The 57671-nt window shown below is 44.2% G+C and carries 52 protein-coding genes, 6 tRNA genes, 1 pseudogene and 1 riboswitch (1 of these 60 running past the window's edge); of the genes and pseudogenes, 40 read left to right on the top strand and 19 right to left on the bottom strand.

Annotation, left to right across the window (positions count from 1 at the left end; all coding sequences use genetic code 11):
* The 4 genes and pseudogenes from groL to ACU1JV_RS07315 form a co-directional block, all read left to right on the top strand.
* Window positions 1-1188 carry the 3' portion of a chaperonin GroEL gene (gene groL, locus ACU1JV_RS07330; RefSeq protein ID WP_013369880.1) on the top strand. The gene continues 441 nt to the left of window position 1, outside the view, so only the last 1188 of its 1629 coding nucleotides appear in the window; the start codon falls outside the window, past its left edge; it ends in the stop codon at window positions 1186-1188.
* 234 nt (window positions 1189-1422) lie between these two features.
* A complete protein-coding gene (locus ACU1JV_RS07325) occupies window positions 1423-2841 on the top strand; it encodes a transcriptional regulator (protein WP_413985744.1) in 1419 nt (472 codons plus the stop codon).
* 190 nt (window positions 2842-3031) lie between these two features.
* A pseudogene (locus tag ACU1JV_RS07320) lies at window positions 3032-3266 on the top strand (hypothetical protein).
* Window positions 3267-3409: 143 nt separating this feature from the next.
* Window positions 3410-4213 (top strand): discoidin domain-containing protein, encoded by an 804-nt coding sequence (locus tag ACU1JV_RS07315; protein ID WP_025677648.1) that lies wholly within the window; start codon window positions 3410-3412, stop codon window positions 4211-4213.
* 272 nt (window positions 4214-4485) lie between these two features.
* On the opposite strand, the gene ACU1JV_RS07310 is transcribed toward ACU1JV_RS07315, so the two are convergent.
* Window positions 4486-4938 (bottom strand): MerR family transcriptional regulator, encoded by a 453-nt coding sequence (locus ACU1JV_RS07310; RefSeq protein WP_238791360.1) that lies wholly within the window; start codon window positions 4936-4938, stop codon window positions 4486-4488.
* 177 nt (window positions 4939-5115) lie between these two features.
* Between ACU1JV_RS07310 and ACU1JV_RS07305 the strand changes: the two genes are divergently transcribed.
* The 6 genes from ACU1JV_RS07305 (at window position 5116) to ACU1JV_RS07280 (ending at window position 12051) form a co-directional block, all read left to right on the top strand.
* Window positions 5116-6060, top strand: a complete 945-nt coding sequence (locus ACU1JV_RS07305; protein ID WP_090736306.1) for an MBL fold metallo-hydrolase — start codon at window positions 5116-5118, stop codon at window positions 6058-6060.
* A 1048-nt stretch (window positions 6061-7108) separates the two neighbouring features.
* Entirely contained in the window at window positions 7109-7732 is a 624-nt protein-coding gene (locus tag ACU1JV_RS07300) for a LysE family translocator (RefSeq protein WP_090736303.1), read from the top strand.
* A 345-nt stretch (window positions 7733-8077) separates the two neighbouring features.
* Window positions 8078-8839, top strand: a complete 762-nt coding sequence (locus ACU1JV_RS07295) for a collagen-like protein (RefSeq protein ID WP_165080503.1) — start codon at window positions 8078-8080, stop codon at window positions 8837-8839.
* A 161-nt stretch (window positions 8840-9000) separates the two neighbouring features.
* Window positions 9001-9129, top strand: a complete 129-nt coding sequence (locus ACU1JV_RS07290) for a phage terminase small subunit-related protein (RefSeq protein WP_413985745.1) — start codon at window positions 9001-9003, stop codon at window positions 9127-9129.
* A 617-nt stretch (window positions 9130-9746) separates the two neighbouring features.
* Entirely contained in the window at window positions 9747-10628 is an 882-nt protein-coding gene (locus ACU1JV_RS07285) for a helix-turn-helix domain-containing protein (protein ID WP_413985746.1), read from the top strand.
* A gap of 100 nt (window positions 10629-10728) precedes the next feature.
* Window positions 10729-12051, top strand: coding sequence for a prolyl oligopeptidase family serine peptidase (locus ACU1JV_RS07280; protein WP_413985747.1), 1323 nt, complete (start codon window positions 10729-10731; stop codon window positions 12049-12051).
* A 200-nt stretch (window positions 12052-12251) separates the two neighbouring features.
* Here the strand turns inward: ACU1JV_RS07280 and ACU1JV_RS07275 are convergent, their stop codons facing one another.
* A complete protein-coding gene (locus ACU1JV_RS07275; RefSeq protein WP_090736292.1) occupies window positions 12252-13040 on the bottom strand; it encodes a polysaccharide deacetylase family protein in 789 nt (262 codons plus the stop codon).
* 299 nt (window positions 13041-13339) lie between these two features.
* Between ACU1JV_RS07275 and ACU1JV_RS07270 the strand changes: the two genes are divergently transcribed.
* Entirely contained in the window at window positions 13340-13717 is a 378-nt protein-coding gene (locus tag ACU1JV_RS07270; RefSeq protein ID WP_040101881.1) for a PH domain-containing protein, read from the top strand.
* Between the two features lie 113 nt (window positions 13718-13830).
* On the opposite strand, the gene ACU1JV_RS07265 is transcribed toward ACU1JV_RS07270, so the two are convergent.
* Window positions 13831-14151: a hypothetical protein gene (locus tag ACU1JV_RS07265; protein ID WP_040101880.1), complete on the bottom strand. Its 321-nt coding sequence runs from the start codon at window positions 14149-14151 to the stop codon at window positions 13831-13833.
* A 193-nt stretch (window positions 14152-14344) separates the two neighbouring features.
* On the opposite strand from ACU1JV_RS07265, the gene ACU1JV_RS07260 reads away from it, so the two are divergent.
* The 6 genes from ACU1JV_RS07260 to ACU1JV_RS07235 all read left to right on the top strand — a co-directional run bounded on the left by ACU1JV_RS07260 (window position 14345) and on the right by ACU1JV_RS07235 (window position 21069).
* Window positions 14345-15310: a carbohydrate ABC transporter permease gene (locus ACU1JV_RS07260; RefSeq protein ID WP_413985748.1), complete on the top strand. Its 966-nt coding sequence runs from the start codon at window positions 14345-14347 to the stop codon at window positions 15308-15310.
* A complete protein-coding gene (locus ACU1JV_RS07255) occupies window positions 15307-16128 on the top strand; it encodes a carbohydrate ABC transporter permease (RefSeq protein ID WP_013369899.1) in 822 nt (273 codons plus the stop codon). The genes ACU1JV_RS07260 and ACU1JV_RS07255 overlap by 4 nt, the downstream gene beginning before the upstream one ends.
* Before the next feature lie 117 nt (window positions 16129-16245).
* Window positions 16246-17610, top strand: a complete 1365-nt coding sequence (locus ACU1JV_RS07250) for an ABC transporter substrate-binding protein (RefSeq protein ID WP_014599545.1) — start codon at window positions 16246-16248, stop codon at window positions 17608-17610.
* Window positions 17611-17866: 256 nt separating this feature from the next.
* Window positions 17867-18451 carry a TetR/AcrR family transcriptional regulator gene (locus ACU1JV_RS07245; RefSeq protein ID WP_413985749.1) on the top strand — a complete coding sequence of 195 codons (585 nt, stop codon included), beginning with the start codon at window positions 17867-17869 and terminating at the stop codon, window positions 18449-18451.
* Between the two features lie 28 nt (window positions 18452-18479).
* The gene (locus ACU1JV_RS07240) at window positions 18480-19844 is read left to right on the top strand and encodes an HlyD family secretion protein (RefSeq protein WP_013369902.1); all 1365 of its coding nucleotides are present in this window, start codon (window positions 18480-18482) and stop codon (window positions 19842-19844) included.
* Between the two features lies 1 nt (window position 19845).
* The gene (locus tag ACU1JV_RS07235) at window positions 19846-21069 is read left to right on the top strand and encodes an ABC transporter permease (protein WP_058829145.1); all 1224 of its coding nucleotides are present in this window, start codon (window positions 19846-19848) and stop codon (window positions 21067-21069) included.
* 84 nt (window positions 21070-21153) lie between these two features.
* Here the strand turns inward: ACU1JV_RS07235 and ACU1JV_RS07230 are convergent, their stop codons facing one another.
* Both ACU1JV_RS07230 and ACU1JV_RS07225 read right to left on the bottom strand, forming a co-directional pair.
* Window positions 21154-23748 carry a glycine betaine ABC transporter substrate-binding protein gene (locus ACU1JV_RS07230; RefSeq protein ID WP_129548879.1) on the bottom strand — a complete coding sequence of 865 codons (2595 nt, stop codon included), beginning with the start codon at window positions 23746-23748 and terminating at the stop codon, window positions 21154-21156.
* Window positions 23723-24946 carry a quaternary amine ABC transporter ATP-binding protein gene (locus tag ACU1JV_RS07225; RefSeq protein ID WP_014599546.1) on the bottom strand — a complete coding sequence of 408 codons (1224 nt, stop codon included), beginning with the start codon at window positions 24944-24946 and terminating at the stop codon, window positions 23723-23725. Before ACU1JV_RS07225 ends, ACU1JV_RS07230 begins: the two co-directional genes overlap by 26 nt.
* A gap of 514 nt (window positions 24947-25460) precedes the next feature.
* Between ACU1JV_RS07225 and ACU1JV_RS07220 the strand changes: the two genes are divergently transcribed.
* Window positions 25461-26024: a GbsR/MarR family transcriptional regulator gene (locus tag ACU1JV_RS07220; RefSeq protein ID WP_137078068.1), complete on the top strand. Its 564-nt coding sequence runs from the start codon at window positions 25461-25463 to the stop codon at window positions 26022-26024.
* Between the two features lie 151 nt (window positions 26025-26175).
* Complete coding sequence (locus tag ACU1JV_RS07215) at window positions 26176-27657, top strand: carboxylesterase/lipase family protein (RefSeq protein ID WP_413987554.1); 1482 nt, start codon at window positions 26176-26178, stop codon at window positions 27655-27657.
* A gap of 139 nt (window positions 27658-27796) precedes the next feature.
* On the opposite strand, the gene ACU1JV_RS07210 is transcribed toward ACU1JV_RS07215, so the two are convergent.
* From ACU1JV_RS07210 to ACU1JV_RS07185, 6 genes are all read right to left on the bottom strand, one after another.
* Window positions 27797-29827 carry a methyl-accepting chemotaxis protein gene (locus ACU1JV_RS07210; RefSeq protein ID WP_025679846.1) on the bottom strand — a complete coding sequence of 677 codons (2031 nt, stop codon included), beginning with the start codon at window positions 29825-29827 and terminating at the stop codon, window positions 27797-27799.
* Between the two features lie 236 nt (window positions 29828-30063).
* Window positions 30064-31011 carry a DMT family transporter gene (locus tag ACU1JV_RS07205; RefSeq protein ID WP_013369909.1) on the bottom strand — a complete coding sequence of 316 codons (948 nt, stop codon included), beginning with the start codon at window positions 31009-31011 and terminating at the stop codon, window positions 30064-30066.
* A gap of 170 nt (window positions 31012-31181) precedes the next feature.
* Window positions 31182-31326: riboswitch (FMN riboswitch) on the bottom strand.
* Between the two features lie 125 nt (window positions 31327-31451).
* A complete protein-coding gene (locus ACU1JV_RS07200) occupies window positions 31452-32144 on the bottom strand; it encodes an ABC transporter permease (RefSeq protein ID WP_058829149.1) in 693 nt (230 codons plus the stop codon).
* Entirely contained in the window at window positions 32137-33060 is a 924-nt protein-coding gene (locus ACU1JV_RS07195; RefSeq protein WP_013369911.1) for an ABC transporter ATP-binding protein, read from the bottom strand. Before ACU1JV_RS07195 ends, ACU1JV_RS07200 begins: the two co-directional genes overlap by 8 nt.
* Window positions 33061-33162: 102 nt before the next feature.
* Window positions 33163-34107, bottom strand: a complete 945-nt coding sequence (locus tag ACU1JV_RS07190) for a sensor histidine kinase (protein ID WP_413985750.1) — start codon at window positions 34105-34107, stop codon at window positions 33163-33165.
* A gap of 1 nt (window position 34108) precedes the next feature.
* A complete protein-coding gene (locus ACU1JV_RS07185; protein WP_413985751.1) occupies window positions 34109-34816 on the bottom strand; it encodes a response regulator transcription factor in 708 nt (235 codons plus the stop codon).
* Window positions 34817-35858: 1042 nt separating this feature from the next.
* Between ACU1JV_RS07185 and ACU1JV_RS07180 the strand changes: the two genes are divergently transcribed.
* The 5 genes from ACU1JV_RS07180 to ACU1JV_RS07160 all read left to right on the top strand — a co-directional run bounded on the left by ACU1JV_RS07180 (window position 35859) and on the right by ACU1JV_RS07160 (window position 39776).
* Window positions 35859-36164 (top strand): hypothetical protein, encoded by a 306-nt coding sequence (locus ACU1JV_RS07180; protein ID WP_013369914.1) that lies wholly within the window; start codon window positions 35859-35861, stop codon window positions 36162-36164.
* Window positions 36165-36310: 146 nt separating this feature from the next.
* Window positions 36311-36568, top strand: coding sequence for a matrixin family metalloprotease (locus tag ACU1JV_RS07175; protein ID WP_165080530.1), 258 nt, complete (start codon window positions 36311-36313; stop codon window positions 36566-36568).
* A gap of 117 nt (window positions 36569-36685) precedes the next feature.
* Window positions 36686-36910, top strand: coding sequence for a hypothetical protein (locus ACU1JV_RS07170; RefSeq protein ID WP_013369915.1), 225 nt, complete (start codon window positions 36686-36688; stop codon window positions 36908-36910).
* A gap of 477 nt (window positions 36911-37387) precedes the next feature.
* A complete protein-coding gene (locus tag ACU1JV_RS07165) occupies window positions 37388-37891 on the top strand; it encodes a DUF6933 domain-containing protein (RefSeq protein WP_013369916.1) in 504 nt (167 codons plus the stop codon).
* Window positions 37892-38144: 253 nt separating this feature from the next.
* Complete coding sequence (locus ACU1JV_RS07160) at window positions 38145-39776, top strand: formate--tetrahydrofolate ligase (RefSeq protein WP_013369917.1); 1632 nt, start codon at window positions 38145-38147, stop codon at window positions 39774-39776.
* Between the two features lie 31 nt (window positions 39777-39807).
* Here the strand turns inward: ACU1JV_RS07160 and ACU1JV_RS07155 are convergent, their stop codons facing one another.
* Entirely contained in the window at window positions 39808-41529 is a 1722-nt protein-coding gene (locus ACU1JV_RS07155) for a helix-turn-helix domain-containing protein (RefSeq protein WP_413985752.1), read from the bottom strand.
* 109 nt (window positions 41530-41638) lie between these two features.
* Window positions 41639-42634, bottom strand: coding sequence for an ABC transporter substrate-binding protein (locus ACU1JV_RS07150; protein WP_413985753.1), 996 nt, complete (start codon window positions 42632-42634; stop codon window positions 41639-41641).
* Window positions 42635-42868: 234 nt separating this feature from the next.
* On the opposite strand from ACU1JV_RS07150, the gene ACU1JV_RS07145 reads away from it, so the two are divergent.
* From ACU1JV_RS07145 to ACU1JV_RS07120, 6 genes are all read left to right on the top strand, one after another.
* The gene (locus ACU1JV_RS07145; protein ID WP_040101871.1) at window positions 42869-43501 is read left to right on the top strand and encodes a LysE family translocator; all 633 of its coding nucleotides are present in this window, start codon (window positions 42869-42871) and stop codon (window positions 43499-43501) included.
* A gap of 110 nt (window positions 43502-43611) precedes the next feature.
* Entirely contained in the window at window positions 43612-44889 is a 1278-nt protein-coding gene (locus ACU1JV_RS07140) for an outer membrane lipoprotein-sorting protein (protein ID WP_126666682.1), read from the top strand.
* A gap of 268 nt (window positions 44890-45157) precedes the next feature.
* Window positions 45158-46354 carry an alanine racemase gene (gene alr / locus ACU1JV_RS07135; protein WP_013369924.1) on the top strand — a complete coding sequence of 399 codons (1197 nt, stop codon included), beginning with the start codon at window positions 45158-45160 and terminating at the stop codon, window positions 46352-46354.
* A 293-nt stretch (window positions 46355-46647) separates the two neighbouring features.
* Complete coding sequence (locus ACU1JV_RS07130) at window positions 46648-46929, top strand: CopG family ribbon-helix-helix protein (RefSeq protein ID WP_007429334.1); 282 nt, start codon at window positions 46648-46650, stop codon at window positions 46927-46929.
* 6 nt (window positions 46930-46935) lie between these two features.
* Complete coding sequence (locus ACU1JV_RS07125) at window positions 46936-47286, top strand: type II toxin-antitoxin system PemK/MazF family toxin (RefSeq protein WP_007429335.1); 351 nt, start codon at window positions 46936-46938, stop codon at window positions 47284-47286.
* A 178-nt stretch (window positions 47287-47464) separates the two neighbouring features.
* Window positions 47465-49687 carry a Tex family protein gene (locus tag ACU1JV_RS07120; protein WP_413985754.1) on the top strand — a complete coding sequence of 741 codons (2223 nt, stop codon included), beginning with the start codon at window positions 47465-47467 and terminating at the stop codon, window positions 49685-49687.
* A gap of 104 nt (window positions 49688-49791) precedes the next feature.
* On the opposite strand, the gene cmpA is transcribed toward ACU1JV_RS07120, so the two are convergent.
* Window positions 49792-49926, bottom strand: a complete 135-nt coding sequence (cmpA, locus tag ACU1JV_RS07115; RefSeq protein ID WP_013369928.1) for a cortex morphogenetic protein CmpA — start codon at window positions 49924-49926, stop codon at window positions 49792-49794.
* A gap of 143 nt (window positions 49927-50069) precedes the next feature.
* Between cmpA and ACU1JV_RS07110 the strand changes: the two genes are divergently transcribed.
* From ACU1JV_RS07110 to ACU1JV_RS07100, 3 genes are all read left to right on the top strand, one after another.
* Entirely contained in the window at window positions 50070-50582 is a 513-nt protein-coding gene (locus ACU1JV_RS07110) for a SprT family protein (protein ID WP_413985755.1), read from the top strand.
* A gap of 44 nt (window positions 50583-50626) precedes the next feature.
* Window positions 50627-50702: transfer RNA gene (locus ACU1JV_RS07105), tRNA-Asn, on the top strand.
* A gap of 1 nt (window position 50703) precedes the next feature.
* Window positions 50704-50792, top strand: a tRNA-Ser gene (locus ACU1JV_RS07100).
* 122 nt (window positions 50793-50914) lie between these two features.
* On the opposite strand, the gene ACU1JV_RS07095 is transcribed toward ACU1JV_RS07100, so the two are convergent.
* Window positions 50915-51790 (bottom strand): Cof-type HAD-IIB family hydrolase, encoded by an 876-nt coding sequence (locus ACU1JV_RS07095; protein WP_413985756.1) that lies wholly within the window; start codon window positions 51788-51790, stop codon window positions 50915-50917.
* 76 nt (window positions 51791-51866) lie between these two features.
* A complete protein-coding gene (locus tag ACU1JV_RS07090) occupies window positions 51867-52628 on the bottom strand; it encodes a DeoR/GlpR family DNA-binding transcription regulator (RefSeq protein ID WP_025679874.1) in 762 nt (253 codons plus the stop codon).
* Between the two features lie 246 nt (window positions 52629-52874).
* On the opposite strand from ACU1JV_RS07090, the gene ACU1JV_RS07085 reads away from it, so the two are divergent.
* The 6 genes from ACU1JV_RS07085 (at window position 52875) to ACU1JV_RS07060 (ending at window position 54863) form a co-directional block, all read left to right on the top strand.
* Window positions 52875-52946 (top strand) — tRNA-Glu (locus ACU1JV_RS07085).
* Between the two features lie 86 nt (window positions 52947-53032).
* Window positions 53033-53108 (top strand) — tRNA-Lys (locus ACU1JV_RS07080).
* A 15-nt stretch (window positions 53109-53123) separates the two neighbouring features.
* Window positions 53124-53206: transfer RNA gene (locus ACU1JV_RS07075), tRNA-Leu, on the top strand.
* 165 nt (window positions 53207-53371) lie between these two features.
* Window positions 53372-53827 carry a MarR family winged helix-turn-helix transcriptional regulator gene (locus ACU1JV_RS07070; RefSeq protein WP_014599548.1) on the top strand — a complete coding sequence of 152 codons (456 nt, stop codon included), beginning with the start codon at window positions 53372-53374 and terminating at the stop codon, window positions 53825-53827.
* 189 nt (window positions 53828-54016) lie between these two features.
* Entirely contained in the window at window positions 54017-54391 is a 375-nt protein-coding gene (locus ACU1JV_RS07065) for a helix-turn-helix domain-containing protein (RefSeq protein WP_013369933.1), read from the top strand.
* An 88-nt stretch (window positions 54392-54479) separates the two neighbouring features.
* Window positions 54480-54863: a helix-turn-helix domain-containing protein gene (locus tag ACU1JV_RS07060; protein WP_013369934.1), complete on the top strand. Its 384-nt coding sequence runs from the start codon at window positions 54480-54482 to the stop codon at window positions 54861-54863.
* 118 nt (window positions 54864-54981) lie between these two features.
* On the opposite strand, the gene ACU1JV_RS07055 is transcribed toward ACU1JV_RS07060, so the two are convergent.
* Both ACU1JV_RS07055 and ACU1JV_RS07050 read right to left on the bottom strand, forming a co-directional pair.
* Window positions 54982-55203, bottom strand: coding sequence for a Rha family transcriptional regulator (locus ACU1JV_RS07055; protein WP_013369935.1), 222 nt, complete (start codon window positions 55201-55203; stop codon window positions 54982-54984).
* 291 nt (window positions 55204-55494) lie between these two features.
* Window positions 55495-56232, bottom strand: coding sequence for an urease accessory protein UreF (locus ACU1JV_RS07050; protein ID WP_413985757.1), 738 nt, complete (start codon window positions 56230-56232; stop codon window positions 55495-55497).
* A gap of 263 nt (window positions 56233-56495) precedes the next feature.
* Between ACU1JV_RS07050 and ACU1JV_RS07045 the strand changes: the two genes are divergently transcribed.
* Window positions 56496-56578: transfer RNA gene (locus tag ACU1JV_RS07045), tRNA-Leu, on the top strand.
* Between the two features lie 148 nt (window positions 56579-56726).
* Here the strand turns inward: ACU1JV_RS07045 and ACU1JV_RS07040 are convergent.
* Window positions 56727-57212 carry a glutathione peroxidase gene (locus tag ACU1JV_RS07040; protein WP_413985758.1) on the bottom strand — a complete coding sequence of 162 codons (486 nt, stop codon included), beginning with the start codon at window positions 57210-57212 and terminating at the stop codon, window positions 56727-56729.
* Between the last annotated feature and the right edge of the window lie 459 nt (window positions 57213-57671).

Below are 57671 nucleotides of genomic sequence, written 5' to 3'. Positions count from 1 at the left end.
GGTATTTCCGCTGCTGATGATGAAGTAGGCGAATTGATCGCTGAAGCTATGGAAAAAGTGGGCAAAGACGGTGTAATCACAGTTGAAGAATCCCGCGGTTTTGCAACAGAACTGGAAGTAGTTGAAGGTATGCAGTTTGACCGTGGCTACATTTCTCCGTACATGATTACAGATACGGACAAAATGGAAGCTGTTCTGGACAATCCGTATATCTTGATCACTGACAAAAAAATCACAAACACACAAGAAATCTTGCCATTGCTTGAAAAAATCGTACAACAAGGCAAGCCACTAGTTCTGATCGCTGAAGACATCGAAGGCGAAGCGCTGGCTATGCTCGTTGTCAACAAACTGCGTGGTACATTCAACGCTGTAGCTGTTAAAGCTCCAGGCTTTGGTGACCGTCGTAAAGCAATGCTGCAAGATATCGCTGCCCTGACAGGCGGTCAAGTAATCACAGAAGAACTGGGTCTGGACCTGAAAACAGCTTCCGTGGACCAACTGGGTACAGCACGTCAAGTGCGTATTACAAAAGAAAACACGATTGTGGTTGACGGTGCTGGAAACAAAGCCGACATCGACGCTCGTGTTAGCCAAATCCGTACGCAACTGGAAGAAACTACTTCCGAGTTCGACAAAGAGAAACTGCAAGAGCGTCTGGCTAAATTGTCTGGCGGCGTAGCAGTAATCAAAGTCGGTGCGGCTACTGAAACAGAATTGAAAGAACGCAAACTGCGCATCGAAGATGCCCTGAACGCAACCCGTGCTGCGGTTGAAGAAGGTATCGTATCCGGTGGTGGTGTAGCGCTCCTGAACGTATACAAAGCAGTTGCAGCTGTTGAACTGCAAGGCGACGAGCAAACAGGCGTAAACATTGTGTTGCGTGCTCTGGAAGCTCCAATCCGTACCATCGCTGCTAACGCAGGTGAAGAAGGCTCTGTTATTGTTGAGCGTCTGAAACGCGAAGAAGTTGGCGTAGGCTTTAACGCAGCTACTGGCGACTGGGTAAATATGATTGAAGCTGGTATCGTAGACCCTGCGAAAGTAACTCGTTATGCATTGCAAAACGCAGCTTCCGTAGCGGCTATGTTCCTGACTACTGAAGCAGTGATCGCTGACAAGCCAGAACCAGAAAAGGCTGCAATGCCTGACATGGGCGGCATGGGCGGAATGGGCGGCATGATGTAATAAATCCAAAATCCCTTGCTGTAACAAGGGTTTAGGTGATCGATATATTGATTTGTTAACGATTTGTTAACAATCAGTCCGTTTTTATAGAGGCTCTCATTAGTTCTCCGAACTTTTGAGAAGCCTCTTTTCTTTTTCTGGCCAAAAAAAGATATTGACAACTGGTTAATTGCTGGACAAAAATAGTAAATGATTATAAAATACTGGAATTTTTATGCGAGGGGTGGCTATGACATGAAGCATACACCTACGATTCGAGCAGAATTAGACAGATATCTACAGCAAGAGGGTTTGAACATAGCGCAATTTGGACAAATTGCAGGCATGAATAGGGGAATAATAAGTGCTATTGTAACAGGGAATAAGTCTATGTCTGTTAACCAGCTTGACCTCATTACTGAGGCTATGGGTTTGCCGGAAGGTCACTTTTACGACTTGTTCATAGAAAACTACATCATAGATCACCCTCCGAATATGAGGCGAATCGAGCCATTTTTGTATCGTTGTGCAGAGTTAGACAAGCTGGGTGTGATACGTCGAGTGGTGGGGGCCATCATGGACAATCTACTCTATTCGCCCAAACTATTTGACATTGCAGAGCAATTATTGGCACAGGGACGACACGCGGCGGCATTACTGCTCTATGAGGGGGTGGCTGAAGCGGAGAAATATCAACACTCTGAGCGTTTGGCAGTCTGTCAATATCGTATATTTACGATTCAAGTTGGAGACGATCAAAGCCGTAATCTTAGTGCAGCTACGATTTTTGAAGTTTTTGTTGAGCGCCTTGATGAAATAGACCAACTTGACGCATTGAAGGATTTGGCTAATGTGTACAGGTCTTTGCGTAAATGGGACAAGGTTGACGAAATGGCGAAGAAAATGAGAGCTAAAGCCGAAATCCACTATACACTGAAACATCAACAGAACAGTCGAAGCCACACTGAATCTACTGATAAGCTAAGCCGTCCATTGTTTGTATACATTTGCTATGCTGATCTGTTGTGTGCAAGCGTCTGTGAAGCTCAAGGCGATTATCAACGAGCCCTAGACTATACATACACCTACGCTAATTTAGATTGGGTAATGGAGACTGACGAAGATACCCGGCACTGGATTAGCTTGTTCAAAAGTTGGGCAGAAGGTAATACTTACGTATATAAACTTTTATCAGGAGATATAAATGTGCTGCATGATTATATTGAATATATTGTAGCAACATCAGTGACTAACGAAAACGAGAAGATATCAAAACTACTTAATGTTATAATTGCCGCAAACCAATATAGCATAGATGTAGACGATATACTTCAACGGTTTGAACCAGAGATTAATTCATTTTCTGAACAGCCACTATCCGATGATATGTATACCCAACAGGTGATACCGGACTATATCGCGTGGTTTGGTTACGAGTTGGCTCATTATTATTTACATCGAAGTTCTTATGATGATGGTTTTAAACATTTGATGTATTCAATGGTAAGTTATCATACACTAAATAATGAGACTTATTTCATTAATTGTATGGGGCTGTTTTCACATTTTCGGGAACATGCGTCTCATGAAACCAAAGCTAGTTTTTTAAATCTTATTGAAAAGGTGTGGATGACTAATGTTGAAAAAAACGGTACTGCTGATTATCGCGGCTAGCTTTTTGTTGTTTATTATAACTGTGCCAGATCAAGCCTTTAACCACCATAGTATCCAGCCTCAGGTTACTATTGGAGGAGCTTAAACGTAAGTAAAGCAAATCCTCGTTGCCCTTAACTGGTCGGCGGGGATTTGTTACATTGAAGGAATTACAACACCACTCACCGAATGAATTACTGAGGTAATCAGCATGAACCATACATATAATTTGTTAAAGTCGGTTATAGAACTATTTACAGCTGTATTAAGCCAGGTAAAGGTGTATGTTGTTGAGTCGTTAGGAGAAGACTTAATATCGGTTGTAGACTATGGAGGATCTATAGAAAAGTTTTCACCTGATTCGGTTAAGATTTGCCGGAGCGTATTACATGCAGAATCAATTTGAATTTAGAGTAGATGTCAAGAAGGGCTCGACTGGTATTTGACCGGTATGAGCTTTTTTAATACCCAATAAAAAATAAATATGAAAATATTTAGAATGTATTTATAGATTAGCAAGTTTATGTTTAGACACAATTCCTTAATTAAATTATTCTTAGTTCTATTAAACCTATTGGAGGATTATTTAATGAAGAAAGCATGTATAACGATTTTATTTTTAGTTCTATTATCTTTACCCTTATCGAATGTCTTTGCAGCTGAAGCAGAGTATTCAGAAAATTTAATTCCTAAAATGACATCTAACAATTTGCCATCTGGAGTGGCAAGTGCGAGCAACGAATTTTCATACGCATATAGATCTTTTGACGGGGATTTTGCAACTATCTCTAGTGCTTGGGGATCTAATGAAAATCCTGCCTGGTTAAGATATGACTTTCCTAAACCTGAAGTTATTGAACAATACGTTATATATCCACAGACAACGGCAACCGACCGCGCCCCTAAAGATTGGACTTTTGAAGGCTCAAATGATGGGGTTACTTGGAACGTGCTAGACACTCAGTCAAATATCACTGAATGGGTAGATAGCACTCCAAAAAAATTCACTTTTTCTAATTCTAACTCATACAAGGATTATAGAATTAATATTACAGCAAACAATGGAAGTCAGTATATACATCTTGGCGAATTAGAGATGATGTCTAAATTATCAAGTTCCACTCCTAACCCAGGAACAGAGGAACCGACTCCGAACGGGGATCGTGCAATTCTAGTAGTCACCATGACAACTGGCTTAGAGAAGGAATTTGATTTGAGTATGAAAGAGGTCAATGACTTTATTGCGTGGTATGAGGCTAAACAAGCAGGTTCTGGATCGGCTTCATATGCCATTAATAAGCACGATAACAATAAAGGCCCGTTTAGCAGCCGTAAAGATTATATGCTATATGATCGTATCCTGACGTTTGAAGTAAGTGAATACTCTAAATAAATTAAAAAGCTCTGCTAACCTTAAGGTCGGCAGAGCTTTTTAGTTGAAAAATTGCTTACAGACGGACATTTAAGGCGGAACTGATATGAATCAACTTTAAATGTATGTTGAAAATAAAGTTTTGATAACTACAATAAAAGAAACAACGGTAGAATAGGACGGGAAAATAAAGCCCTAGACTATCGCTATTTGATTGAACTAACGTTTCCCGTTAGTTCAATCAATTCTGTTGCCATCGTATATGCTGGTGGTGAACCAGGTTTTCTACATTACTATATCGTCTTCGTAAGTTTTTGGTACAGGGCTATCTTCTCGTTAGCAAGGGAAATCATGCACTCAAGTTCCTGCCGCTTGGATTCCAGTTCCACCAGATGCTTTTCAAGAATTTCTATCCGTATGTGTAAGGCAGGAGTAAAATTAGCAACTTCTGCCCCTTTTTGAATTTTATCCAGTACACATCCGTCACGGGTAAATTCCGTAATCTCCTCAAGCGACAATCCCAATTTTTTTAATCTAATTAAACATTGTATATATGAAACCTCACTTTCAGTATAAATGCGTGTCCTTCCATTTCTTCGATTTGGTTCCTGTAGCACTCCAATTTTTTCATAATAGCGAATCGTATAAGGAGTTAGCCCCGTTCTTTCTGATACTTGACTTATAGTAAGCATTGTTTTTTTATGACACTCCTTTTTTCTAAACCAAAATTTAAAACTATTATACATCTTTAAGTCAACTCGAAGTCGATATTTGCACCTCTAACTTCATTTCAGAAATTTGTGCTTGATTTCTAGTTGACTCTAACTTGTAAGCTAAAGTTGCTAATTGATATACATGAAACATAAAAAAAACTAAAGATAAAAGGAAATGGTGTCAAACTTATTTTGATGGAGGCATAAACAATGAACAACAAATATTTCACGATTCAACAAGCAGCGGAAGGTATCTGGGGTGCTATTTCGGTACCTGGTAGTGGTTCGCTGGGGAATGCGGCAATTATTGACATTGGGGATTTGACCGTTGTTGTGGACACAACCAACCTACCGCATTCTGGTGCTTTGTTACGTCAAACCGCAGAACAATTAACGAATAAACCAATTAAATATGTGATCAATACTCATTTCCATGGAGATCATGTCAATGGCAATCAGGAATTCATGGAAAGTGATTTTATATCTACCGTTTGGACAAGAGATTTGCTATCTGAAATGGGTAAAGTGAATATTGATCTAATGCAACAAAACATTCAGAAGTTAATAAATAGCCTACATCAAGTACGTTCACAAGAAAAAAATCCGCACATGTTAACCGAAATCGGCTATGATCTTTCCGTGCAGAGAGCCCTGTATGATGCTATCCCTTCCCTTCGTAGGGTGATACCCACGATAACTTTTGACGATAAACTAGTTATAAAAGGAGCAAAACACACTGTCGAAGTTTTATCCTACGGAGGCGGCCATTCTTTAAGCGATGCCGTTATTTACGTGCCTGAAGAACGAACCTTGATTGCTGGTGATTTAATAACCAACAAGACGATTCCGGTCATGCCATACGGTAATCCATACGCTTGGATACGCATCCTTAGACGCATTCAAAGAGATCTGAAGGTAGATACTGTCATTCCCGGGCATGGAGATGTGTCCACTCCAGATAAAATCCTAGATGTCATTCGCTTTTTAGAAAAAACGATCGCTTATGTGTCTGAAGCTGCGACGAGCGGAAAACCAGAGTCTTACTGGTTAAATAAAGGTGTATTAAATGGCTATGAAGATTGGCATCTAGCTCAGTATTTCAGATGGAATTTTCGCTGGCTCTTCAATACAATGCTTGTTCAAAAAAATAGATGAGACACAACTAGCACTCCCTTTAACTCCACCAGATTCACAAGACCAGTTCTGAATGTCAACCCGGCAGCACGTTTGGGTATTTTCAAACGTAATTGGCAGTCTGCTTGTTAGGTTAACCTGCCACGTTAGCTTAACATCGCCGTTCAGTCTACAACTTTTCAGCAGGCTGCCGTAACTATATTAGATCTGGAGATAAAGACGCGGAGGTGTACAGAAAGCATAAAAAGTTAGTTGCTTGCTTTAGAGCAAAATAACTATATTCTGGGGCCGGATAAGTCTACACTACGGGATATCGTCATTCTGGAGAGTTGGGAGCGGGATAGAGCATACCTATGCCGCCAAGAGAAGGTGAGATATTTTTAGAATATTAAAATTCAGAAAGATCATTGCTACTTCCTATGCCTCAATATACAATAAAAGGAAATTGTTGATGAGACCGAATGGTGTGTGGCAACATGGCTGCTTGAATCTCAAAAAAATCACATGAAAAATACCAGTTCTGGCGAATGAGGGCAGATGTAGACGAATAAAACTTTCTGAAGATAAGCCCAAACAAGCTATACAATAGAAGATAAGTTTTATGACGTTCCTCTGCGCGAGTAAATCAAAGATGGGCGGCATGATGTAATAAGGGTCTCAAAACCCTGTAATACCGCTATTTAAAGGGCTCCCGAGAGGGAGCCCTTTTCTATACCATTGCTACACCATGAGTGCTCAAGCAACTTACAGCAGATTTTATGTAATTCGGCAGTTTACGTTCGATCATTTGCTCTAATTGATAACTCGCACAGGTGAAAATTAAAAAGAAAATAGGTTTTCTGGTATGCAGAGGTTGACCAATGTGTCGGCCTTTTTGATTTTCTTTAATATTTGAATAGGAACGGATTCATGAAGAAAAACCCAGGGCACGAATATGTATGCTTTGTAATGATCCCAATCCGAATCCAGAGAATACAACAATGGGCGCGTCCTTTCGCGATCAACTCAATTGTCAGATCCCTTTATTGTAGTGTAGTATGTATTCAAATTATCCAAAGGGGGAAGTTTTGTGGAGCTTCAAACTATATTAGCTTTTTTGGGAGCAGCAATTGTTCTCACCATTATGCCGGGCCCCGACAACGTGTTCACACTGACACAGAGCATAGCAAAAGGTAGGAATGCAGGGATATTTACTACTTTAGGCCTTTGCACGGGATTGTTGGTTCATATTTTTGCAGCAACCTTCGGCCTCGCGGCAATAATTTATCAATCTTCCTTGGCGTTTGCAGTAATCAAATACGCTGGAGCAGTTTATCTATTATTTTTGGCGTATAAGTCATTTAGAGCAAAAGATACGAGTTTTGAACTTAAGAGTGGAGATACCTTAAATTACAAGTCATTGTATAAAAAAGGTGTTATCATGAATGTATTGAATCCCAAAATATCACTTTTTTTCTTGGCTTTTCTCCCTCAGTTTGTAAACCAAGAAAGTGGTAATGTTTCTACTCAAATGCTAGTTCTTGGAGTAGTATTTTTAATGCAAACTTTAGTGCTTTTTATTTTGATAAGTATTTTTGCTGGAAAAGTAGGCTCCTTTCTACGGAGAAATCCATCCTTTTCTAAAAAAATCAATTATATTCAAGGCTCGTTATTTACACTTATCGGATTAAAAATCGCATTTACCCAAAAATAATAGAAGGTAGTATTTTTCAAACCAATCATTAAGGACTAGCTGTTGAGCTAGTTCTTTTTTGTTGAAAAAGCATATAACCCACGGGTTGACCTTTAGCCGGGCGATGTTGAATAAGAGAAGTTAAAGCAGTCCATTGTGCGGTTTGGTTACATCGACCCGATCATTTGGATCGAACGCACCGGGAACATAGTGGACGGTCACCAATGGTACAAGATCATGGTCAACGAGTTGGAGCATACGGACAGGCCTATGCCTATCTTTTCCTAGATGAAGTCAACAGCCCAATCTTTTTGGTTAATTGCACAATAAGCTAATTTGACTAGACTTTGGAGGTGACCATTAATTATGTTTCGACATTATTGTTGGCAAAAGAGAATGCATCGGAGAAAATTTAGAAGATGTGCAGTTAAAAAGGTCAAAGTTTTGCCGAAGGTCATTGTTAAAGGGATTAGAGGACCTCAAGGGCCTCAAGGACCTCAGGGACCCCAAGGACTGCCAGGTCCACTGGGAGTTCCAGGTGCTCAAGGCCAGCAAGGGCTACAAGGTTTTCAAGGAATCCCCGGACCCGCAGGGGCAGTAGGAGCAACGGGACCAGCAGGAGCAATAGGGCCGGCAGGGGCAGTAGGAGCAACGGGACCAGCAGGAGCAGTAGGGCCAGCAGGAGCGACAGGGCCAGCAGGGCCAGCAGGGCCAGCAGGCGCCGGGATATCAGACTTCTTAAGTGTTTTCCGAGCTGACCCTGGTACGGGAACTGACACAGTTCCGGGTAACTCACCAATTACCTTTACTGGGGTTTTAGCGAATGTTGGTGGTGCATTTACTTTCACTCCTCCATCTCCAACGATAACAATTAACGAGACGGGGAGCTACTTTATCTCATTTTCTATTCACAACCAAGGTAATGCGGACTTCAATCTCACCGTTAACGGAACTCCTATAACACCCTTACCTTTCTCAGGTAATGGTGGGGGGCCTACCGCTGCTGAGGTTATTGTAACCGTTACAACAGTTCCAACTACAATACAATTGGTAAATGCCAACGCAACTCCTGCTCAGTTGCACAATAATATTAATACAACTATGACAATATTAAAGTTGACGCCTTAATATTGTTACTTAGTAGTAGCTTATTCAGCAAATGGCTTAAGGTTTATGTCTTTTATCCAGTCAGTTTGTCTAATTATTCAGAGACCTAAGCTATAGAGGTAGTGAAATGCAGAATGTCTAGAGAGAGAAGTCCTGAACGGGACAAAGTCAGACACATGTAGTTGGAGAGCAGCGGGACGATGCGATTTAAGGATATCACCGCTGCTCTTTCTGTTCCTGAAAGCCGGGTCCGCAAATGGAAGAACATTGCCATGGCATCCGCGCCAGTTTTATTGAGAGCATCCTTTTGAGTCGGATACAACAGTGACCGAATTGCACACTAGCTTCAAAAGGATGAATGTTAGGTATTGAAATATGGCTGATGGCTTTCTTTCATATTAATAAAGTCAGCCGTAGCATTTGAAGTAGTCAAATATGCGGGTGTAATACCAGGTTATAATCCCAGTTTGCAGTTTTTACTGATGGGTTCTCTTTACGCTCTACTTTCGATTTTATGGTTTACTACAATCGTATTATTGTTAAATTATATAAGAAAATGGTTAATGTACCCAAAGTTCAGAATATTATCGATAAGGCCACGGGACTCGTGCTGATTGGATTTGGTTTAAATATGATCTTCAAAGTTCAAAAAACAGGATCATAAATAAAGGGACGGGCTATAGAAGCTCGTTCTTTTTTGTTGGGAGGTTGAACGCCTTGCATGAAAGCGTTGACATAAATTTCAACCCTCTATATACTTAGCTTAGTTAAATGAGAATGAATAGCACTAGGATTGTTACTGTTACGCAGGCAAAACCTAAGGAACAAAATGTTAAGATCCAAGGATCTTATGTATTTTGTTATCTTAGGTTTTTTTGTTTATGGAGAGAGGGAGGTATTATGTTCACATCTGAGAGGAGCGACAAACTTGGAATACAAATATGAGCTGGTCCAGGCAGACAATCATTTTCCATTAAAAATTATAGTTCATTCCTCCAATGAACCAGCATACATACCTAGGCATTGGCACGACAGCATCGAAATATCTTATGTACTCTCAGGAAGAATCGACAATATCTATATAGATGGCATGAATTATAGCTCCAAAGAAGGAGATATCGTGCTCATTAATTCAAATGCTATTCATTCCTTTTCTGTGGCTAAGGGCAAAGGTAGAGAGGCTATAACCATTCTGATTCCTTCTGGATTTATTCGAGAAAATACTAAGGACAGTAATCCCATTTCATTCGATTGTATATCCATTTTCGAAACCAATGAGCAGAGATTACAGCATTTTAAGGAGCTGCGTGATCTGTTAAACACATTATTTGTAGCTTACCTCAACCAGCACAATGACCCTTTAGTACATATCCATCTAACGTCGCTATCTTATAAACTGGTGTACCTTTTATTAATGCATTTTAAAATTGACAACGAATCGATCCCTGGCATTAACACTCATAAATATTTGGAGCGACTGACGTTGATAACCGATTATATCAAAGAAAATTACGATCAGAGTCTATCTCTCGATTCCATAGCTCAGGTTTTTGGATTGTCTCCCGAATATTTGTCCCGTTTTTTTGTAAAGCATGTAGGTATGACGCTATTTCAATATATCAATGCCATCCGTCTGGAGAAATCTTTCCGTGTTCTTATGAATACGGACCATTCTATTATACAAATTGCGCTGGAACACGGATTTCCAAACGAGAAGTCTTTTGCCAGGGTATTTAAAAAGGTTTATCAAGCGACACCGCATCAATATCGTAAAAAGCACAAGAGGCGTTCTGAAGCAAGGAGTCAGTAATTGACCTGAATTAGGCTAATAAAAGGCAGGATGAAAATAAAAAAATCATTAAAATCAATAATGTAAGCGTTTTATCAATGGATCTGGGAGGTAAGACATCATGTTTAAACAGTTTAAAAAGGTTGCTAAAACAACTATGTTATTCACTTTAGCTGTCAGTACGACCCTTGTATTCAGCAACGGTGCATGGGCTGCCAAGATGCAGCCTACTTCATACCGGACGGTTGCGGAGGTGAAGGATTGGGGAGCAACCATTACGAAGATCATTGTTAATCTGGGTAAGCCCGTACCCAAAGATGCGATAACAAAGGATACATTTAAGGTATATGTGGAAAGAAGCGACAATAGGTTGGTAAATTCCTTTGTTGAGAAAGGCAACCGGAAGGTCACCAAGGCCTATGTATCGGACAAAAGTGGCAACCCTGTAAGTAAAACAGGAAGCTACGTTGTGTTGGAAATGGAAATTGGTCCAGCCGTAACTCTAAGCTCTGCCATTCATTATGATGCGGCGGGTTCGGGGTTTAACGCATGGAATGATAACAAATATACGATCACACAGCAAAAAGCTATAAAAACCAAATCAGGCACGATTTCCGGCTTGAAGATTGATACCTCTGCAGGCGAGATACGGCAGCTGGTTGATCAATTTACAACTGGTAAAGCTACTTCTGATGGGGTTACTTTAACCTACGCGAGCTATGCACCGGCAAAAGACAAGGTGAAAAACCCTTTGGTGATTTGGCTGCACGGTATGGGAGAGGGAGGTACAGATCCGACGATTCCGATTTCGGGTAATAAAGCAGCGAATTTTGCTTCTAAGGATATTCAATCGTATTTTGGCGGGGCTTATGTGCTGGCACCTCAGACTCCAACCTACTGGATGGATGGTTTTACAGGCTTTGGAGACGGAACCTCGAAGTACGAGCAAGCATTGATGTCCTTAATTAAGGAATACGTGGCCAAAAACAAAGACATTGATACAGATCGAATCTACATTGGTGGAGACTCCAACGGCGGATATATGACTATGTTGCTGATCCGTGATTATAAAGACTATTTTGCAGCAGCCGTGGTGGCGTGTGAAGCCTTAAAGGATAGCCTAATTACCGACGAACAAATTAACGATATGAAGGACCTGCCGATCTGGTTTGTGGCTGCCAAAACCGATACTGTGGTTCCACCCAACGATTATATGATTCCGACCTACAACCGTTTAGTGAATGCCGGAGCAAAGGATGTCCATATGTCGTTGTTTGATAACGTAGTGGATACTTCTGGTTTGTACAAGAAGAGTGATAAAACACCGTATGAATACAATGGCCACTGGTCCTGGATTTACGTGTATAACAACGAAGTATCGAAGGTGATTAACGGAAAGAAAACAACGATGATGCAATGGCTGGCCTCCAAAACATTGAACTGAACGGTATAGCTGTAAAATAAGATGTGGTGCTCACTATTGAGGTTGGGATTTATCCTCTCACGAGTTAAATAAACTTGTGAGAGGTCTCTTGTATTAGCTAATTGCCATTTCGTTCCTGCATACTTTTTGCATAGTCAACGGCGAGCCCACTTTCATTCTCCTTGAAATATTTGAGTTTTTATCTTGCTATTCTTGCTCTTTCACTTATTCACCTCGATCAGCCCATCCGGCTTTTCTCGATTAGAGAGTAATTCAGATACAGTGACGAAGGAATAACCTCTTTTCTTGAGCTCAGGAAGAATAATCTTCAAGGCTTCAACGGTTTGTGTACTTTGATGTACATAATCATGCATGAGGACAATGTCGCCGTTACGGGCGTTGCGAAGCACCTTATCTGCGATACGGTGTACACCAGGCTTTCGCCAATCTAGGGTATCCTGATGCCAGGACCATAAAATAATTTTTAGCCCCTTCTCCTTGGATAACTTGACGAGTGAATCGTTATAGGAGCCACCTGGTGGTCTAAATAGATGGGTCCCCGCACCAGTTGCCTGAACGATGCTCGTCTGACCTTGGTCCAATTCGGACAGAGCTTTGTTGCGGGAGATATATTGAAAGGATGAATGAAGGAAGGTATGATTGCCAACTTCATGTCCTTCCTCTCGTTCCCGTTTTACAAGGTGTGGCAGCTTTTCTACACGACTGCCAACGACAAAAAAGGTCGCTTTCGCATCATATTTTTGAAGTAAATCGAGAATGGCAGGCGTATTGCTTTCGTCCGGTCCGTCATCGAATGTGAGAGCGATAAGCTTACGATGGGTAGGAACTTCCCATACAATGTCGCCCCGTTCTTCGTAATAGGCTCTTCCCTTTGTAGGAGCGGGGGAGGCATATGATGTGTTTTGTGCATTCGTGTATGGAGTGGGGCAAGAACTAATACACAGCAAAGAAACAGCGATTCCAGCGCATAGCAAACGGTTATATTTCATCAGGCTTCTTCTCCGTTCTGATGTATTCTCACATTAGCTTGCCAAGAAGAAGCGTATACCATTCCTCATTTCTGAATTTTGCTCAATAACAGTGCTAGCTTGCTTGTTGATAACATCCTGTGCCCATGTTAAGTTATACATATCCATCCTTGGTTTTAATGTGCAGTGAAGATCGGTCATTGTCCAGTTCTTAATCTGACGAAAAATGGAAGAGGTCAACGAGATAAGCCGCTAAAGCTGATCTGAAGTTTCATGGAGCTGCGACTCGTTCCTGAGCTTCGAACAGGAGATGAGACGGGATGAGAACAGATGAAAAAGAGTTGCGAGCCATTAGTCTGACGTTGGAAGCTGGCGAACACATCCGATCCTGTATTAGGTGTACGTATGATTTGCAGCAAAGCTCTGAGAAGATACCGCTTTGTGGAATGCTGGCCGTAACGTCCCAACGAATCATCTTTTATTCCTGCACTATGGGTATTCCTTGGGTCAAGTTCATTAATTATCACCATATTTCGCAGGCTAAGATGGAAAAGGATTTGTCAGATACTAAGGGGAGCATCCTGTTGATCAATCAGGGTGTAAATGAGGTGTTCTGCCACCTGCCGAATGAAGATCGTATAGAGCGTTTTGTAGCTGTACTAGAGCAGGAAGCAGGCATCTCCTGTGAGAACAAATGATTATAAGAATACAAATAACTAAAACCTCCAACTTCGTAATGTGCCAAGGGTAGGCTCCTTACGGATTTGGAGGTTTTTTGTCTTTTAGTTAGACAGATTGCATGGATTAAACGCTAGCTCAACAGGACTATAACCAACAAATTAAATAGCACCAGCGGCAGAATGACATTGTTGTAGGCATAGGAACGATCAGGGGCCGGAATGCCTGAGGAGGGTGAGTGATACTGCTGAGGGACTCTCAGATACAAATGATCCGCATCCATGTGCACAATCGTTCCTTCATACACATGATGATCCATCGTTTGTACCCTAACCGTGTGATTCATGTAGGGGCTCAATTGATAATGCAATTGATCGCGAACTTTTTTAAGTTCTTGTTGGAATTCCGGTCTAGCTTGATATAAAGTTTGCGGACTGACGGTATTGTACGACATTCGCCTCTGACCTCCATACTCATAATAATGATATATCGTATGCAGGAGCCTGTGCCCTTGTGCGAGTACCCAATTAGGATTGGTTTTACAAAGAGTAAAAACATTAACATTTTACTCCAGTCCACTTGATGTTCCCTTTACATCAAAACGATACACTTACTGAGGTTGGTTTAAAAGAAAGGGGCGTTCCGTTTTGGGTGAACTTAACAAATCTTTGGGACTGGGGATGAGGAGCCAGCAACGGACATCGTCTAAAGCTCGCATACGCACGGGTTCGCTAAAAATTCAAAGACTGCGCGAAAACGCGCTGGCGTATACCTTTTTGGCTCCATCGCTTATTTTGTTTGCTGTATTTATGTTTTATCCGATGATAAAGTCCGTTTATCTTAGCTTGCATTCTACAGATCCCGCAGGAAACGTTGCAGATTATGTGGGGTTCGATAACTTTGCTATGCTTTTCAGCTCAGGTCAGTTTCTACAGGGGATTAAGGTCACGCTGCTTTTTGCGGTATTGACGGTACCTGTGGGTATTTTACTGGCGCTGGTACTAGCTGCCCTTACACACAGTAAGTTACGTGGGATGCGTATCTTCCAATTTGCCTTCTCGCTACCGATGGTGTTGTCGGTGGGTTCATCTGCGGTCATTTGGAAATTTCTTTTCCATCCCACACTGGGAATGTTCAACTATGTGCTTTCCCTGTTACATATCAATCCGGTTCCGTGGTTGACCAGCCCGGATTGGGCGCTGTTCTCCGTAGCCATAATGACCATCTGGATGAATCTTGGCTTCAATTACATTATCTTATCGAGCGGACTTCAAGGGATTCCAGACGACATGTACGAAAGTGCCAAAATGGACGGAGCCGGACCGTTGGTCACGTTCTGGCGTATCTCTATGCCGCTGCTATCACCGACGATCTTTTTTGTGACTGTAGTTTCTATCATTGGTGCCTTCCAGTCTTTTGCCCAAATTAATATCTTGACCAAAGGCGGTCCGGTGAACAGTACAAATGTATTTGTATATTCCATTTATCAGGAAGCTTTCGTTAATTTCCGGTTCGGAACAGGGAGTGCGCAGGCGATTGTCTTGTTCGCCGTCATTTTGGTGCTTACGATGATTCAGTTTAAATGGGTGGAAAGAAAGGTGCATTACCAATGAAACAACACCTGAATTCAACATTACTGTATGTGCTGCTTACGATTGCAGCCGCTCTGATTTTGTATCCGGTGATTTATACATTTTTTATGGCGGTCATGTCACCGGAGGAAGCGAGCGCTTACCCACCAAGCTTTTTCCCGCATTCCTTTCATATGGCCAATTTCACTGAAGTGTTTGAAATCGTTCCGATTGCAGCCTTTATCGGCAACACCTTTCTCATTTCGGGTCTGACGATGATCGGACAACTGATTACAGCCAGCCTGGCGGCCTATGCCTTTGCCAAAATGGAATTCAAGGGAAAAAACTTCATTTTTAGCATGTTTGTCGCGACAATGATGATCCCTTGGGAAGTTACCATTATTCCTAACTATCTGACGGTGCGAAGCTGGAACTGGCTTGATACATATCAAGGATTGACGGTTCCATTTCTGGCGACGGCATTTGGAACATTCCTGTTAAGACAATTTTTCCTCCAGCTTCCCAAGGAACTGTTCGAGGCTGCTCGTATGGATGGGTGCGGACATATCCGATATTTCCTGTTCCATGTGCTTCCGTTATCGCGCCCTGCACTCGGAACACTGGCTGTGTATTCGTTCCTGAACATGTACAATTCATATCTCTGGCCTTTACTGGTCACAAATAGCGAGAATATGCGTACCGTACAGATCGGCATATCCATGCTGGAGTTTCAGGAATCGACTTCATGGAATCTGGTGTTTGCGGGTACAGCACTTGTCATTTTACCGTCTCTGCTCCTGCTGATCTTTGGACTCAAACAGCTGGTGCGTGGAATGGCAGCGGGTGCGCTTAAAGGCTAATCATAGATGCAAAAGACAGCAACACCTGCGCAAGCAGCCTATATACAAAGCTTTAACGCACAAGAGTACGAACATTTCATTCAAGAATCATTTAATCAAAGGGAGAGAAGAGAGATTATGAGATTTTTTCGTTTGAAAAGTGCTTTGACCCTGCTTATTCTGACTGCTATGGTAGTTGCAGCAGGTTGTAGCAACAATACAGCGGCGGAGAAGCCGAGTAATGGTAATGATGGGGCTGCAGCGGCTTCACCTATAAAACTGACTTGGTGGCATTCAATGTCCGGCAACGGTGAAAAGGCGATCAAGCAGATCGCTGCTGACTTTAACGCTAGTCATAAGGACATTCAGGTAGAGCCAGTATATCAAGGTAAATATGATGACAGCTTGAACAAGCTGAAAGCGTCGCTGGGTTCTAATAGCGGACCGGACATCATTCAAGTATACGAAATCGGCAGTAAATTCATGATCGACTCCAAAATGATCACGCCTGTACAACAATTTATTGATGCAGATAAGTTCGATTTGTCGCAGCTTGAACCGAATATTACACGATACTACACGATTGATGGTAAATTGAACGCGATGCCGTTCAATACGTCAAACCCGATTTTATATTACAACAAGGATGCTTTCAAAGCCGCAGGACTTGACCCAGCTAATCCTCCGAAAACGTATGATGAATTCGAGAAAGCTGCCAAAGCCTTGAGTAAGGATGGTAAATCCGGTGCATCCATTGCTATCTACGGCTGGTTTATGGAGCAACTGTTTGCCAATCAGAATGCGGACTATGTGAATAACGGCAACGGACGTGAGCAAGCAGCTACGGAATCTTTGCTGAATTCGGATGCCGGTGTAAAAACACTGACATGGTGGAAGAAAATGATTGATGAAAAGGTCGTATCCAATTTAGGACGTAACTCCGACGATACGGCAAAGGCTTTTTCCGCAGGACAAATTGCAATGACGCTGGATTCCACCGCTTCGCTGCGTAATATTGTGGAGCAGGTTGGCGATAAATTCGAAGTAGGCACAGGATTCCTGCCAAGAGCCAATGAAGCAAAAGAAGGCGGCGTGGTTGTAGGTGGCGCGAGCTTATACATCATGAACAACAAGCCCGAAGCCCAGCAAAAGGCAGCATGGGAGTTCATTAAATTCGTCGCTTCTCCAGCAGTACAGGCACAATGGAGTGTGAATACCGGGTACTTCCCGATCACGAAAGCAGCTTATGACGAGAAGGTACTCAAAGATAACATGGTAAAATATCCGCAATTCCAGACAGCCGTTGACCAATTGCACGCATCGGCACAATCCACTGCTACACAAGGCGCAGTAATGGGCGTATTCCCAGAAGCGCGTCAAATCGTCGAAGGTGCGATCGAAGCTGTTCTGAGTGGCCAGCAGCAACCAAAACAGGCGCTGGACCAAGCTGCACAAGAAATTACAGGCAAAATTGCGCAATACAATCAAACGGTGAAGAAATAGTCGGCCCTCCCTTAAAATCGGCTGATAATCCATAGGATGTGCCCCCTTATTAGCCGATTTTATGAAATAACGGATCGAATGAGTGACCCCCTCACTTATTCGATCCGTTTTTGCATTTCCATTTTAGAATGGTCGTTTAGACGAAGTGTCTAAAATAGTCATTTTTACACATTTCCTATTGCTGGATAACTGAAAATGGGCTTATAATAAATACATAATTTTTGTACTGGACGGTCAGTTCAAAAAAGGAGGAAGCATGAAACAGCAAACGAAGGAAATTATTTTTAACGGTGCACTCAAGGCTTTTTCCGAACGAGGTTTTAATGAAACAAATATGGAGGAAATTGCCAAGGTATGTGGCATAGCCAAAGGAACCCTGTACTACAATTTTAAAAACAAGCAAGAATTGTACATTTACATTTTGAGGATGGGGATGGAGCGTTTTGTCCAGGATATCCATGAAGCGATGGCTCAGATTCCTATGGATCAGGTAGAAGTGAGGGTTCACAAGCTGATCCAAGTACATATTGAGTTCATTGGGAGAGAGCCGGATTTTTGCCGTCTATTAGTCAGTAAGGGATGGGTCTCGCAGGAACAGCATTTTAATATTAGGCAGGTGCTGGCAGACTATTTTGATTTTATGGAGGCAGAGATTGATTCCGGCAAGTTCTATGGGAAAATTTCGAGTAAGTTGGATGCAAAAACGACTGCAAATTGTTTATTTGGCATTTACATTTTTACTCCGATGCGGTCGATGGTATGGGGCGAAACGATGAATCCGCAGGAAGTTCGCGAAAGTATCGAAGTATTTGTATGTAACGCGCTGGGTATGCAACATTAAATAAATAGATAAGTGGAGTGATGAGAACATGAAAGCTAAAAAATATGCGATTTATATCGTACTCATTATTTTAATCGCTGTAGGAATCTATGCTTTGACTGCCTTACCACGAGGGAGCAGTAGCTTGTCCGCAGATGAGTCTTCTTCTATCCCTACGGCTTATGTAGAATCAGATACGCTCAATGCCAGCTTTAAGATGGCAGGACGTATTGATCAGATGCTGGTGAATGAGGGCGACAAGGTAAAAAAAGGGCAAGTGCTAGCCCATTTGGAAAGCCGTGAGCTGGAAGATAAGGTGAAGCAAGCACAGGCTGCATTGCTGGCAGCCAAGAGCAATGTGTCCAAAGCGAAAGCCAGCGTATTGCAGGCTCAAGCAGGAGTAGGTCAGGCGCAGGCTACCGTGAGCGCCGCTCAGGCCAAGAAGAGCCAAGGCACGACAGCGGTCAGTGTGACCGCTGAGGCTTCCTCCAGCCAGATTGAACAGGCCAAAGCAGCTTCTAACGCCGCCAAAGCAAAACTGGATGCCCTCAAGAGCGGGGCAAGACCACAGGAGCTTGAGCAATTGCAAGCATCTGTGAAGGTAGCTAAGGAAACGCTGGATCTGACCGTTAAAAATCTGGAGCGTGCCAAAAAGCTTCAAGAAGCCGGTGCAGCAACTCAGGCCTCGTTGGATCAAGCGACATTGGAACATCAACAGGCAGTGGCCAAGTATAATGCAGAGTCGCAAAAATTGGATATGGCACGGGAGGGAAGCCGTAAGGAGGAAATTACGGCAGCTGAAGCTCAATACCGTCAAGCCTTGGCTGCAGTGAAGGAAGCACAGGCAGGAGCAGGCAAAGTTGCTGTGCAACAGGAAGATGTCAAAGCTGCTCAGGCTTCAGTAGAGCAAGCGCAATCCGCTGTGAAGGCGGCGCAATCGACGGTAGAGCAGGCACAATCTGCGGTTGAAGGTGCCAATGCACAGGTAGCCCAAGCGGAAGCTGCACTTCAGGAGGCTCAGACCTATTTGAGCTATACTACGCTGCGTGCGTCTGAGGATGGGATTATAAAATCCAAGTCGCTTAGCTTGGGTGAGATGGCTAGCGCAGGATTCCCGGTTTATACCATTGAAACATCCACACAGCGTTGGGCTAAATTCTATGTACCGGAAACGTCTCTGAACGGTCTTCAAGCAGGGGATACAGTTCAAATTAAATTACTGTCAGGTGGCAAGGAGCTGAAGGGTAAAGTCATTCTGTTAGAATCGGCTGCGGACTTTGCCATTCAAAAACCGAGCCAAAGTTCTGGTGATAAGGATGTCCGTTCCTTTGGTGTGAAGGTAGCATTACCAGATCTTGCGGCTTCGGTTCCAACAGGCTCCACGGTTCTGTTTACAGGCAAAGGGGCGCAGTAATATGCAGGATTCACAGGAAAGACTTCGTATCCGCGATGTGTTTCGCGAGGAATGGCTGAGTATCTTCCGGGACCGCCGTTTTATGGCTATTCTGCTGATTACGCCAATAGTGTATACGATACTATTCGGCTTCCTGTATTCGCATCAGCGGATTACCGAGATGCCTGTCACAGTGTATGACGGAGATAATTCGCAGCTTAGTCGCCAGATTATTCAGGCGTTCGATGCGACTGATTCATTTGCCGTTACACGGCAAGTGACCAATCAGGATGATGTAGTCCGCCAGGTGGAGACTGGGGAAGCTAAGATCGGAATTGTCATTCCCGACAACTTTACCACTCGGCTTAAGCATGGGGAAAATCCACCTGTGCTTACGCTGATTGACGGCAGTAATATGATGTATTCCAATAGTGCCAGTCGGATTGCCAATCAGGTCATTAGTAGCGTGAGCGCGGGAGTATCGCTTAATTCCATGAAGCAAAAAGGGATGAACGCCGATCAGGCTGCCTCGACGCTGACTACCATCCCGTTCCGATCCAGAGTGCTATTTAACCCGGTATATGATTATAAGCTCTTCATGCCGTTGGGGGTTATTTCCGCGGCTCTCCAGCAGTGTTTGCTGCTAGGTATTGCGTTGTCTTGCACGCGGGATAAGGAAGCAGGGACTTGGGGAAGATTTGGCGCATGGAAAAATACCCCTTGGCGCTTGGCTATTGCCAAGCTGGCACCCTATTATGCGGCGGGAGCTTTCAATGTGCTGACTGTATTCAGTATTAGCGCTCTATGCTTCGATATTCCGTTTAGGGGACAGGTACTACCATTGATTTTGGTGTCGTTGGTCTTTAACTTTGCTTTGTGTGGATTAGGGTTCCTGTTCAGTCTCTTTTCCAAGACCAGAGTGGATGCGACACAAACTCTGATGCTCATTGCTGTTCCTTCCTTTATGCTGTCAGGCTATACGTGGCCATTGGAAGCAATGCCCGGCTTCTTGCGAGGACTTGCTGAAATATTGCCATTAACGTATTATTTGGACGCTGTACGGAACATTACTCTCAAGGGACTGGATATCACCTACATCTTTAAGGATTTGATTGCTCTGGGCGTCATTGGTTGTGTGAGTCTGCTGGTGGCCTTCGTGATCTATCCGTTATTCTTTAGGCAGCATCAGACGACAGCACAGCATGCCGATATGCCCGTACAAGAAGGATTTACACTTAAAGGCTGAGAGCAATTTTAATCAAAAAGGCAGATCAGGAGTAACCCTGATCTGCCTTTTATTTATTAGTATAATTTAAAAGTGGAAGAAGTATTATTGCGTTTTAAGATCCTCAATAGAATCAATCGGTACATAGGATGGAACGACAAGTCCGGACATAACGCCAGTCATGCTGGTTCCGATGTCATCTACTTTATCCTTATATTGAGCCCAATAATCAGCATGCGTCAATGGAAGCCAGGCGGCTGCGGTAGCATCTACACTTCCGCCAGCCACGCCTGTCCACATAGGACCGATTTCCACTTGCAGCGCTGTTACTTTATAGCCCAATTTTTGTTCTAATACATATTTCAATACGTTCGTACTGGCAATTTCAGAATCCCAAGCAGCGTAGCTCAGCTTCAGGGGATCGCCGTTGACGGGCTGCAAGCCCTTGATCCATTCCTGTACCTTATCAGGATACTTATCAGCCCAGTTCTTGGCAGCCTGCTGTGGGGGAGTACCATCTTGAATTGCGATCATCACTTCACCCATATCATCAGCAGTCCACTTGAAACGGCTTAGAAATTCATAAGCCACAGGAGCATCCTGTTTCAAGCCTTTGCGGGCAATGGTATGAATTTCTTCTTTATCACCGTATGCTTTTTTAGGGTCTTTTAAGTATTTCAAATCATACTTGTTAAACATCCAGTGAGGAGTCCAACCGGTTACAACGATAGGCTGCTTGGCTTTGATAGCTTTATCCAGTGTAGCGGTCATAGCAGCTCCAGAGCTTTCAAGCAGTTTCCAGTCAGACAATCCATAGTCACTGATAGCTTTAGCAGTCAGCTTCATCAGTCCGGCGCCAGGGTCGGTACCGACAATACGGTAGCCGACTTCCTTGCCAAAGTCCCCAGTAGCGGCGGAAGCCGGAGCCGCTTCGGCTCCGTTCCCCTGCAATTCAGTAATTGATTTAACATTCATGTAAGCTGGAACGACCAACCCGGTTTTAACACCAGTCATATTCGCACCTAGGTCGTCGAGCTTATCTTTGTATTTAGTCCAGTAATCCGCATGCGTTAACGGCAGCCATGCAGCCGGTGAGGCATCTACATCACCACTAGCGACACCCGTCCACATAGGACCTGCTTCAACTTGCAGTGCGGTTACTTTATAACCCAATTTGTTTTCCATTATATATTTCAGCAAATTCGTACTCGCAATTTCCGAATCCCAAGCTACATAGCTTAGCTTAAAGGTATCGCCATTGACAGTTTGCAGTCCTTGAGTCCATTCCTGAACCTTGTCGGCATGTTTCTCTGCCCAATCCTTGGCAGCTTGCTCTGGACTGGTTCCGCCTTGGATAGCAACCATCATTTCACCCATATCTTCCGCTGTCCATTTGAAACGTTTTAGAAACTCATAAGCAGTAGGAGCATCCTGCTGCAAACCTTTGCGGGCAATCGTATGAATACCCTCAGCTTCACCATAAGACTTTTTAGGGTCTTCCAAATATTTGAGATCATACTTGTTGAACATCCAGTGAGGAGTCCAACCGGTAATAATGATCGGTTTTTTCGCTTTGATGGCTTTGTCCAGTGTGGCTGTCATGGCCGCACCAGAACCCTCGACTAGCTTCCAATCAGACAAATTGTAGTCTTGAATTGCTTTAGCCGTCGACTTCATAATGCCTGCCCCGGCATCAATACCGATAATTCTATAATCAACCTCTGCACCAATCGGATTGGCAGCAGCACTACCTTTACCAGCAGCGGAATGATCAGTTCCAACAAAATATTGAGATGCGCCAGCGATCAGAATAACTGCTGTAACTGCTGAGGTGATCCATACCTTTTGCTTGCTGGATACACGACTTTTGCTTTTTTTCGTCGGTTTAAACAGGTTTTGTGTAAAGCGGTCAAGCACAATAGCCAGAACGACCACAGCCAAGCCGGCTTCAAAACCTTTACCAATTTGCAGCTGGGTCACAGCACGATACACCACTGCACCGATACCTTCCGCACCGATCATGGAAGCAATAACAACCATGGACAGTGACAGCATAATCGTCTGATTAATACCAGCCATTAAGGTAGGCAATGCCAGTGGCAGCTGTACTTTAAACAGCTTTTGCGCCGATGTTGAACCAAATGCATCAGAGGCTTCAACCAGCTCATCCGATACTTGCATAATCCCCAAGTTGGTCATGCGAATGGTTGGGGGGATCGCAAAGATAACTGATGCGATAACACCTGGTACAACACCCAAGCTGAAAAAGGTAACCGCCGGGAGTAAGTACACGAACGCAGGCATCGTCTGCATAAAATCAAGTAAAGGCGTGATAATGCGTGATGCTGATTTACTGTATGCACACCAGATTCCGATCGGAATCCCGATAACAATGGATACAAGCGCAGACGTGATGACTAGTCCGAGCGTATTCATCGTTTCACTCCAATAGCCGAGATTATCAATCAGCAGGAAGCCGATGACAGTAAACAGTGTAAGCTGCACCCGGCCAATCATAAAGGCAATAATTCCGATGATCACGATGAACACCAGAGGGTGCGGAAGCATAAACAAGCCAGAGAAAAAGCCTACTACGGCTTCAATAACCGAAGAAATAACATTAAACAATCCAGCCAGATGAATACCCATCCAGTCTACAATGGATTGAATCCACTCAGCGATTGGCAGTTTCGGTATCATGGGCATTCACCTCCTTTGTAGTAGGTACATCTCCACTTAGTGCACCCAGTAAAGCTCCACGGACGATAACGCCCAGCAACTTCTGCTTGTCATCGACGACAGCCAGTGGCACCTTGGACGAGCTTGTAATTTCAAACAAATCATTAATGACAGTTTCAGCAGTCACCTGCGGTCCGTCAGTGATTAAAATATCTTCAATCTTCAGATTGTTGCGCAGAGCATGAACAGCATCCTCGGCATTAATAACACCCAGTAGCTTTTTGGTGCGATCAATGACGAATAGATTGGAAATCCCACGCTCCCGCATCAATTCCAGAGCTACACGCGGACCGCGGTCCATAGTGATGGTTTCTGGACGAAGCATGACATGAGCAGCCGTCAATACTTTGGACAGATCCACATCCTCGACGAAGCGAGCTACATAAGAGTTAGCTGGTTGGATCATAATTTCTTCCGGTGTACCAATTTGTACGACCACTCCGTCCCGCATCAATGCAATCCGGTCACCAATCCGCAGCGCTTCATCCAGATCATGGGTGATAAAGACAATTGTTTTCTTCATTTTATCTTGAAGCTCCAGCAGCTCATCTTGCATGTCACGGCGAATGAGAGGATCCAATGCGCTGAATGCTTCATCCATCAGGAGAACTTCAGGGTCATTCGCGAGTGCCCGTGCCAGACCGACACGCTGCTGCATACCGCCACTTAACTCATCGGGCATCTTATCGCCCCAGTTTTTAAGACCAACCAGTTCCAGCGCTTGTTGTGCCTTTTCCTGGCGTTGTGCTTTATCTACCTTTTGAATTTCAAGACCGTATTCTACATTTTCCAATACAGTCCGATGTGGGAACAGGGCGAACTTTTGAAAAACCATACTGATGGTTTTACGACGAACTTCGCGGAGTTGTTCTTTGTTCATCTTACGGAGATCTTTGCCGTGGACCAGAATTTCACCGGAGGTAGGCTCAATCAAGCGATTTAGCATTCGCACCAAAGTGGACTTGCCGCTACCTGATAACCCCATAATTACGAAAATTTCACCTTGCTTAATTTCCATGTTGGCCTTATTAACACCAACAGTAATCTGTTTTTCTTTGGCCAGCTTTTCTTTGCCCCAGCCTTGCTCCAGGAGCGGAACACCTTGCTCTGCGTGAGGACCAAAGAGTTTGCTGACATTTTTGACTTCCAAAATCGTCATACATACACCTCTTCTTTCTATACTTTGCTTGGTATTAACCCCATGTTGCATGATGGATTGAGTATAAAAATCATAATTCTGTACATCCTGAACGGTTAATGACAAAATTAATTGTAACAGAAGCATTGCTTACATTTCAAACAAAAAAACTGTTCGTAAAGTACGTACAGAAAAAACTGTACAAACTTTTCTTCGATATGCTCCTTCGTTCTTTAGAATGCTCAAACATTCGGAACTTTACAACCGATAGTGCTTTTTTTAAAATAGACAATGAAATATGACCATAAGAAAAAGATTTATGTATATCCATAATTTTAAAAGTTTACTATCATTAGCAATTTTGCGAATTATGATTTTGAACGATCATGCTGTTGTAATATAGACAGAAGCTTTGCTTTTGAAACATTTCATTCAGTATTGAAAGATTTCATATATTGCGTCAAAGCTAATCCTTTACGGGTAAGTCGTTCATACTAGGTTGTGCAAAATGCTCTAAAATTAGGAGGTTGCAAGCATGAGCTTGTACCAGTTAGGTGATGAGCAGCAGGCATCGCTGCAAAAAATTCGCAAACGTGTCATAGAAGCTATAGGTAAAAACATGGACCTATATGGGATCACTCTGTCCGCGGGGCATTTGTACGGTTTGCTTTTTTTTGCGGATAAACCGATGACGCTGGATGAGATGGGCCGTGAAATGGAAATGAGCAAAACGAGCATGAGTACAGGAGTTCGAACGTTGTTGGATCTGAAAATGGTGAACAAGGTATGGAGTAAGGGCTCACGCAAGGACTTGTATGAAGTCGAGTATGATTGGTATCAAACATTTACTGACTTCTTCGCTATTAAATGGAGAAAAGCAGTAGAAACAAATTTACTCGTACTGCGCAAAGCCATTGATGAACTGGACAAATTGATGGCGCAGGGTGAAGAATACGAGGAATTTAAGGCGGTTCTACAGCAAGACCGTATGAAAATGAAGCAGGCTGTGGCTTATTACAAGTGGCTAGACCGATTGATTGATTCAATGGAAAGCGAAGAAATTTACAAGCTGATTCCGAAAGAAGAGGTTCGGGACTAATCACGATCCGCCCATCCTGTTACAAAATGCCGGAGCGCAAAAGCGCTTCCGGTATTTTTTGGTTTGGTCCTGCACAAAGGGTATAATAGAGATATGTAAAGATTGATATTATACCGTTATGTTAAACATACGAGATAAAGGAGGGTTCATGATGGAGAGTGTTACAGTACATACTCGTTTAGGTCAATTACGTGGGGAAACAAGGAATGGATATCATGTGTGGAAAGGTATTCCATATGCACAGCCTCCTGTTGGAAAACTACGTTTTCATGGGCCACAGCCTTTGGAGCCGTGGGAGGGTGTACGGACTGCGACGAGTTTCGGACCCATCTGTCCGCAACCCATGCCCTCCGCTGAAAGTATGACTGGAAATCTGGTGGAACCGCCGGAGCAGTCCGAGGATTGCTTGTACCTGAACATTTGGACACCAGCTTCGAAGGCTCCTGAGAAGGGACGTCCGGTGATGGTGTGGATTCATGGTGGTGCCTTTGTCACTGGATCTGGGATTATACCTTTATATGACGGGGAACGCATGGCGAAGAATGGCGATGTTGTTGTAGTTACGGTCAATTATCGGTTAGGGCCGTTAGGATTTTTGCATTTGACTCCAAAGGGAAATGGGCTGACCTCAAATGCCGGACTGTTGGATCAAATCGCTGCGCTGAAATGGGTTAGGGATCATATTTCTGCCTTTGGCGGCAACCCGGATGAAGTAACGGTGTTCGGTGAATCGGCAGGCGCGATGAGTATTGCCGCTTTATTGGCGATGCCAGCCGCTGAGGGGCTGTTCCAGCGTGCAATTTTGCAGAGCGGGGCATCGCAGGTGTTGCCAACTGCACAGGCCGAGCAAGTGGCGGCTGTGTATTTACAGCAACTGGGTGTAGACACTCAGCATCCTGAGCGATTGTTTACGTTGCCTACAGATGCGTTGATGCTCGCTATGGCCAAAACACATGAAGTCATCGGACCGGGGATGGCGATGATTTATCAACCCGTTGTAGACGGGGTGACCTTGCCGGATGTACCCCTGTCTGCAATCGCCCAAGGCTCAGCCAAACAGGTATCTGTTATGATTGGAACGAACTTGCATGAGGGGAACTATTTCATTCGCAAAGAATCCCATCTAATGAATAAGCCAACAGCACGTCAGGCATTGGAAATGATGACAGGCATGTCCGACATTGGCGACCTGATAGAGCCTTTTCCAGTTACCATTGAGGGACAGGCGCAAATGTTGACCGATCTCATTTTTTGGCGTCCCGCGTTGGCTCTTGCCGCTGCACAGTCGGCGTATGCATCGGTATGGATGTATCGTTTTGATTGGACCCTGCCGGGACATCCAACTTTTGAACAAGCGGTGCACGGTGCAGAAATTGCTTTTGTTTTCGATAATCTGAAGCTGCTGGGCAAGCTGGGATTAGAGATTCAGCCTTCGATGCAGAAGCTTGCTCATGATATGCAGCAGGCATGGATTGCTTTTGCACGTGAAGGGAAGCCCATGCTGCCTGAGACGGCATGGCCGATGTACGACAAGCAACAGCGAGCTACAGCCATTTTTCATCAGAATATTATGGTGGAACATGATCCAGAAGGGGATAGACGCCGCCAACTAATGGGGCAGATGAGCATATAGGTAAATACGAGACATTGTTTCAAGGATTCAACGAAAAAGCCTTCGCCCGTATTTTGTATGCGGACGAAGGCTTTTGTTAGTAAACAGATAAAGCGCTGTTGAGCTTTTGTTGATGAAATTTCAAAAATAGCTGTGGAAGCTAAATCTTAAATCGCTTAACCAGCTCTTGCAGATCCTGTGCCATGTTGGACAACTCTTGTGAGGAAGATGCGATTTCCTCCATGGCTGCCATTTGCTCTTGAGCGGCAGCGGAGGTTGTCTGCGAACTGTCCGCCGAATTGCGGGATAGGCTTGCCAAATGGGTAACAGTGGCGGAAACTTCCTCCGTACTGGCTGAGATTTGTTCAGCAGCAGCGGATACACTTTGAATTTGTTCCACAATGTGAGAAGTTGAGCGTTCAATATTCGCAAATGCACCTTCTGCATCTTGGCTAATTCGTAATCCTTCACCCACCTGATTACGAACATTACCGTTCATCGTAGCAGTAGAGCGTTGAATCAAGTCGAGCATCTGCGTAATGATCTGACTGATGGAATCGGCACTTTCCTTGGACTGTTCCGACAGTTTGCGTACCTCTATAGCGACTACGGCAAAGCCACGCCCAGCTTCGCCTGCTCTGGAGGCTTCAATAGATGCGTTCAGGGACAACAAATTAGTTTGCTTGGCAATGGCAGCTATAGCCGCATTCATTTGCTTCGCATCGTCCGAGAGTTGGGATAGCTCATCCATCAGACTAGCCGTTTGGCTTACAGCTTCCAGAATGCGGTCCATCTGTGTCCGCACATGGCTAATCATTTGACTGCCTTGAGCTACGTCTTGCTCGGTTTGTCCTGCTGAATCCACGATGGAGCTTGCCGATTCGGCAATCGTGCTGACACCCTTCGCCATTTCTTCAACGGCATTGGCAGTTTGCTCGGATGCCTCGGCGCTGGTTGCTGCATTTTCTGCGGATTCCATAACCGTTTCCGCTACGTGTTGTACGGACTCCGTCGTTTGTTCTGTGCTTTCCTTGATTACCAGAGAAGAGGAAGCAAGCCGTGAGGACGTTTGGTTGACCTCGGAGACCATCGTATGCAAGGAATGCGTCATCTGGTCAAAATTCTGTGCCAGCTCGCCGAACTCGTCCTTTCTAGATATATTAACACGTTCGGTCAGATTTCCATCACGGACGATCCGTGTTCCTGTTTGCAGCTTCTTGAGAGGGATCAGGAATGAGCGGATCATTAGCACTATGATGATCGCAGCGGCCAGTATGGAAATAACAATTACAATCAGGCTTTGCCTCAGAATCGGTTGGGCTGCATCACTGTAATCCTCCAGATCCGATAATGCAACAATACTCCATCCAGTGAGAGGGTCCTTAAGTGTAAAGGTCAGCACATCCCGATTCATAAATTTAATTTGCGACACGGAAGGAGTATCATTTTCTCCGGTTGCCGCCACTTTGGGAAGTCCCTCCATAGTGTCAGCCGGTTTTTTGCCAGTCTTGTCAAAGGCTGTTCCAGCTCCAGATACAACCTTATGATCAGAATCAACAATGATGAGTCCTCCGCGTTCGCCTATCTTAACAGACTGCAGACTGTCCCCCATCTTGTCCAGATTCAAAGCCAATGCAACAGCCCCTTCACCGTTCTTCAGCGTTGCCGATACATTAACTACTAGGTTCCCTGTCGTAACGCTGGCAACTGGAACACCGACAAATATGTTACCCTTATGTAGCATCGCATTTTTGTACCATTTTCTCTCCCTAGGATCATAATCAGCCTCCTTTTTTAGCGGAGAACGGATATATTCTCCTTTCGCATTGCCAAGGAGCGCGGCATCTAACTCAGGATGAGCTTTGACGATGTCATCCAATTTTTTCTGAAGGGCTTCTTGATCGGAACCAATGGAATCAGCTTGGATTTCACTGGTAAGGACGTCCACGTCCTTCATGATCGGGGATACATATTGATTGACATTGCTTTGGATCAGATACAGATTCGTGTATACGGAATTAGCCATTTGCTGACTGAGCTGTGTCGTAGCCCCCTGATAAGAAAAGTATCCAATAAGTAAGCTCGGAATCAATAACACAGCCAAAAAAGAAATGATTAATTTTGTCCTCATTAAATAAAATTGCTTGAGAAACCTGTTCCACCACGGAACTGTTTGTTTTTCTTTAGTCATGTTTTTTCTCCTCTGTGTCTGATGGTCACTACATTGTTTTATTCGACAGAAATCGACTAATTTTATAGATGTAATCTTAAAAAATGATGAATCAAGGCATGTTTTAGGTACATTTTTTAAAAAATAGTTCTTAAGGTCTAATCACGGTATGAATATGCATACATAAAAAGCCAAATCAGAGATGCAAAAGCACCTTCATGATTTGGCTTGAGGTGAGTATAAAGCAAATAGATCTGTTAATTTTTTTGCTGACGAGAAATCATAAAGAGTGTAACCCAGATAAGCATAAAACCAGTTAATTGCGCTACGGTAACGATTTGTTGGAAAGCGATCCAGTTAATCACAACACCTACCATAGGAAAGCTCAATTCTGCCATCGTAGCATAAGAAGCTTTGGTTGTACTTAAGCCTTTGTAATACAGTAATAAGCTGAGAAGACCCGGAAGCAATGCCTGCAGCAGCAAGTTGATAATTACAGCTGCGCCCGCCCATGTACCTGTAGGCATATTCCACGGAGCATGCTCCACAGAGGTGAGAACAATGAGCAGAGGGAGCGCCACCATGAAGCGAAGAGAGGTTACCGTTTCATATTTCATCGAACGGAGCAAGTAGCTGCCCATAACGGTCGAACCGCCCCACAGAATCGCTGCACCCAGTGCAAGCAGACTACCAACTTGAACAAAATCATGAACATGTCCAAAGGGAAGCGACCAACCGAAGGTCAGAAGATACGTCCCGAACAGAGCGATGACAATTAATATTCCAAAATGACGCGGTAACATTTCCTTCAATATCACGCGGGCCAGAATAATAGCAACCAAAGGTTGAAGCTTCTGAAGTAAAAGTACGGCATTCAGATCACCGTTGCTGAGTGCCATGGTGAAAATCACACTGGCCAGTGCCGAGCCACCCCATGAGACAAACAAAATAGCGAAAACCTGACGAAATCGTATCGTTTTAAGCTCCTCGCGATGCTTCCACAGCATCGGCGTCAGAGCGATAAAGAGTAGCGCATGCTCCATCAGTACGATTTGTGCTGAGGTAAATGATTTTAACAAAATAATACGAAACAGCGGGTCTGCGCCCCACAAGGCCGCTCCAATCGCGACTAGCCAAAAACCGCTTTTCATGTGGGAGCTACGATCAAAATCCTTGGATGTTAGTACAGTTGATGATTGACTCATACTTATTTAGCTCCTTGCGAATACAGGACCGGTGGCACAAAAACCCCCGTCCATGGCGAAGGCCATGCAAGACGGGGGTTGATCAAATAAACTTGCCGTTTGATGCAAGTTAAATGAAGTCACTGCACAACCATAATGCAGTATTCATCGACTTTGCGGCATGTTCATATTTCGATCTTCTTCCATCCGGACTTTACCGTCGGCTTTGGCATCTCACCAAATCAGTCCGTATCCTGTTGCCGGATACAGAGTCGCGGGCTTAGCTCCATGAGCCATACCGCCGGTTGGGAATCTCACCCTACCCCGAAGATCCTTATTCCGTTTTTTAATTTCTCCTATAGGATATACCTGTTTTAGAATGAAGTCCAGTGAAAAATGTGTGTATATCAAGCAAGGATTTTCATCTTTTTATGAAAGCGTTCTATGTTTAATCCTTATTACTAGGCAATATCCTTATACTCAATGCGCCGAATGGCTGCATAAGCCACAAGCATTCCCAGCACAGAGAAGCTGATTTGCACGGGAGCAATGGAGCTAAGGGTAGCACCGTTATTATTGGAGAAAAGCAATGCTACAATCAGAATTGAGGTCACAATGGTCGTGGGTACAGAGTATCTTCGCATTCCCATATACAGCGGAACCAATCCCATAAAACTGGCGGCAACGGCATTGATTAGCGTGCGCGCTGATTGCTCGGCTAGTATGGAAAGAGTGAGCTTATCCGGTACAATTATGACAAACTGGTTGAGCAAATGGATCGCAGCCGTAATGATGATTTCCGAGATTACAATAGACAAGAATGTAAACAGCAGCACAATCAAGAGCTTGGCGATCATTAGCTTTTGACGATGAATCGGATACATGAACAAGATTGTAATCGATTTGGATTTAAATTCTCCTACGATAAAACGGCACAGTAGAACGGAGGCAAATACAATAAACGTTGCCCTCACCATATTGTCCATAAGATCGAGAAGCTGAGCGTACTGTGTAAATTCGGGTACTCCTTCATTTTGGCTGTCCAGTGCAATAGTACTGAGCAACCCTAGAATGCAAGCGTTGGCGATCAGTGCTGAACGGATATAACCCACCAGATGAAGCTTTTTCATCTCCAACTGTATCAATTTAAGCATGGTGATCCCCTCCATGTAACAGACGTAAAAAGTAGTCTTCCAGCGTACTGCTTTTCTGATGAATGGAATCGACCTCTACATCATTTAAAATGAGCGTTTTCGTAATTTGCTTCTGCGGTACACTAAGATCGTAAATACGTATACTCTGTTCATTGAGCACCCTTATATTATTCAGACTCAGTTGATGTGAGAGGATGTAGGCTGCTTTTTTACAATCGTTGGTCGTAAATTCGATATATTCCGTATTGGTATCCCGTACCTGTTCCATCGAAACTTCCTCAATCAGCCGTCCGTGATTAATCACGCCTATTGTATCCGCAATCTGCTCAATTTCCGCTAATAAATGACTGGACACGAGCAGCGTCATCCCATATTCCTTGCATAGCATATGGAATAACTGCCGAATTTCCTTGATTCCCACCGGGTCCAGACCGTTAATCGGTTCATCTAAAATGAGTAACTCAGGCTTGGTCGCAATGGCTCGGGCAATCCCGAGACGCTGCTTCATTCCGAGTGAAAAGTCTTTTACCGGCTTGTCATCTGCATTCCGCAAATTCACTAATTCCAGTGCATCCCGGACAGCCTGCTTATTATAATAGCCCATGTATTCACAATGAAGTTCGAGATTTTGCTGAGCTGTCAGCCTTTCATAAAAAATCGGATATTCAATAATCGAACCCATCCGTCCGAGCAGATGATAAGACTGTGGCGTTAGCTTTTCACCGAACAATTCAATCTCGCCCAAGGTCGGCTTGAGCAGGTTGGTAATCATTTTCATCACCGTCGTTTTGCCCGCTCCATTGGGACCGAGAAAGCCATAGGTTTCCCCCTTGCGCACATTCATACTGACCCCTGCTACAATTTCATTGCCCTTCATGGCTTTGGTCAGCTGATGTGTACGTAATATGTAAGTCATGGGTGTTCTCCCTTCGTGTGCTGTTGATAATTCAAGAATAAAGGGCGAAATGTTCATTTTTCTTTCGTAATCCTTACAAATTTATTAAGTTGAGCAGTTCGCTTAATAGTTGATCTTCTTCAAGGTAAAAGAGAAGACGGTCTGCTCATAAGGCTTGCTGGTCAATTGCATCTCTCCATTCATGCATTCAACCAGGCGCTTGGCAATCGTAAGGCCCAGTCCACTGCCCTGTACCGCCTTATTACGGGAATCCTCAAGTGTGTACATGCGTTCAAAAACCTTATCCTGCTCGGGCTCCTGTATGCCTTTTCCACGATCCCACACCTCTATACGCACCGTATCCTGCTGTTCTGACAGAGTCAGGCCTAGCGTTCGACCCTCTGCCCCGTAGCGAATGGCATTCGAAATCAGATTGCTCAGCACCCGCCCAATGGCTCCTTCGTTCCCCAAGGCATAAATGGGATGCTCCGGGATGTCAATATGTACCGTAAAACCCTGAGCCGTTAGCAGATCATAAAACTCCAAAATGCTGCGTCTGCATAGTTCTCCTATCTCCAGTCGGGTCAGTTGAATGTCAGTATCGTTAGCTTCCAGCTTCGCCAAACTAAAAAAACTCCCGATCAACTCAATCGCTTCGCTTGTCTTTTGATGGATTCTGGATAGCAGCTTTATACGTTCTTCTGGCGAAATATCTGGATCGCCATCCAGCATCTCGGCATATCCAAGCACAACGGTAAGCGGGGTCTTGAGATCGTGAGAAATATTTGAAATCATTTTTCGCATAGCGATTTGGCTTCGGTTGTAATCGGCTGATACCCTCAAATTTAAGTCTAGTAGCCGGTTGATTTCCGTCATGAGTCGCTGCAGTTCCACGTCACCTGTAACATATAGCAGCTTTTCCGCATGATTTACGGTCACGATCCGCTCTAGTAGGGTTCGAACATTCTTGATTTTGCGCTTATAGGCTACACGTTCCCGCCAAAGCCATAAAATAACGACGGACATTATGAGGACGACAATCCATTCGGAAATGATTTCGATGATCATATCAGCCATTCTCCCATTTGTAGCCGATGCCCCACAGCGTTTTAATATGGACAGGGTGAGAGGGATCTTCTTCAATTTTTTCACGTAGGCGGCGAATATGGACGTTAATCACATTCTCATCACCCATATAATCGTCTTTCCAAATAAACCCGTATAATTGAGCTTTCGTAAATACCCGGTTCGGATTGGATGCAAACAGCTTCAGAATATCGGATTCTTTTGCTGTTAGCTGAATTTCATTTCCATCGCGTATGACTGTAAAATGATCAAAATCAATGCGTAGATTTCCATAGGTCAAAACTTGTGCTTGCGGCTGTTCCTCCTGCTGTAGTAGACGGGCATATGTAGTCGATCTGCGGATCGCGGACTGAATACGAGCTGTCATCTCAAGCATTGAAAAAGGTTTGGCAACATAATCGTCTGCCCCGAAGCCCAGCCCAAGCGCTTTATCCACATCGCTGTCCTTAGCCGACATAATCAGAATCGGCACGGCGCTGCGGGTACGAATTTGCCGGATTACCTCCATACCGTCAACCTTCGGCATCATCAAATCCACGAGGATCAGGTCGTAAGTATGACGTTCAAAGGCAATAAGCCCTTCTTCCCCGTCATAGGCGGTAGTTAAATTGTAGCCCTCCTTGGTGAGTGCTTTTAGCAGCATTTCAGCAATAGATAGGTCGTCTTCAATAAGTAAAATATGCTGTGGCATAGGTGTGGAACACCCCTAATTTTTAGATTAGCTCGTGTGGCGAACTGTATCTGAATTATATAGAGTGGTGGAGGGGATTTCCATAAAAAATATCCAACGAATTTGAATAGGGGAATTTTTGGAGGAGCGTTAAAGGCTGTTTGTTTCCAAGCTCTCCAACATGATGAAAAGTTGAAAAACCTAAAATAGTTATCCTGTGTCCATCATCTTGTTTGGAGGCTAGCTATATTTCTTGAAAAATCAGCTGTACCATGGTAAGCGTCCTACTTTTGTAACAATTTTATAAGAGATTGTTTTCTGCTTTGGATTGCTGATAGCTAAAGAGATTCTGAATAGCTTTACTTCTATTGAAACATTGGATCAAACCAATGCTTAATTGATGGTATTTTAGCTAAGTCAATTATATGTAAACAGTTTCTTCCTGATACTTGGGATAGGGTTCGTAACACAATCTGCGTGGATCGCAGATAGCCTCTTTTATTAGGGCGTGTATGCAAAACCTATTTCATCCAAATCCTTATTTGAAATGAACGCCCACAAAAGGCATTTATTCCATTTGAGCGAGGTGTTATACTTGTTTCAGGAGAACCGTGCTGGTAACACGGCTCTCGGGCAGTCGCTTTAAATAAAGGCGGCGGCTTACAAGGTGGGCTTTATGGGGCAGACCGCATCCTTTGACCTGGGGCGGTCTGTTTCTCAAATTATAAACATTTACGTATACATATACGATTACATTTACGTATACGTAAATGTAACTTTTAAGCAAGCAAATGGACGGACGACTAAGACCGTTACCTTTTGAACGAGTATTGGAATTATTACTTATTATGAGACAGTCACCACGTCCAGTTAAGTCACCGTTAAATTTTCTTCGAAGAGCTATCCAAGAAGGTTGGAGTCCTGAAACAATGCCAGAAAAGGTTGATCGACACATGGAGTATGTGGAAGAGAATTATTATATTCGTAAGGGTTACACGATTGACCAAGCTCGGGAAATAGTCCAAAGGAATAGACGATAGCTTAGAATAGGAGAGTGTTAGGAATGGATATGAAGGATCAAATGAAAACGGAAAAAGAACAAAATGGACAAGCTACAAAAAAGGGCATGACGTTGGAAAACGTTTGGTTTGCTTCTAAGGAACACGGATTATACCCATATCATATCAATCACGATTTAAGACAGAGTGATTATTTTTATAATAAAAATTATACTCAATTTCACGAGCATGATTTTCAATCTATTGTGTTAAGAGTTTCAGAGGAACCAAAAGCATTTTACTTAACAGAATATGATAAGAAATATTATTCCACGCAAGAACTTGAAGTGATAGAGAAAATCAGTAAATAAAATGCTGTTTTTGTAAGGAGAAAAAACGTTAGGTTAAAATCGTATCCACCGCCCCCTTTTATACATTCTGCCGATCCGGCAGGGTACGAGAGGGCCTATGAAGACCTTCCTATGTAGGAAGGTCTTTCGGTTTTTTGCATGGTCCTATGATTCTGCTAACTCGCAGCCCAATTCAATCAAGTTCTTGTTTTCAGAATCTTTCTGCTCAGTCCAATAATGTTAGTTGTTATTCTTCTCAGAAGGCACAATCAGTAGCTGCTCATGAGCTAGGACATGTCTTAGGACTAGATGAAGACTTTAGTAAATGCTTGATGTATCTAACTACACCACAATGCTATGATAATTGGGGAATTTACACTCCACAGCCTAGCGAAGATGTGTTTGGTATTAATGATCTTTATTAATAAGGAACAGAATCAGAAAAAAATATTGTTATTACCCAATTAGGAATAAAAACAGACAATATTGTTGAAAAAACAGACAATCCCTACCTTAAGCAAGGCGATGAACTCGTTTTATTTTTGAAAAAGGGACAAGATCCTAAAATTAATCCAATTTACTTTGTGGCTGGTGAATATCAAGGTAAATTTGACATTAAAAACGGAAACGTTTATGCGGTCAATCAGGCGTTAAAAGAACAAGCTAGTCTTAATAGTATTGACGCAGAAAACAATCCATATATTGATGGGCAAAAACTAAGTACATTTAAAGAAAATATTAAAAGTATAGTTAGTAGACAAGAATAAAAAACTCTATTTAAACCGCAATACATTTGTGAATAATTAGAAAAGGCTTTGGCCTAAATTGTAAAAAGCTGACTTCTTATCCCGTGAAGTCAGCTTTTTAATACAGATTTTCTTATGATTTTGGCTTGAGCAGTTAATCTGCTGACATGTGACCTAACTCTACTACATTCTTTTCTCAGTTAGAATTAACTATTCTTTTTTAGATAAAAGTGGAAACCTTGTAGAAGCAAGCCTTTCTCCAAAATTACTATTAATATTCTCAACCTGAAGGCACTCAAGTAGATTTTTTTCTCCATCCCCAGCGTAAGATGCAATTAAGCTACTGGAAATTCACCGCCTTCCTATATCATACTGAAATAGTCTATAATCCGATGTTTGGAATACGGAGTTATAATATCCGGGGTATGCCTAATGTGAGAGACTAGGTATGCCAGATCATGAGCTACGGTACAGGACCGTCAATAAAGGAGAGCAATGATGTTTGTTATACGGGGAACAGAAAAACTGCTGAAGGAATGGGAGACTGAACCACTTCAAGTTGATATTTATCCGCCTTTGAATAGTTGGCATGCCAGATTGTTCTTACTAAATCGCAGAAAAAATATTGTGTTTATGCATGATATTTCCCGCTTAAGCGTCACGCTGTTTGGAATTAAAAAATCGCAGTACAAAAATCTGCCAGCTCTTTTTGTACAAACCTTGAAGGAATTAATGATCAGCGAAGGGTTTGATGAACAGATCGTTAAGGCATACATACAGGAAGGCGAGCAGATGCTGGCGACTACGACGAACAGACATAGTGTGATGGTAACCTTAGATGAGATTATATTTATTATGAAGGAACTGGATATGGAGCATGGATGCGAGCTGGAAAAGAACCAATGGAATAACCGAATTGTGTTCAAAACGGATCAATATAAGTACCCGATTGATGTTTTTAAGGAACTGCTAGAAAAGCATTATAAAGTAGAGAGTAGTTGAGCGTTTACATATGGATGGTTTGTAGTCCCAAGCTGTCCTGACTTTTAGAGGATTTATGCTGATTAGGACATGCCAAAAGAGTATCCTCAAAGTTCATGCGGGCAGGGGAGGCCTTTTTTTATAACTCACAGGATAGCAACGCTTGCGATGAAATGAATCATAGCGCAATAAACGGTACACTTTGGTAGAATGAAATGATAAAGGGTTTGACACCATTGTTCAGACTTATAAAACGGGGGGTACATAACGAAGGATGAAGAGGATTATTGATGTTGCCAAAGAAGCAGGAATTGAAGAAGAGCATCTGGAGACGTATGGCAAATATAAAGCGAAGCTGAATCCATCTCTATGGGAGCAGTTAAAGGATCGCCCGAATGGAAAGCTGGTGCTGGTTACGGCGATGAATCCCACCCCGGCTGGAGAAGGAAAAACATTGACAACCATCGGACTGGCACAGGCACTAAACACGATGGGGCATAAAACCGTTGCTGCACTGCGTGAGCCGTCCCTTGGGCCTTGCTTTGGGATGAAAGGGGGAGCAACCGGGGGAGGACAGGCCCAGATTGTTCCGGCGGAAGACATTAATCTGCATTTTACAGGGGATATACATGCCATTTCAGCTGCGCATAATTTGCTGTCAGCGATGATTGATAACCATTTGTTCCATGGAAATGCTTTGCGGCTGAAGCCAGACCGAATTGTGTGGAAACGGACTGTCGATATGAATGACCGGAGCTTGCGAAGTATTGTGACTGGATTGGGAACGGGGAATGGAGCGGTAAGAGAAAGCGGCTTTCTGATCACCTCGGCCTCCGAAGTCATGGCGGTACTATGCTTAAGTGAAAATATGGACGATCTTAAAGTACGGTTGGGTCGGATGGTAATTGGCTATAACGAAGCCGGTGAGGCGGTAACAGCAGAGGAGCTGCACGCGGTGGAAGCTATGGCTGTGCTGCTTCGGGAAGCATTAAAGCCTAATCTGGTGCAGACGTTGGAGGGCACTCCGGTTATTGTGCATGGTGGACCTTTTGCTAATATTGCCCATGGATGTAGCAGTCTGATGGGGACAAAGCTGGCGTTGAAGCTGGGAGAGGTCGTCGTCACAGAGGCGGGATTTGGGGCTGAGCTGGGAGCGGAAAAGTTCTTTGACATCAAGTGCCGCCAGTCCGGCTTGCAGCCGGATGCGGCTGTGCTGGTTGTAACCGCCAAAGCGCTGAAATATAACGGCGGTGTAGCTAAACATGAGCTGGATGCGGAAAATCTGGAGCAATTGCAACTCGGATTAGCCAATATGAGCCGACATGTACGGAATTTGCAAAAGTTTGGTGTGCCTGTACTGGTGGCAATTAACCATTTTGTAACAGACAGCGAAGCCGAGTTGGATTTGATTTTCTCGGAATGCCGCAAGCTGGGTGTACCCGCAGAACTTTCACAAGTATGGGCGCAGGGAAGCCAAGGGGGAGAAAAATTGGCCCAAAGCCTGCTGAACTTACTTCAGGAGGACAAAGCACATTTTGCACCGCTATATGATCATACGCTTGATTTACAAGCGAAAATTAGTGTCATTGCCAAGGAGCTTTACGGTGCGGCAGAGGTGGCTTACACGCCTGCGGCCAAACGGGCGTTGGCGGGTATGGAGCAGCTTGGTTTTGGACAACTGCCTGTATGCATGGCCAAAACGCCGTATTCTTTCTCAGATCAACCTTCCTTGCTAGGTGCGCCAGAGGGGTTCACCATTCACGTGTCCAGCGTATCATTGTCTGCAGGCGCAGGCTTTGTAGTCGTGGAAACAGGTAATACCATGACGATGCCAGGACTGCCCAAATCTCCAGCAGCTGAGCATATGTCGCTGGAGGCAGATGGGAGTATTCAAGGACTCATGTAGCATTTTTAGAAAAAATAGCAGCATTTCAGTATCAATGAACGAGCAGTTTGGGCAGTGCAGTGAGCAGCTTTTGCCGAGTCATGGCATCGCTCCAGTTCCAGCGGTCTGCTTCTACGAAATATACCCGGCCTTGACGTACAGCAGGGAGGCTGAGCCAGAGAGGGCTGTTGAGCATGCATTCCAGCGTATGCTTGGAGTCTGGTGCTGTAGGGACGAGCATAAAAATGCGGTCTCCGGCGTAAACAGGCAATTCATTCGGATCAATTTCTGCGAAGCCTAGTCCCTCGTCGAGCACCTTACGGATTGGCTCTGCGGGTTGGAAGCCGTGCGGGTGGTAGAGGGCTGATGAGAATCCGGACATGCCCATGACAAAGAGCCGATCGCCATGATCGAAAATAAAGACAGAGGCGGTTTCTCCGGCTGTGATATGCGCACTGAGTTGGTTCCACATTGCCAGATTACGAGCGGCAAAGGTAGCTAACCAGCGTTCGGCCTCTCGTTCCTTACCGAGCCAGGCGCCAAGTGTACGCAGCCGTTCCTCCAGGGCGGCAAAGGAGTTAAAGGTGACGGTGGGCGCGATGCTTGCAACGCGCTCATATTCCTGTTCATCCGAGTTGGCAATGATAATCAGATCAGGATCAAGAGCGCTGGTCAAGTGGGTATCTAGCGGAAGTCCTACATCAGTCACGTTCCCAAGACGATGTTTATAGACGCTGTATTCACTAAGCCGCAGACTTCCGCCGATGGCTTTGGCTCCTAACGCGAGCAGATCGCCCATCGTTTCTCCATGATAGATGATACGGCTCGCTTGGCGCGGGATATGAATTTGGTGGCCTGTCCAATCCTTAACGCACACAGAACCGGGAGCGGAAAGCGCATATTGACCAGGGGGAACCCCGGTCATTTGTCTAAAACGCCGATTAAAATAATATTCGTCAGAGAAACCCACCTGACGGGCAATTTCACGTAAAGGCCGTTTGCATTCCAGCAGCAGCCGCTTGGCATGAGTCAAGCGCAGCTCAGTGAGGTAATGCAGCGGCTTTTTGCCCGTTATTTTGCGAAACAACTGGGAGTATTGCCATATGGAAACGTTCGCCTGTTCGGCAAGCTGCTTGACGGTAATGGGCTTTTCGTAGTGTTTTTCCATATATGCAAGGGTACTTTCCACCGATGCGGGCAATGTCGGATTAAAGTCATCGCTATGCTTAATAGGGACGTGGGCTTCCTGCCACAACAAGAGCAGCTCTTGAATCATGATTTGCTGACGCAATGCAGAGGTTTGGCTATGCGGCTGTATTGTTTGTTGGGTGCTATAAAATAACTCTTCGGCTAACTGAATAGGCTTGGAGGAAGAGGAAACGACGTATTCACGCGGTTCTGGCAGGACGGAGCCAAGATATATGGATGGCATGCCCGTTGCGTTTTCAGCCAAGGTCATGTCTGATTGTGTCTCCAACGACATAGCAATGACTCTGAACGTGATTTTGTAGTATTCAGGTACAGTTCCATCCAAGGGGGCGATGCGATAGGATTCCCCAGGAGTTAACCAATACCCGTGACCTGAATGGAATACATATTGTTCTTGACCAATATCCACCCTTCCAGCCCCGCCGATGAACATAAGCAGACAGTGATCTGAACTTGGACGAGATGTTAGTCCATCACTGGACTCACTAGCCAACACAATTTCCTTAAAATGAAAAAGCAGTGAGTTGGGCGGGGGTGCATTTACAGACGAAGAAGGCTGATTCACGGTGTAATACTCCTTTTATTGAGAATGGTTATCATATATGCATAAGTATACCTCCTTTAGGTTCAACAAAAAAGAAGCCTATCAACAAGGGCGATAGGCTTCTCCAATCTTATTTTATGAGCTTGGGCAATTCCTCCAGCAGCCATTCTCGAGTAGAAGCATCACTTTCGGTTTTGCCAATGTCCTGCATGTACACATGTCCCTGCTTGACAGCAGGGAGCTGAAGCCACAGCTTGCTTTTCATTAATTGTTCGGTGGATTGCTGGGCTTCTGAACTTGGAGTGCTTAGTATGAAAATCCGATCTCCAGCGTATTGTCCGATTACTTCCTGTGATAATTGCACGAATCCTTTGTCCTCATCCAGTGCTTTCTGAATAAGAGGAGTAGGCTTGAGACCATTTTTTTCATACAGTATTTGCGACAAGCCTGTCCGTGCCATGACGAACAAACGGTCACCGGGATAGTAGGTAAAGACCGAAGCTGTTTCACCCGGTTTTACACCTTTCGCCTGAAGTTTGCTCCACATCTCTGCTTCCTTGATTTTATATTGGGCAAGCCAGTCTTCCGCAGTCTTTTTCTTGTTCACAATGTCTCCGAGATGTACCAAACGCTCATTCAGCGGAGCGAAGGTATCGAACATAATTGTAGGTGCAATTTTTGATAACGCTGCGTATTGTTTTTCGTCCGTATCGGCGGTGATGATTAGGTCTGGTTGTAGAGCCAATGTTTTTTCTAAATCAATGGGAAATCCTAGGTCCGATACATTCTGAACTTTTTTTTCATATATCTTTCCCTCGATCATAGAAGTCGATGTACCAACAGCCTGTACGCCTAAAACCAATAGATCTCCATAGTTTTCTCCGAAGTAAGCAATGCGCCCAGGAGTCATGGGAATGTCTACTGTATGTCCCTTATAGTCTGTGTAGGCGCGAGTTGTGGCTGCTTCCGATGTTTTTGTTGATGCTGTTGTGTTGCTGTTTGCAGTCTGATTGTTGTCTGATGCGCCGCACCCCAGCAGCAATGCCCCCATAAGAGAGAATAGACAGATCAGAGAAGTGTATTGTCGAGTAGGTTTTTTGTTAATCGTAGAGTTCTTGTTGATCATAGCAACCTCCGTATAATAGAATGATTCATAATATTGCAAATGAGAATTATTATCACAAAAGCAATGATAAGCGCTGAACCCTCAATACTCAATGGACAAACTTGGTCAATGCATCCGATTTTGTACAAAATAAGTCTCATGTGTTACTAGCTCATTTTATTCTTCAAATTTTATTGATTTGTCATTTTTTATGGTATAGAATAACGTTTTTATACATTTGAAAGGGGTTTTGAAATGGCATTGTTTATTACATATGTTTTACTAGGTTTCTCAATAGCACTACCTGTAGGTACCATCACGGTTGAAATGACAAAGCAAGGGCTAAAGAATGGATTCATGCATGGATGGATTGTTGGGCTTGGGGGGATGACCATCGATTTGTTATTAATCATTGGTTTATATTTTGGTCTGGCCTCTGTTCTGTCCTTACCTGTTGTACAGGTGATCATGTGGCTGGTTGGAGCCATATTTTTGTGCTACGTAGGGTACGACAGCATTAAAAATGCGGATCATGATATTGCGCTAGAAGGAGAGAAAAAGACAAAGTCATTATTTTCTTCCTATAAAAATGGGCTGCTTGTAGCTGTTTCACCAGGGAATTTAGTGTTCTGGGTAAGTGTTTTTGGGACTGTGCTGGCAAGTTCGTTTGATCGTTCTAATACAAGTCAATTTTTGATTGTTGGCTTAGGTATTTTGTTTGGTATTCTTGTCCATGATTTAGGCTTAATGACCCTCGTAGCAACAACACGAAAAGCCATGAACCGAACTGCCATCAAGTGGGTTACGATCTGTGCCGGCGTAGTTTTGATTGTTTTTTCGGTTTATTTCCTATATGAATTTATGGTTAGTCTCCAAAAGATTTTGTAGCATTACACAAGGATACGCTCAAGCTTGTCATGCCAGTCTGCATAAATCGAACAAGTCCTTCATAGACATGTACTAATTCATTTAAAACATGTGCTGAAGGGGTTGATGACATGCGCCGGATTTCATGGATGCTTGCCATGGTCATGTGTGTAACGTTGCTGCTGGCCGGGTGCGGCAAGAAGAGCGCAGACGATGTGGTTAAAGATTTGAGTGACGTGGTGAGCGACCTGAACAGCTACCACGGTACAGCTTTGATGACGCTGCATACCGGCGACACGCCGCAGGAATACAAGGTCGATATTTCCTACCGCAAGCCGTCCTATTACCGAATTGCCATGACGAACGAGAAAAAGGATGTTACGCAAATTGTGCTTCGTAATGATGAGGGTGTATTTGTACTGACCCCCAGCCTGAACAAGAGTTTCCGTTTCAAAAGCGACTGGCCAAACAATCAGGGTCAGGTATATTTATATGAAACGCTGGTTCGCAGCATTATCGGCGATGCCTCCCGTCAGCTGGCTACCGACGATAAATCCTATGTGTTTGATGTGGCCGCGAACTACAACAGCCATGCGCTGGTAAGGCAAAAGATTTGGCTATCCAAAAACAACTATGCCCCTACTCAGGTACAGGTATCTGATGCGAATGCCAAGGTGGTTGTCGATCTGAAATTCGATCAATTCGCTTTTGATACGAAGTTTGACAAAGATTCCTTTGATATGGAACGGAATATGGCTTCCGGAAAAACGAGTGCTGGTAGCGAGGGATCGCCATCTTCAGGGGCAGTCGATTCCAGCGGTCTGCCCGATTCTTCCGGTACGTTAGAAGGGACGACTGGCGTGACATCCAGTGGATCTGGACAAGAGCAGGGAACCGTAGGAAACGATGTTCAGCAACCGGCTGGTGAAGCGAAGAGCGACGGAGCTGTCACAGGCGATACGTCCAAGCCGGAAGCAGCAGCTAACGCAGAGGCGCAGCAACAAACACCGAGCACAGCGGATGGTGCAACCGGAACGTCAGCAGGAACGGATGCCGCAGAAGCTGTATTGGGTGAATTCGGCTTGATTGAACCGTCCTACACGCCAGCCGGAGTACAGATTAAGGATACACCGGAGCTGGAGGATAATGGTACACATGCAGTGATGTTGCGGTATAGCGGAACGTATAACTATACCATTGTGGAGGCGCGTCCAAAAGATCGGGCGGTCGCACTTTCCGCAGGCGAACTGGTTGATATTGGAGGGAGCTTTGCCGTGCTGACAGGAAGCGAACAACAGACGATGACCTGGATGAATGATGGAATAGAGTTCAGAATCACCAGTGCTGACCTGCCTGTGAGCGAAATGATACAAATTGCCGCTTCTATACAGGATCAATCGGGTAAATAAAATTTTATAGACGGATGCAGACGGTCTAGAGTGTAAAAAGCTCTGCTGCCGCCCGTATCCGTCTTTTTATTCATTCGCAGTCTAAGATGTGCATCGCTTGTATATCCTGTTCTATTGTAGATATGGTAGAGGAGGCTGGCAAAGTCCCCCTGCCATTGACAGCCACGTCTCTGAACATTACCATTAACCTTTGGAAGCAAGGAATTTGCTACATTCGAATGGTAAAAGGTTATGTTAGAGGCTAACAATTGAAGAAGGTGACTGGATTTTGCAAGCACAATACAGATCGACCCGGGCCGAAATCAACCTGGATCACCTTGGCGCCAACTATGAAGCCTTTCGCAAGGTATTGCCTGCGGATAAGCTGATACTGGTCTGTGTCAAGGCTAATGCCTACGGGCACGGTGCCGTAGAAATTTCAAAGGAAATGGAACGCCTTGGTGCGGATTATTTGAGCGTCGCTTTTCTGGATGAGGCTCTTGAGCTTCGTCATGCGGGGATTGAACTGCCGATCCTTGTACTCGGCTATACCTCGCCTGAAGCTGTCCAAACAGCTTGGGAGCATGATATCTCATTGACTGTGTTTAGTGAGGAAGTGCTGGAAGGTATCCGCAGATTGGACCGCCAAGGAAGCGAACGCAAGCTGAAGGTGCACATCAAAATAGACAGCGGCATGGGAAGACTCGGTTTGCTGCCTGGAGAAGCGGCTTTGGCTTTTGTCCGGCAGGCTCACGAATTAGAGCAGGTGCTGCTGGAAGGCATGTACACCCATTTTGCCCGCGCGGATGAAGAAGATAAAAGCTATACACTGCTACAATATGATCGGTTTCGGGGCGTGGCGGATGCGCTAAGGGAACAAGGTATTACTATTCCCATTATACATACGGGCAACAGCGCGGCCACCATTGATACCCCTTCCCTTTCCCCCAATATGGTGCGGATTGGCATCAGTATATACGGTTTGTATCCGTCTGATGAGGTTAACCGGCAAGTCATTGAACTGTTGCCTGTATTGTCATTAAAGACGGCGGTGGTTTATACCAAGACGCTTCCTCCTGGATGGGGAGTTAGTTATGGTACCCGGTATGTGACCTCTAGTGAAGAGCGGATCGGCACACTGCCAATCGGTTATGCGGATGGATATTCTCGCATGCTAAGTGGGAAGGTTGAAGTGTTGATACGCGGTCGTCGCGTCCCTGTACTCGGTACGATCTGCATGGACCAGTGTATGGTATCCTTACAATCTTTCGCAGAGGATGCGGAAGAAATCCAAACCGGCGAAGAGGTTGTTCTCATCGGCCAGCAGTCCGGCGAAATCATTGCGGCGGATGAGCTGGCATCCAAGCTTGGTACGATCCACTATGAGGTGATCTGCATGATCGCAGACAGGGTACCGCGTGTTTACATGCGAGATCATGTTCCTGTCGTTCGGGTGAACTCGCTTCTTCCAACCCACTGGAATTAATTTCATAACGCAAATTACCGGATAAAAGCAGGAGTTTTCGTAGAACGTCCCGAAATATGTACAAAGGAAAGAAAAGAGCGCTATAACTGTCAAAAGACGCATTAGGCTCCGCTGACACTTGTATTTCGGGGATCAAACGCCTGTACGAAAACGAACTGCGTAGTTTATAATGGAATGCAGCATAGATGATATACGAATATCATATACATTCTCTTATATTCCGTTTGAATAAATTACCGGGAATAACGTTATAATGGTACAATGGCGACAAGGTTTTGGGGGTGGAAGAGAAGTTGGCCAATTTGCAGAACACCAAAAGAATAATGATCAGTTTGCCAGATCATCTCTTGCAGGAAGTGGACGGGATCGTAGCTATGGAAAATTCCAACCGCAGTGAATTTATCAGGCAGGCAATGAAGCTTTATGTAGGTGAACGTAAAAAACGTTACATTCGTGAAGCTATGCAGCGTGGATACATGGAAATGGCTAAAATTAACCTGACCATGGCATCCGAAGCCTTTCACGCGGAGGAAGATGCAAACAGCACCTTGGGCCGTACAGTTAGCGGGGTGTAATCCATATTGATCGTAAAGCGCGGCGACGTTTTTTTTGCAGACCTTTCACCCGTAGTCGGTTCCGAGCAAGGTGGCGTCAGACCTGTGCTGATCATTCAAAATGATATCGGCAACCGGTTTAGCCCTACCGTGATCGTAGCAGCCATCACTGCACAGATTCAGAAGGCAAAGCTGCCTACACACGTGGAAATCGACGCGGCGACGCATGGCTTTGATCGTGATTCTGTTGTTCTTCTGGAGCAAATCCGGACAATCGACAAGCAAAGGCTTACCGACAAAATCACCCATTTGGATGAAGAAACCATGCGCAAAGTGAGCGACTCGCTACAGATCAGTCTCGGTTTGATTGATTTTTAGTATGATGGAACGACGAGTGAAACGGGAAAGGACAGCGCTCTAGCGCTGTCCTTTTGCATGTCCGAAGAAAAGTACAGGTAGGGCTTGCTTTTACGTCACCTGCTGGCGCTTTGAATCATTTTTTGTGATAATAAAAGACATGATGTATGACAAGAGCTGTGAGGAAGAAGGGATAGGTTTGTCTAACGAGGAAATGAAGACGGAAATTGGGCAGGGGCCGAACGAAGCAGAACGCCAAGAACGGATTGTCAAACAAGTGGCGAGAGAGCTGTCGCTGGCACTCAAGCAAATCCGGACAACGATCAGTTTATTGGATGAAGGAAATACCATTCCTTTTATCGCGCGTTATCGTAAGGAAATGACAGGAGAGCTGGATGAAAATCAGCTACGTGAAATTGAAGATCGTGTGCTGTATTTACGTAATCTGGAGGATCGTAAGGTAGAGGTCATCCGCATTATTGATGAACAGGGCAAGCTGACTGAAGAGCTGCAGGCTGCTATCACCTCTGCGGTTAAACTTCAGGAAGTGGAGGATCTGTACCGTCCATATCGGCAAAAGCGCAAGACTCGCGCCAGTGTGGCAAAGGAACGGGGTTTGGAGCCGCTGTCCATCTGGATTTGGGGTCAGCCGAAGCAGGGTGATGCTTTGAAAGAAGCTGAATCCTATGTGAATGCTGAGCTGGGAGTCGAAACCCCTGAGTCTGCCATCCAAGGAGCCATGGATATTTTGGCCGAAAATATAGCTGATGATGCGGCTATTCGCCAATGGGTGCGCCGATATACACTGGATCATGGAATGTTGACCTCTGAAGCGAAGGACACCGAGCAAGAGTCTGTGTATGAGAATTACTACAGCTATCGTGAGCTGGCTAAGAAAATGCCACCTCACCGTATTCTGGCGATTAATCGCGGGGAGCGGGAAGGCATTCTTAAGGTTGGTTTGGAGGTAGCGCCAGATTCCATTTACAATTATGTGGCAGGTCAAGTGATTAAAGGATCGTCTGTGGTGGAAGACCTGCTGCGCAGTGTCATTGAGGATGCATACAAAAGGCTTATCGCGCCATCTATCGAACGTGAAGTGCGTGCTGAAATGACAGAGAAGGGCGAGCAGCAGGCTATCTCTATCTTTGCAGGCAATTTGCGCAGCCTGTTGCTACAGGCTCCGATTAAGGGGCGTCGTGTGCTTGGAGTCGATCCAGCCTATCGGACAGGCTGCAAGCTGGCGGTTGTCGATGACACAGGCAAGCTGCTGGAAGTGGCTGTGACGTATCCGACACCGCCAAACAACAAGAAACGTGAGGCTGCAGAAACGTTCAAACAGCTGATTGCCAAATACGATATCGAGTTGATTGTCATTGGTAACGGAACTGCATCACGTGAGACAGAGCAATTCGTAGCCGAAGTTATCGCGGATATTGGTGACAGCAGCCTCGCGTATCTGATCGTCAATGAGGCAGGTGCGAGCGTATACTCTGCTTCCAAGCTGGCACAGGAAGAATTCCCTGATTTGGACGTAGCTGAGCGAAGTGCGGCGTCTATTGCGCGTCGTGTGCAGGACCCGCTGGCTGAGCTTGTCAAAATTGAGCCGAAAGCCATTGGTGTAGGCCAATACCAGCATGATGTGTCGCAGAAACATCTGGATGAAAGTTTGAAGGACGTTGTAGAATCGGCTGTTAACCACGTTGGTGTGGATGTGAACACAGCTTCCTCGGCGCTGCTGTCCTACGTAGCAGGGATCAACGCGACCATTGCTAAGAACATCGTTAAGTACCGTGAGGAAAACGGTAAATTCAGCAACCGTCGTCAGTTGCAGAAGGTGCCGCGTCTTGGTGCAAAAACCTACGAGCAATCCATTGGTTTTATCCGTATACCAGGTGGCGAAAATCCACTGGATCGCACGCCGATCCACCCTGAATCGTATGCTGTCGTAGACCGCCTGCTGGCGGAACTGGGCATCAGTGCCCATGATCTGGGTTCGAAAGCTGCGACAGAAGCGCTGAATGTGTCTAATATTGAGCAGTTGGCAGCGAAGCTGGAAGTTGGTGTGCCAACATTGCGGGATATTTTGGACAGCCTTCAGCGGCCGGGGCGTGACCCGCGTGACGAGCTGCCATTGCCTGTATTCCGCAAGGATGTGTTGAAGATCGAGGATCTGGCACCGGGTATGGAACTTCAAGGAACTGTCCGCAATGTCATTGATTTCGGTGCATTTGTTGATATTGGTATTAAAAGTGATGGGTTGGTTCATATTTCACAGCTGCGCAGTGGTTTTGTTAAGCATCCAATGGATGTTGTATCTGTTGGTGATAACGTAACAGTGTGGGTGTTGAATGTTGATTTGAAAAAAGGCAGGGTAGGTCTGACCATGAAACCTCCCGCAGATGCGCAGTCACAGGCATAGTGCTATAAATAAAGCTATATGACATTTTGTGAGGGTATAAAAAAAGCCGGAATCTCCGAATCATATCGGAGACTCCGGTTTTCCATTTCTGGATGTTTCTGATTCTATCCGTTGTTGGCATCAAATTCTATACCAGGTGCTTTATGATAAAAAAACCAACAATCATTCAACAGTCTAATTTGGCGTCGGTCCTTCTTGTAAAAGGCCCGCATGAGCTGGTTACTAAGCCATTGAGGCAAGCCGATCTCCTCCTCTGCGTTACATCTGTATGTTTAGCATATGGGGTGGATACCTAAAGTGTGCTTAATGAACCAGCGTTAGACTTCGGCCGTTATTTTATAATATGCTTGTCAGTATGGAGCAAAGGAGGGAAACCATAAAGATGGAGTCCGAGTCTCTGAGCAATTCAATGAACCCTTCCATGAGTAATAAAGAACTTCAAGAATGGGTAGAGCGCATCTCGCTGGAGAGCTTTGGCGTGCCGTTTCAGCATCAAGCCACCTTTAACTCGCGCCTGTCTTCTACAGGCGGTCGATATTTTATGAAAAGTCATCATATTGAAATTAATCCACATCAACTCGCCGCTTATGGACGCTCTGAAGTGGAAAAAATAATAAAGCATGAGCTGTGCCATTATCATCTACATCTGCGCGGAATGGGTTATCAGCATCGTGATGCTGATTTCAAAGCATGGCTGGCCCGTGTAGGAGGAAGCAGGCATTGTCAGACTCTGCCGGGAAGAGTGGGAAGAAAACCTCAGCCTTATCGTTACAAGCTGGTGTGCATTTCCTGTCAACACGAGTATATGCGCAAACGTAAAATGAACCCACAGCGATATCGCTGTGGAAAATGTGGAGGTAAACTTCGCTTGTTGACACTTGACGTAACCCCCTGATTCATGGTAAATTAACCATACTGTATGATAATTTACAGTAATATTCCCTGATAGCTCAGTTGGTAGAGCACTCGACTGTTAATCGAGTTGTCACAGGTTCGAGTCCTGTTCGGGGAGCCATGGAGAGATACCCAAGTGGCTATAAGGGGACCCTCTGCTAAGGGGTTAGACTGCGTAAGCGGTGCGAGGGTTCGAATCCCTCTCTCTCCGTTGGTATTTTAAGTAGAATAAGGACGCTCGTATGCATGGTAACAATGCATGCGAGCGTCCTTTTCGTTTAGATCTGCTTTTGTTTAGATCTGCTTTTTAAGTAACGTAGCAGCCAATCCCTTCTATTTCACAGTGTCAGCCTTGACGGTTTTGAGTAAGTTCAACAGAGCATGAGCAACGCCATCTTCCACATTGGTCAGGGTAACGTCGGAGCAGACTGCCTTTATATCGTCTTTTGCATTGCCCATAGCGATACCTCTCCCAGCCATCGTCAGCATGGAAATATCGTTATAGCTGTCTCCGATCGCTACCGCTTCCTGCATGGGGATGCTCAGATGATTCGCGAGATAGCGCAATGCATTACCCTTAGACGCATCCTTATGCTCGACTTCAAAGTTACGATCTGAGGAAATGACCATGTTCAGACCTTGAAAATCTCGGTAACGTTCACGCCCCCATTCCAATTTGGCTTGATCAAAGGAGAAACAGAGCACATTATATATCTCTACATCCAGTGGAATCTGCTCATATGAAGCGATGCGGGTATGCCCGGTCTGTTCATATTGCTTTTCAGCTGCATGTAATAAAGTATCCAGTGAAATATCTGGGTTGGCGCTCAGCAAGCGGTCCATTTCAACAGCTAGTAGCTGATGTCCCTTTTGTGGAGAATAAATAGCCCGGTCTGTCATGACCTCATAGTAGAAGTTGTTACCCTCAAGCCAGCTCAGCACTTCAAATGTTTCGCTCCGGCCCATAGGAGTAGAGGTTAACTGGCGACGATGCGCATCGTGTACAGTGGCGCCGTTTGCTCCAATGACGGGAGTAACCAGCTCTGCTTCCTCTAACTTTGTCCAGGCGTCATAAGCGGCTCTGCCAGTGGCAATTGTCACTTGAACACCTTGCTGCTGTGCCTTGCGGATTGCCTCTGCATTTGCTTTGCTTATTTTTCCTTCCTCGTTCAGTAGCGTTCCATCCATATCAATCGCAAACAGTTTCATTTCTCTCCAGCTCCTGTCTTTTGATCTCTCTGTTATACAAATATTGCGTGTCTAGTTAGAGCAATTGGCTTCAAATTTATGAGGGGACAACAACTTCAATATCATGATGTTGCAAAATTTCCAGCATTGCTGGTTCTGGCAAGCGATCGGTGATCACGATATTAACTTCAGACAAATCAGCAAAACGATAGGGGAAATTGATTCCGAATTTCGAATGGTCCGCAAGGATGATCACCTGATCCGCCTGTTTCATCATCTGATGCTTCAGCATACCGTCTTCTTCATGAATCAGGCTTAGTCCGTGAGCTGATATACCTCCAATCCCGATAAAAGCTTTGTCTACAAAATAGTGAGACAAAGTGGCGATTACGGACGAGCCGTATACATATCGGTGCTCTTTTTGCAGGCGGCCTCCCAACAGATGAATGGAGACACCGTCTTTTCCAGATAGTACGTCAGCCTGATTAATTGAATTGGTGATAACCGAACATTCCTGCACATTCAGTCTTTCTGCACACGCCTGTACGGTGGTCGAGGAATCCAATATAATACGATCCCTATTTCGTACCATGCTGGCAGCCAGTTGTCCGATCACTTGTTTCTCCTCTGATACAGTAAGTAGTCTTTCGTTATAATTTCCAATTGGATCGTGATGCAGTTTAGGGAGTAGGGCGCCGCCGCGGGTGCGAATAATTTTTTGATGCTCTTCAAGTTTTACCAGGTCTCGACGGGCTGTATCCCGTGAAACATTAAAAATTTCACAAATATCATCCACCGAAATACGCTTGTGAAGCTGTAAGTAATCAACGATTTTTAACATTCGTTCTTCCTGATACATAGAAAGCTCCTCTGATATATAATCATTTCGGTATCTCGTAAGTGATTATAAGTAAATGTAAGTGATATTGCAATCATTTATCATGATTTTTCAGGAGTTAGATGATTATAGATAAGTTAATGTAAGTGAACATGCATTTTATAATTATATAAAATAGATTTTTTAAAATTTTTAAAAATAAGTATTGCCATTTACTATTCTATTTGATATACTCTTTCTTGTCGCCAAGTTGGTGTACATTAATAAGGCCCGTTGGTCAAGGGGTTAAGACACCTCCCTTTCACGGAGGTAACAGGGGTTCGAATCCCCTACGGGTCATTGTTGTCTTTATAGACTACATGTTGCATGCTTAAGGGGAATTCCTGAGGTCTGGTCTAATGGCGGACAGCTTGGATGAATAGCATGAGCCATTAGCTCAGTTGGTAGAGCACCTGACTTTTAATCAGGGTGTCGAAGGTTCGAGTCCTTCATGGCTCACCATTTATATTTTGTTATGCGGTCGTGGTGGAATGGCAGACACGCTATCTTGAGGGGGTAGTGAGCGTACGCTCGTGGAGGTTCGAGTCCTCTCGACCGCATCAATGGAATAAACGGAAAAGTCTCTCGCGTTAGAGGCTTTTTTTATTTGTGCATTGATGCAATTAAACAATGATTATGATGAAATAATGATTCCATAGTATAATATGACGCCATAATGTTATAGAATAATAAATATATAAACTTATGAAGTGACGGTGAAAAATATGGACACTCAACTGTTAGGAAATATATCAGAAAATATTTTGGGCTTGTTTCCGATTGTGAAGAAGAAATTTTTCACCTACGGTCCGCTTGATTTTCCGTTGCATTTGTCGCCTAATAACTTTCAGGTGCTCATGCTTCTGCGTGAAGTGCGTTCGTCTACAGTATCCGATTTGTCCAAACAACTTAATGTCTCACGCCCGAATATGACTCCTCTTCTGGATAAGCTGGTGGAGCATGGGTTGGCTGACCGCCAATCGTGTGACTCGGATCGTAGAGTCGTGAACGTAGCCATTACAGAAGAAGGCGACGCTTTTTGTGAACAGGTATTTCATACCTTCTCTAATAAAATTCAAGAGAGACTGGTGTATCTGCCGGAAGAAGAATTATTGCACTTGAGTGAAACGTTGAACGAATTGAAGCAGATTTTACTTAAAATCGACAACTCTGCTACGTGATTGATTGGCGTAAGCGAACTGACTTAAAGACCGCCCTTTCTTCGGAAAACAGGCGGTTTTTGTTGCATATTGTGGTATAATAAAACCAACATACATAATTCGGTAATTTTAGCATACGTGATCTTTGAAATGGGAACAGGGTACATGATATCGTTATTTGGAGAGCCTGCTAGGGAGGAAGGAACTTCTATGCAATCTATTTACCAACGCATTGAGGAGCTCATTAAGGAACGAGGTATGACGAAAAAGGCGTTTTGCCAGCAGTTGGGCATTAGTACAGGAAACTTTGGAGATTGGAAAAGAGGAAAAACGACACCGGGCACGAATAAACTCATTGAAATCGCTTCGTTTTTTAATGCTAGTCTGGATTGGATTATGCTGGGTCGAGATGTGCAGAGTAAAGTACTAAAGGAGTCGCAGGACCCTTATTTTTTTGGAGCTTCAGGGCAACTGAATTGCCAGGGGGAATCGCTAAGTGAGGCGGAAAGAGATTTTATACTTGAGTATATTGAATTTACCCGTTTTCGTAAAGAGAAAAACCAGCATAATTCAACTACTGATTAATGTTTGCTGTGAGGTTTGATAAGGATGTCCTAATGTGTACAATTGAAAAATAATTAGAAAAAAGCTACAGTGTCGGAGGGGAAACGTTTTGGGAGATCAAACTATTTATCAGCGGATTGAAGCTTTAATTAAGGATCGGGGAATGACCAAGAAGGCATTTTGTGAAAAACTTAAAATCAGCTCAGGGAATCTCGGTGATTGGAGAAGAGGAAAAACAACGCCAGGTACCGCCCATTTGATTCAGATTTCGGACTTTTTTAATGTATCGCTCGACTGGTTGATGAAAGGAATTAAGCCGGGGGAAGGCGTGCTTCAGGAGCAGAAGGCTGCTTATTTTTTTGGGGTGATGGGGCCATTGAATTGCCAGGCTGAAGATCTTGAGACAGAAGAACAGAACTTTATTTTAGAATATGTTGAATTTGCGAAATACCGTAAGCAAAAAAGGGAGAAGGACAAAGCGAAACTTGAATAATCTATGGCTAAACGCCTGGGTGGATAACCCGTAAAACGGACTAAGGGGTTCGGTTTACGGGTTTATTTGATTTCCTGATAATATGGCGGCGCGTCGGATGCTGGAATGCTTGTTGGGTTTAGTGTGGTGTCGCCTCCTTATAATCGTTATCGTCGATATTCAGAATTGCAGCAACTTGTTTTCTGTACCTTTGTGCTTTACGGGTGCCGTGAATCAGATTGGACAAGCGTGAAGGCGGGATGTTGTGTGTCTCGCAAAATGTTTTCTGATCCAGTCGAAGCTCGACAAGCCTTTGTTTGATGGCCCACCCGAAGGAGGTGACAGGCATTTTGTTGTTCAAGAGAAATCGCCCCTTACGGATTCTTGCAGAATAATTGGTGTGATATAATAATCATCAGTAAACATGTTAGAATTAACCATCTAAAACTATGATACACTTTTATACGTGTTTATACAATCTTAAATGCGTTATTTTATTAAAATAATTACTTAATTAAGTGCAAAAAGTGAAAATAATCCGACTATAGTCTGTAAGTGGTATGAATTTGGATACATGAATTAAAAATACTCTGCCGCTTGAGAAAAGGGCAGAGTATTTTTATTGTGACTGCTAGACTGGTAAAACGACGCATCAGAGGGAGACTGGAAGGCGTTTGAATAGGATGGAGGAGGAAAAGGGCCTGGATGCATTCAATTGGCTACTATGGCTCATATAGGGTGGCTGAGTGATGTAGGAACTGGTCTGATGGCTATGGAAAAGGTGAGGCTGAAATAAGCTTGGCGTAGGTTCGTTAAATTTCTTCCAGGTGGTGAGCAACTCGCTGGTCATGTGATCGATAAGAGGATTCTTTTCCTCGTAAGGAGGATTGAGCAGTCTGAAGGCATCTTCGATACAGAAGGATACCGCTGTGGCAAAATAGCCGTGAATGGTCTGTTCTATATCGGTTCCGAGAAGGAAGTTAATCCAAGTGTGGACAGTAGCGAGTGTGCCAATTGCATTGTATTGAGTGAGTGTGTCTTCCAGTTGGTCAAATGCAAGCCAAGGATAAAGAGCCTTGGTGAGCTTGAGCAGACGCTGGCCAGAAAGTCGTGATTTTTTCACATAATGCGAGGAAGGATGTTGGGTGTACAGCATTTTATCAATAAGGGCGATCCGCCAACCGTCATTCTGCTGGATGGCTGCATACAGACTTTTGATGGCCATGCCGTCAAGGGTTGTAATTTGAGGATACCAATCGTCTCGCATAAAATGTTTCAGATCCTGTAGACTGTTCAAGTTTCCGTTACGGAAACGTTCATCCAGTCCGTAGAAACGGGTAAAACCACCAATGGGTAGGGAAGGGTCCAACAACAATGCGTAGTTTAGCAATCGGTTACCTTTATGCAGGATGGTTCGCCTCCTTGAGGTGAATATTTGTGTCAGTTTATTTGACTCTAATCTTATTTATACAATAATAATTCAATCATTTATGTAATATATATTTACACTTTGGGCTCTTTCATGTCAAATTAAATATTTTTATTGCTTATATATGTTATATAAAGTTACACTAAAAATAATTATAATATTATTGTTTACAAATTGTTGCTGAGAGAGTATAATAAATCTGTTGCCTCAATACATTATGACATGCGGTCGTGGTGGAATGGCAGACACGCTATCTTGAGGGGGTAGTGGGCGTATGCCCGTGGAGGTTCGAGTCCTCTCGACCGCATCATGTGTAATACCCAGTTGAAAAAGCATCCTGACACGTTTTACGTGAAGGGGTGCTTTTTTCGTTAAATATTTTTCGTTATATCATTCTGTTACAGAAGCGGTCATATGGACAGCGGACCGCTCGTTAACTGTAATGAAGAAAGATGTCAGTTTTTCCGCAAAAGCTTCTCAATATCTCCTATAAGCTTATCTGGAATGGTTTGCGGCGCATAACGCTTAAATACGTTACCTTCTCGTGTAATTAAGAATTTAGTAAAATTCCATTTGATCGCTTTGGAGCCTAATACTCCTGGAGCGGTGTGGGTCAGGTAGTGAAATAGAGGATGTGCCTGATCACCGTTGACATCTGTCTTGGCGAACATGGGGAAGGTCACACCGTAATTGATTTGGCAAAACTCGGAGATCTCCTCGCTGGAACCCGGCTCTTGTTTGGCGAACTGGTTGCTGGGAAATCCCAAAATTTCGAGCCCCTGTTCATGATACTGGTCATATAGCTCTTGTAGCGCCTTGTACTGGGGGGTTAACCCACATTTGCTGGCAGTATTCACGATAAGTAGAACTTTCCCTTCGTATGTGGATAACGGAATTTGTACCCCTTGTAGGGTCTGTGCATCATATTTATATACGGTCAAGATATCCCTCCTCATTCAATATTCTGCAATTAAATTGTAAGCAACTCAACAAGGGGTTGCAAGTCCGGAAGAGTATACGGGCATTGGACCATTGTAAAATCGTCTTTTGTTCAAAACGGTAAATCGCACTTCAAATGGAGCTAATTGAGGTGTTTCTTCTCATAAAAACGGGTTCAATCGGTAATTATCTGGCACATATAGCGTATTTTCTTTCCTTTTTGCAAATAAGGAGTAACTAAGCCATACCCTACGCCAATATTGACATGCCTTTCATTTTCAAAAAGGGGTGAAATACAGAGTTTTAAAGAGATACGAGAAGCATAGATGCCTTGTAAGCGTTATTCTTAATCTCCTATGCTCAAAAGGGTGATTTATAGCCCCGCCGTTGAGCTTTACAGTCTTCCTTGCACGGGTGTATGATTCAAGACGTAATTTCAAATTAACACCAATGAAGCAACA

The organism is Paenibacillus sp. T2-29, assembly GCF_052921365.1.
This window is presented reverse-complemented; position numbering and strand designations above follow the sequence as displayed.

Bases quoted from the DNA above. Each gene is read 5' to 3' on its own strand.
- ACU1JV_RS07165 (WP_013369916.1), top strand. From the start codon at position 37,388: ATGTTTGTTATACGGGGAACAGAAAAACTGCTGAAGGAATGGGAGACT.
- ACU1JV_RS07160 (WP_013369917.1), top strand. From the start codon at position 38,145: ATGAAGAGGATTATTGATGTTGCCAAAGAAGCAGGAATTGAAGAAGAG.
- ACU1JV_RS07220 (WP_137078068.1), top strand. From the start codon at position 25,461: ATGAGCTTGTACCAGTTAGGTGATGAGCAGCAGGCATCGCTGCAAAAA.
- ACU1JV_RS07250 (WP_014599545.1), top strand. From the start codon at position 16,246: ATGAGATTTTTTCGTTTGAAAAGTGCTTTGACCCTGCTTATTCTGACT.
- ACU1JV_RS07270 (WP_040101881.1), top strand. From the start codon at position 13,340: ATGAGAACAGATGAAAAAGAGTTGCGAGCCATTAGTCTGACGTTGGAA.
- ACU1JV_RS07195 (WP_013369911.1), bottom strand. From the start codon at position 33,060: ATGACTTACATATTACGTACACATCAGCTGACCAAAGCCATGAAGGGC.
- ACU1JV_RS07145 (WP_040101871.1), top strand. From the start codon at position 42,869: ATGGCATTGTTTATTACATATGTTTTACTAGGTTTCTCAATAGCACTA.
- ACU1JV_RS07070 (WP_014599548.1), top strand. From the start codon at position 53,372: ATGGACACTCAACTGTTAGGAAATATATCAGAAAATATTTTGGGCTTG.
- ACU1JV_RS07310 (WP_238791360.1), bottom strand. From the start codon at position 4,938: ATGTATAATAGTTTTAAATTTTGGTTTAGAAAAAAGGAGTGTCATAAA.
- ACU1JV_RS07175 (WP_165080530.1), top strand. From the start codon at position 36,311: ATGATTCTGCTAACTCGCAGCCCAATTCAATCAAGTTCTTGTTTTCAG.
- ACU1JV_RS07240 (WP_013369902.1), top strand. From the start codon at position 18,480: ATGAAAGCTAAAAAATATGCGATTTATATCGTACTCATTATTTTAATC.
- ACU1JV_RS07065 (WP_013369933.1), top strand. From the start codon at position 54,017: ATGCAATCTATTTACCAACGCATTGAGGAGCTCATTAAGGAACGAGGT.
- ACU1JV_RS07150 (WP_413985753.1), bottom strand. From the start codon at position 42,634: ATGATCAACAAGAACTCTACGATTAACAAAAAACCTACTCGACAATAC.
- ACU1JV_RS07315 (WP_025677648.1), top strand. From the start codon at position 3,410: ATGAAGAAAGCATGTATAACGATTTTATTTTTAGTTCTATTATCTTTA.
- ACU1JV_RS07190 (WP_413985750.1), bottom strand. From the start codon at position 34,107: ATGATCATCGAAATCATTTCCGAATGGATTGTCGTCCTCATAATGTCC.
- ACU1JV_RS07280 (WP_413985747.1), top strand. From the start codon at position 10,729: ATGTTTAAACAGTTTAAAAAGGTTGCTAAAACAACTATGTTATTCACT.
- ACU1JV_RS07140 (WP_126666682.1), top strand. From the start codon at position 43,612: ATGCGCCGGATTTCATGGATGCTTGCCATGGTCATGTGTGTAACGTTG.
- ACU1JV_RS07210 (WP_025679846.1), bottom strand. From the start codon at position 29,827: ATGACTAAAGAAAAACAAACAGTTCCGTGGTGGAACAGGTTTCTCAAG.
- ACU1JV_RS07230 (WP_129548879.1), bottom strand. From the start codon at position 23,748: ATGATACCGAAACTGCCAATCGCTGAGTGGATTCAATCCATTGTAGAC.
- ACU1JV_RS07200 (WP_058829149.1), bottom strand. From the start codon at position 32,144: ATGCTTAAATTGATACAGTTGGAGATGAAAAAGCTTCATCTGGTGGGT.
- ACU1JV_RS07090 (WP_025679874.1), bottom strand. From the start codon at position 52,628: ATGTATCAGGAAGAACGAATGTTAAAAATCGTTGATTACTTACAGCTT.
- ACU1JV_RS07110 (WP_413985755.1), top strand. From the start codon at position 50,070: ATGGAGTCCGAGTCTCTGAGCAATTCAATGAACCCTTCCATGAGTAAT.
- ACU1JV_RS07225 (WP_014599546.1), bottom strand. From the start codon at position 24,946: ATGACGATTTTGGAAGTCAAAAATGTCAGCAAACTCTTTGGTCCTCAC.
- ACU1JV_RS07095 (WP_413985756.1), bottom strand. From the start codon at position 51,790: ATGAAACTGTTTGCGATTGATATGGATGGAACGCTACTGAACGAGGAA.
- ACU1JV_RS07325 (WP_413985744.1), top strand. From the start codon at position 1,423: ATGAAGCATACACCTACGATTCGAGCAGAATTAGACAGATATCTACAG.
- ACU1JV_RS07305 (WP_090736306.1), top strand. From the start codon at position 5,116: ATGAACAACAAATATTTCACGATTCAACAAGCAGCGGAAGGTATCTGG.
- ACU1JV_RS07185 (WP_413985751.1), bottom strand. From the start codon at position 34,816: ATGCCACAGCATATTTTACTTATTGAAGACGACCTATCTATTGCTGAA.
- ACU1JV_RS07180 (WP_013369914.1), top strand. From the start codon at position 35,859: ATGGATATGAAGGATCAAATGAAAACGGAAAAAGAACAAAATGGACAA.
- ACU1JV_RS07255 (WP_013369899.1), top strand. From the start codon at position 15,307: ATGAAACAACACCTGAATTCAACATTACTGTATGTGCTGCTTACGATT.
- ACU1JV_RS07235 (WP_058829145.1), top strand. From the start codon at position 19,846: ATGCAGGATTCACAGGAAAGACTTCGTATCCGCGATGTGTTTCGCGAG.
- ACU1JV_RS07205 (WP_013369909.1), bottom strand. From the start codon at position 31,011: ATGAGTCAATCATCAACTGTACTAACATCCAAGGATTTTGATCGTAGC.
- ACU1JV_RS07275 (WP_090736292.1), bottom strand. From the start codon at position 13,040: ATGAAATATAACCGTTTGCTATGCGCTGGAATCGCTGTTTCTTTGCTG.
- ACU1JV_RS07245 (WP_413985749.1), top strand. From the start codon at position 17,867: ATGAAACAGCAAACGAAGGAAATTATTTTTAACGGTGCACTCAAGGCT.
- ACU1JV_RS07265 (WP_040101880.1), bottom strand. From the start codon at position 14,151: ATGTCGTACAATACCGTCAGTCCGCAAACTTTATATCAAGCTAGACCG.
- ACU1JV_RS07215 (WP_413987554.1), top strand. From the start codon at position 26,176: ATGGAGAGTGTTACAGTACATACTCGTTTAGGTCAATTACGTGGGGAA.
- ACU1JV_RS07295 (WP_165080503.1), top strand. From the start codon at position 8,078: ATGTTTCGACATTATTGTTGGCAAAAGAGAATGCATCGGAGAAAATTT.